The sequence below is a fragment of the Pseudochelatococcus sp. B33 genome, assembly GCF_053570585.1.
Map to the genome: position 1 here is coordinate 1 of NZ_JBSEFH010000021.1, position 57,671 is coordinate 57,671.

At 62.8% G+C, this 57,671-nt stretch carries 50 protein-coding genes (1 of these 50 running past the window's edge); 26 read left to right on the forward strand and 24 right to left on the reverse strand.

The genetic code is table 11. The annotated features are described in order from the left end of the window. Nucleotides 1-48: 48 nt before the first annotated feature. The 3 genes from ACUSIJ_RS21150 to ACUSIJ_RS21160 all read right to left on the reverse strand — a co-directional run bounded on the left by ACUSIJ_RS21150 (nucleotide 49) and on the right by ACUSIJ_RS21160 (nucleotide 3,920). Nucleotides 49-1,071: an ABC transporter substrate-binding protein gene (locus ACUSIJ_RS21150; RefSeq protein ID WP_449310407.1), complete on the reverse strand. Its 1,023-nt coding sequence runs from the start codon at nucleotides 1,069-1,071 to the stop codon at nucleotides 49-51. Between the two features lie 86 nt (nucleotides 1,072-1,157). Beyond that, the gene (locus ACUSIJ_RS21155; RefSeq protein ID WP_449310408.1) at nucleotides 1,158-2,513 is read right to left on the reverse strand and encodes an LLM class flavin-dependent oxidoreductase; all 1,356 of its coding nucleotides are present in this window, start codon (nucleotides 2,511-2,513) and stop codon (nucleotides 1,158-1,160) included. A 6-nt stretch (nucleotides 2,514-2,519) separates the two neighbouring features. Beyond that, entirely contained in the window at nucleotides 2,520-3,920 is a 1,401-nt protein-coding gene (locus tag ACUSIJ_RS21160) for an LLM class flavin-dependent oxidoreductase (protein ID WP_449310409.1), read from the reverse strand. A 159-nt stretch (nucleotides 3,921-4,079) separates the two neighbouring features. Between ACUSIJ_RS21160 and ACUSIJ_RS21165 the strand changes: the two genes are divergently transcribed. Genes ACUSIJ_RS21165 through ACUSIJ_RS21175 form a run of 3 tightly spaced genes read left to right on the forward strand, consistent with a single transcriptional unit; the run spans nucleotide 4,080 to nucleotide 6,521 of the window. Beyond that, nucleotides 4,080-4,904 carry an ABC transporter ATP-binding protein gene (locus ACUSIJ_RS21165; protein WP_449310410.1) on the forward strand — a complete coding sequence of 275 codons (825 nt, stop codon included), beginning with the start codon at nucleotides 4,080-4,082 and terminating at the stop codon, nucleotides 4,902-4,904. Further along, nucleotides 4,904-5,722, forward strand: coding sequence for an ABC transporter permease (locus tag ACUSIJ_RS21170; protein ID WP_449310411.1), 819 nt, complete (start codon nucleotides 4,904-4,906; stop codon nucleotides 5,720-5,722). The genes ACUSIJ_RS21165 and ACUSIJ_RS21170 overlap by 1 nt, the downstream gene beginning before the upstream one ends. 4 nt (nucleotides 5,723-5,726) lie before the next feature. Then, complete coding sequence (locus ACUSIJ_RS21175) at nucleotides 5,727-6,521, forward strand: ABC transporter permease (RefSeq protein ID WP_449310412.1); 795 nt, start codon at nucleotides 5,727-5,729, stop codon at nucleotides 6,519-6,521. A gap of 173 nt (nucleotides 6,522-6,694) precedes the next feature. Here the strand turns inward: ACUSIJ_RS21175 and ACUSIJ_RS21180 are convergent, their stop codons facing one another. The 13 genes from ACUSIJ_RS21180 to ACUSIJ_RS21240 form a co-directional block, all read right to left on the reverse strand. Further along, entirely contained in the window at nucleotides 6,695-7,495 is an 801-nt protein-coding gene (locus tag ACUSIJ_RS21180) for a transporter substrate-binding domain-containing protein (RefSeq protein ID WP_449310413.1), read from the reverse strand. Between the two features lie 77 nt (nucleotides 7,496-7,572). Beyond that, nucleotides 7,573-8,304, reverse strand: coding sequence for an amino acid ABC transporter ATP-binding protein (locus tag ACUSIJ_RS21185; RefSeq protein WP_449310414.1), 732 nt, complete (start codon nucleotides 8,302-8,304; stop codon nucleotides 7,573-7,575). Next, nucleotides 8,273-8,938, reverse strand: coding sequence for an amino acid ABC transporter permease (locus ACUSIJ_RS21190; RefSeq protein ID WP_449310415.1), 666 nt, complete (start codon nucleotides 8,936-8,938; stop codon nucleotides 8,273-8,275). Before ACUSIJ_RS21190 ends, ACUSIJ_RS21185 begins: the two co-directional genes overlap by 32 nt. Before the next feature lies 1 nt (nucleotide 8,939). Beyond that, nucleotides 8,940-9,635 carry an amino acid ABC transporter permease gene (locus tag ACUSIJ_RS21195; protein WP_449310416.1) on the reverse strand — a complete coding sequence of 232 codons (696 nt, stop codon included), beginning with the start codon at nucleotides 9,633-9,635 and terminating at the stop codon, nucleotides 8,940-8,942. A 2-nt stretch (nucleotides 9,636-9,637) separates the two neighbouring features. After that, on the reverse strand, nucleotides 9,638-10,441 hold the full coding sequence (locus tag ACUSIJ_RS21200) for a sugar phosphate isomerase/epimerase family protein (protein ID WP_449310417.1): 804 nt from the start codon (nucleotides 10,439-10,441) through the stop codon (nucleotides 9,638-9,640). Nucleotides 10,442-10,493: 52 nt separating this feature from the next. Beyond that, nucleotides 10,494-10,931 (reverse strand): GlcG/HbpS family heme-binding protein, encoded by a 438-nt coding sequence (locus tag ACUSIJ_RS21205; RefSeq protein WP_449310418.1) that lies wholly within the window; start codon nucleotides 10,929-10,931, stop codon nucleotides 10,494-10,496. Nucleotides 10,932-10,968: 37 nt separating this feature from the next. After that, nucleotides 10,969-11,826, reverse strand: coding sequence for an NAD(P)-dependent oxidoreductase (locus tag ACUSIJ_RS21210; protein WP_449310419.1), 858 nt, complete (start codon nucleotides 11,824-11,826; stop codon nucleotides 10,969-10,971). A gap of 24 nt (nucleotides 11,827-11,850) precedes the next feature. Continuing rightward, nucleotides 11,851-13,596, reverse strand: a complete 1,746-nt coding sequence (locus ACUSIJ_RS21215; protein ID WP_449310420.1) for a dihydroxy-acid dehydratase — start codon at nucleotides 13,594-13,596, stop codon at nucleotides 11,851-11,853. 22 nt (nucleotides 13,597-13,618) lie between these two features. After that, nucleotides 13,619-15,061: an NAD-dependent succinate-semialdehyde dehydrogenase gene (locus ACUSIJ_RS21220; protein ID WP_449310421.1), complete on the reverse strand. Its 1,443-nt coding sequence runs from the start codon at nucleotides 15,059-15,061 to the stop codon at nucleotides 13,619-13,621. Between the two features lie 107 nt (nucleotides 15,062-15,168). Then, nucleotides 15,169-17,061: a thiamine pyrophosphate-dependent enzyme gene (locus ACUSIJ_RS21225; protein ID WP_449310422.1), complete on the reverse strand. Its 1,893-nt coding sequence runs from the start codon at nucleotides 17,059-17,061 to the stop codon at nucleotides 15,169-15,171. A 74-nt stretch (nucleotides 17,062-17,135) separates the two neighbouring features. Continuing rightward, the gene (locus tag ACUSIJ_RS21230; RefSeq protein WP_449310423.1) at nucleotides 17,136-17,957 is read right to left on the reverse strand and encodes an IclR family transcriptional regulator; all 822 of its coding nucleotides are present in this window, start codon (nucleotides 17,955-17,957) and stop codon (nucleotides 17,136-17,138) included. A 335-nt stretch (nucleotides 17,958-18,292) separates the two neighbouring features. After that, nucleotides 18,293-23,122 (reverse strand): ATP-dependent helicase, encoded by a 4,830-nt coding sequence (locus tag ACUSIJ_RS21235; protein ID WP_449310499.1) that lies wholly within the window; start codon nucleotides 23,120-23,122, stop codon nucleotides 18,293-18,295. Between the two features lie 295 nt (nucleotides 23,123-23,417). After that, a complete protein-coding gene (locus tag ACUSIJ_RS21240; RefSeq protein ID WP_449310424.1) occupies nucleotides 23,418-24,335 on the reverse strand; it encodes a LysR family transcriptional regulator in 918 nt (305 codons plus the stop codon). Nucleotides 24,336-24,524: 189 nt separating this feature from the next. Here ACUSIJ_RS21240 and ACUSIJ_RS21245 point away from each other — a divergent pair, with 189 nt between their 5' ends. Then, nucleotides 24,525-25,262, forward strand: coding sequence for an SDR family oxidoreductase (locus tag ACUSIJ_RS21245; protein WP_449310425.1), 738 nt, complete (start codon nucleotides 24,525-24,527; stop codon nucleotides 25,260-25,262). A 104-nt stretch (nucleotides 25,263-25,366) separates the two neighbouring features. Here the strand turns inward: ACUSIJ_RS21245 and ACUSIJ_RS21250 are convergent, their stop codons facing one another. The 3 genes from ACUSIJ_RS21250 to ACUSIJ_RS21260 all read right to left on the reverse strand — a co-directional run bounded on the left by ACUSIJ_RS21250 (nucleotide 25,367) and on the right by ACUSIJ_RS21260 (nucleotide 28,513). Next, entirely contained in the window at nucleotides 25,367-26,893 is a 1,527-nt protein-coding gene (locus ACUSIJ_RS21250; protein ID WP_449310426.1) for a tripartite tricarboxylate transporter permease, read from the reverse strand. A gap of 2 nt (nucleotides 26,894-26,895) precedes the next feature. Further along, on the reverse strand, nucleotides 26,896-27,387 hold the full coding sequence (locus tag ACUSIJ_RS21255) for a tripartite tricarboxylate transporter TctB family protein (protein ID WP_449310427.1): 492 nt from the start codon (nucleotides 27,385-27,387) through the stop codon (nucleotides 26,896-26,898). Between the two features lie 73 nt (nucleotides 27,388-27,460). Continuing rightward, nucleotides 27,461-28,513: a tripartite tricarboxylate transporter substrate binding protein gene (locus ACUSIJ_RS21260; protein ID WP_449310500.1), complete on the reverse strand. Its 1,053-nt coding sequence runs from the start codon at nucleotides 28,511-28,513 to the stop codon at nucleotides 27,461-27,463. Between the two features lie 159 nt (nucleotides 28,514-28,672). Between ACUSIJ_RS21260 and ACUSIJ_RS21265 the strand changes: the two genes are divergently transcribed. From ACUSIJ_RS21265 to ACUSIJ_RS21280, 4 genes are all read left to right on the forward strand, one after another. Next, entirely contained in the window at nucleotides 28,673-29,575 is a 903-nt protein-coding gene (locus ACUSIJ_RS21265) for a LysR family transcriptional regulator (protein WP_449310428.1), read from the forward strand. A gap of 83 nt (nucleotides 29,576-29,658) precedes the next feature. Further along, nucleotides 29,659-30,654 carry an NAD(P)-dependent oxidoreductase gene (locus tag ACUSIJ_RS21270; RefSeq protein WP_449310429.1) on the forward strand — a complete coding sequence of 332 codons (996 nt, stop codon included), beginning with the start codon at nucleotides 29,659-29,661 and terminating at the stop codon, nucleotides 30,652-30,654. A gap of 46 nt (nucleotides 30,655-30,700) precedes the next feature. After that, nucleotides 30,701-31,891 (forward strand): enolase C-terminal domain-like protein, encoded by a 1,191-nt coding sequence (locus ACUSIJ_RS21275; RefSeq protein ID WP_449310430.1) that lies wholly within the window; start codon nucleotides 30,701-30,703, stop codon nucleotides 31,889-31,891. Between the two features lie 4 nt (nucleotides 31,892-31,895). Further along, nucleotides 31,896-32,987 carry an iron-containing alcohol dehydrogenase gene (locus ACUSIJ_RS21280; RefSeq protein ID WP_449310431.1) on the forward strand — a complete coding sequence of 364 codons (1,092 nt, stop codon included), beginning with the start codon at nucleotides 31,896-31,898 and terminating at the stop codon, nucleotides 32,985-32,987. A gap of 26 nt (nucleotides 32,988-33,013) precedes the next feature. Here ACUSIJ_RS21280 and ACUSIJ_RS21285 read toward each other — a convergent pair whose 3' ends face one another. From ACUSIJ_RS21285 to ACUSIJ_RS21295, 3 genes are read right to left on the reverse strand one after another with little or no spacing between them, the layout of a single operon-like run. Continuing rightward, the gene (locus ACUSIJ_RS21285) at nucleotides 33,014-33,943 is read right to left on the reverse strand and encodes a dihydrodipicolinate synthase family protein (protein WP_449310432.1); all 930 of its coding nucleotides are present in this window, start codon (nucleotides 33,941-33,943) and stop codon (nucleotides 33,014-33,016) included. Nucleotides 33,944-33,945: 2 nt separating this feature from the next. Then, entirely contained in the window at nucleotides 33,946-34,647 is a 702-nt protein-coding gene (locus ACUSIJ_RS21290) for a ribonuclease activity regulator RraA (protein WP_449310433.1), read from the reverse strand. A gap of 9 nt (nucleotides 34,648-34,656) precedes the next feature. After that, a complete protein-coding gene (locus tag ACUSIJ_RS21295; protein WP_449310434.1) occupies nucleotides 34,657-35,442 on the reverse strand; it encodes an SDR family oxidoreductase in 786 nt (261 codons plus the stop codon). Between the two features lie 41 nt (nucleotides 35,443-35,483). Between ACUSIJ_RS21295 and ACUSIJ_RS21300 the strand changes: the two genes are divergently transcribed. The 3 genes from ACUSIJ_RS21300 (at nucleotide 35,484) to ACUSIJ_RS21310 (ending at nucleotide 38,598) form a co-directional block, all read left to right on the forward strand. Beyond that, on the forward strand, nucleotides 35,484-36,443 hold the full coding sequence (locus ACUSIJ_RS21300) for a LysR family transcriptional regulator (RefSeq protein WP_449310435.1): 960 nt from the start codon (nucleotides 35,484-35,486) through the stop codon (nucleotides 36,441-36,443). 127 nt (nucleotides 36,444-36,570) lie between these two features. Beyond that, the gene (locus ACUSIJ_RS21305; protein WP_449310436.1) at nucleotides 36,571-36,924 is read left to right on the forward strand and encodes a cupin domain-containing protein; all 354 of its coding nucleotides are present in this window, start codon (nucleotides 36,571-36,573) and stop codon (nucleotides 36,922-36,924) included. Between the two features lie 423 nt (nucleotides 36,925-37,347). Then, nucleotides 37,348-38,598, forward strand: coding sequence for an MFS transporter (locus ACUSIJ_RS21310; RefSeq protein ID WP_449310437.1), 1,251 nt, complete (start codon nucleotides 37,348-37,350; stop codon nucleotides 38,596-38,598). Between the two features lie 101 nt (nucleotides 38,599-38,699). Here the strand turns inward: ACUSIJ_RS21310 and ACUSIJ_RS21315 are convergent, their stop codons facing one another. Further along, nucleotides 38,700-39,464, reverse strand: a complete 765-nt coding sequence (locus ACUSIJ_RS21315; RefSeq protein ID WP_449310438.1) for an SDR family oxidoreductase — start codon at nucleotides 39,462-39,464, stop codon at nucleotides 38,700-38,702. A 156-nt stretch (nucleotides 39,465-39,620) separates the two neighbouring features. On the opposite strand from ACUSIJ_RS21315, the gene ACUSIJ_RS21320 reads away from it, so the two are divergent. Then, nucleotides 39,621-40,496, forward strand: a complete 876-nt coding sequence (locus ACUSIJ_RS21320; RefSeq protein WP_449310439.1) for a LysR family transcriptional regulator — start codon at nucleotides 39,621-39,623, stop codon at nucleotides 40,494-40,496. A 19-nt stretch (nucleotides 40,497-40,515) separates the two neighbouring features. After that, on the forward strand, nucleotides 40,516-41,997 hold the full coding sequence (locus ACUSIJ_RS21325) for an N-acyl-D-amino-acid deacylase family protein (RefSeq protein ID WP_449310440.1): 1,482 nt from the start codon (nucleotides 40,516-40,518) through the stop codon (nucleotides 41,995-41,997). Nucleotides 41,998-42,051: 54 nt separating this feature from the next. Here ACUSIJ_RS21325 and ACUSIJ_RS21330 read toward each other — a convergent pair whose 3' ends face one another. After that, nucleotides 42,052-42,765, reverse strand: a complete 714-nt coding sequence (locus ACUSIJ_RS21330) for a ribonuclease activity regulator RraA (RefSeq protein WP_449310441.1) — start codon at nucleotides 42,763-42,765, stop codon at nucleotides 42,052-42,054. A 204-nt stretch (nucleotides 42,766-42,969) separates the two neighbouring features. On the opposite strand from ACUSIJ_RS21330, the gene ACUSIJ_RS21335 reads away from it, so the two are divergent. From ACUSIJ_RS21335 to ACUSIJ_RS21395, 13 genes are all read left to right on the forward strand, one after another. Next, nucleotides 42,970-44,151: a pyridoxal phosphate-dependent aminotransferase gene (locus tag ACUSIJ_RS21335; RefSeq protein WP_449310442.1), complete on the forward strand. Its 1,182-nt coding sequence runs from the start codon at nucleotides 42,970-42,972 to the stop codon at nucleotides 44,149-44,151. 154 nt (nucleotides 44,152-44,305) lie between these two features. Then, nucleotides 44,306-45,475, forward strand: a complete 1,170-nt coding sequence (locus ACUSIJ_RS21340) for an NAD(P)/FAD-dependent oxidoreductase (protein WP_449310443.1) — start codon at nucleotides 44,306-44,308, stop codon at nucleotides 45,473-45,475. Beyond that, nucleotides 45,472-45,819: a RidA family protein gene (locus ACUSIJ_RS21345; RefSeq protein ID WP_449310444.1), complete on the forward strand. Its 348-nt coding sequence runs from the start codon at nucleotides 45,472-45,474 to the stop codon at nucleotides 45,817-45,819. Before ACUSIJ_RS21340 ends, ACUSIJ_RS21345 begins: the two co-directional genes overlap by 4 nt. Nucleotides 45,820-45,875: 56 nt before the next feature. Beyond that, nucleotides 45,876-47,573 carry an ABC transporter substrate-binding protein gene (locus tag ACUSIJ_RS21350; protein WP_449310445.1) on the forward strand — a complete coding sequence of 566 codons (1,698 nt, stop codon included), beginning with the start codon at nucleotides 45,876-45,878 and terminating at the stop codon, nucleotides 47,571-47,573. Nucleotides 47,574-47,700: 127 nt separating this feature from the next. Continuing rightward, entirely contained in the window at nucleotides 47,701-48,651 is a 951-nt protein-coding gene (locus ACUSIJ_RS21355; RefSeq protein ID WP_449310446.1) for an ABC transporter permease, read from the forward strand. After that, nucleotides 48,648-49,676, forward strand: coding sequence for an ABC transporter permease (locus tag ACUSIJ_RS21360; protein ID WP_449310447.1), 1,029 nt, complete (start codon nucleotides 48,648-48,650; stop codon nucleotides 49,674-49,676). Before ACUSIJ_RS21355 ends, ACUSIJ_RS21360 begins: the two co-directional genes overlap by 4 nt. 5 nt (nucleotides 49,677-49,681) lie before the next feature. Next, the gene (locus ACUSIJ_RS21365) at nucleotides 49,682-51,727 is read left to right on the forward strand and encodes a dipeptide ABC transporter ATP-binding protein (protein ID WP_449310448.1); all 2,046 of its coding nucleotides are present in this window, start codon (nucleotides 49,682-49,684) and stop codon (nucleotides 51,725-51,727) included. Between the two features lie 14 nt (nucleotides 51,728-51,741). Continuing rightward, nucleotides 51,742-53,196 carry an amidohydrolase family protein gene (locus ACUSIJ_RS21370; protein WP_449310449.1) on the forward strand — a complete coding sequence of 485 codons (1,455 nt, stop codon included), beginning with the start codon at nucleotides 51,742-51,744 and terminating at the stop codon, nucleotides 53,194-53,196. Next, nucleotides 53,181-54,131 (forward strand): nitrilase-related carbon-nitrogen hydrolase, encoded by a 951-nt coding sequence (locus tag ACUSIJ_RS21375; RefSeq protein WP_449310450.1) that lies wholly within the window; start codon nucleotides 53,181-53,183, stop codon nucleotides 54,129-54,131. Before ACUSIJ_RS21370 ends, ACUSIJ_RS21375 begins: the two co-directional genes overlap by 16 nt. After that, a complete protein-coding gene (locus ACUSIJ_RS21380) occupies nucleotides 54,124-55,410 on the forward strand; it encodes a hydantoinase/carbamoylase family amidase (RefSeq protein ID WP_449310451.1) in 1,287 nt (428 codons plus the stop codon). The genes ACUSIJ_RS21375 and ACUSIJ_RS21380 overlap by 8 nt, the downstream gene beginning before the upstream one ends. Before the next feature lie 46 nt (nucleotides 55,411-55,456). Then, a complete protein-coding gene (locus ACUSIJ_RS21385; protein ID WP_449310452.1) occupies nucleotides 55,457-56,128 on the forward strand; it encodes a cysteine hydrolase family protein in 672 nt (223 codons plus the stop codon). Between the two features lie 87 nt (nucleotides 56,129-56,215). Then, nucleotides 56,216-57,169, forward strand: coding sequence for a GntR family transcriptional regulator (locus ACUSIJ_RS21390; protein WP_449310453.1), 954 nt, complete (start codon nucleotides 56,216-56,218; stop codon nucleotides 57,167-57,169). A 185-nt stretch (nucleotides 57,170-57,354) separates the two neighbouring features. Next, nucleotides 57,355-57,671, forward strand: the 5' portion of a protein-coding gene (locus tag ACUSIJ_RS21395; RefSeq protein ID WP_449310454.1) for a DUF5943 domain-containing protein. The gene runs 223 nt beyond the window's last position; 317 of the gene's 540 nt are visible here — the first part of the coding sequence; it begins with the start codon at nucleotides 57,355-57,357; its stop codon lies off the right edge, out of view.

A 57,671-nucleotide genomic window follows, 5' to 3' on the forward strand; every position in this document is an offset into this window, starting at 1 on the left:
TTTCGTCGCTTCCCCCGGCGCCCTTGGCGGAGGCTTGCGAGCCACGGCTCAGCCAAGCGATTTCCCGTCGGGATCGAACGGCGTCCAGACCTCTTCAAGTCCCAGTTCCTTGATGGAGGCTTCCAGATACGTCGGCTCGAACCAGCTTTCGGTTTCGATTGCCCGGCGGATCAGCCCGAACTCCTTCGACTTCTCCGCCTTCCTTGCGTAGAGCGCGCGTGTGAATGGATCGAGCAGCGGCGAATGACGTTCTTTCAGACTGACGCCTCGAATATCCCTTTCAAGAATCGAACGTGCAGTACCCGACTTTTCCCATTCATCGAGGATGGCCTGCCGGTTCTCTTCCAGGGACGAAAAATGCGCGCCGCGGGTGAAAGCCTTCACCAGACGCGCGATAATCTCCGGCCGTGCCTGCTCGAATTCGCTGGTGACGAACAGCGACCCGATACGGCCCGCGGAGGGCGTATCGTCGTTGCTGTTGTATACGACCTTCACCAGCCCCTGATCTTCGAGCTGGAGGAAGGTCACGCTGCCGAAGGCCGCATCGATATCCCTGGTCGCCAATGCCGCATTCGTCGACGCATTGTCCAGATTGACGACGTTCACGTCGCTCCACTTGAGACCATGGGCGGAGAGTACTTCGGCAACGGACAAATGGGCGTTCGTTCCGAGAAACACCGCTACCCGCTTGCCGCGCAGTTGCTCGATCGTGGTGATGTCCGACGCCGTGGGCACAGCCAGATAGATCGGCGTGCGCGTGCTGCTGACCAGCAGGATCTTGCTCTTGATCCCGCTCGCGCGGCCGACGACGGATGGCAGGTCCCCCTGTGTGTACAGGTCGAGCTGCCGGTTGACGACGGCCTCGTTCACCGCCGGACCGGCGCCACGGAAGAAGTACCACTCGATCCTGACATTCGGCACATCGCTGAATTCCTTCTCGGCGAGACCGAGCGAATGCGAGACCGACAGCGAGCTTCCCTGGGAAAAGGGTCGATTGTCGACGCCGATGCTCGCGAATCCGATCCTGACCACCAACGGATTCTGCGCATGCGCAGCGCCCGTCACCGCCACCAGCGTTGCTCCTGCTACGCCTGTGAGAAATTGCCTGCGATCCATTGCCATCTCCTATTGCTCATAGAAACAAAATCGACATCGACTCAAGCGGCCGTTACCTCGGCCGCGAAGCGGCTCGGCGGTGTTTTCAATCCAAGATGTTCCCGCAACGTGCGGCCGTCATAGGCTTCCCGGAACAGGCCGCGGCGGCGCAATTCGGGCACGACCAGTTCGATGAAATCATCGAGGCCGCGAGGCGAAGGAGGCATGATGTTGAAACCGTCGGCTCCGCGCTCGCGGAAGTAGCTCTCCAGCGCATCCGCGATTTCATTCGGCGTGCCGACGATCTGCCAATGCCCTCGCGCGCCGGCTATCTCGAGATAGAGCTGGCGGATCGTCAGGTTGCGCTTTCTCGCCAGATCGAGCAGCAGCACCCGCCGGCTGCGGCTCGCCTCCGTCTGCGGCGTGATGTCGGGCAACGGACCGTCGAGCGGATAGCCCGACAGGTCGATCCCGCCCAGATGCGACTGGATGTAATTCAGTCCGACGACCGGATGAACGAGATCCTGCAAGACCTGAAACTTTTCGCGCGCTTCGGATTCGGTCCGCCCGACCACCGGAAATACGCCGGGGAGGATCTTGATGTCGTCTTCGTCACGTCCGTAGGAGCGCGCCTTTTCTTTCACGTCGCCATAGAATTCCTGCGCCTCGGCCAGCGTCCGCTGGGCGGTAAAGACGGCTTCGGCCGTCGACGCAGCAAGATCCCGGCCCGATGCGGACGAACCGGCCTGAATCAGCACCGGGCGACCCTGCGGCGAGCGTGCCACCGACAGCGGTCCCTCGACGCGATAGTATTGCCCGTTGTGGTTGATCCGGTGGACCTTGCTGCGATCGACGAACCGGCCGCCAACCTTGTCGCCGAGAATGGCATCGTCCTCCCAGCTGTCCCACAGCACCTGCACGACGTCCGCGTATTCCCGCGCCCGGGCATACCTCTCGGCATGGTCGCCGTAGCCCGGCGGATTGCTGAAATTCTCGCCTTCGAGCCGCGTGCCGGACGTGACCAGATTCCAGCCCGCCCGGCCGCCGCTGATATGATCGAGCGACGCGAAATAGCGCGCCAGATTGTACGGCTCGTTGAAGCTCGTCGACACCGTCGCCACGAGCCCGATCCGCTCCGTCACCGCCGCCAGGGCCGACAGGAGAGTCAGGGGCTCGAAAAGCGTGGCCCGCGTCGTGCGGCTGATATAGTCGTCGTTTTCCGATGGAATCGCCGCCTGATCGGCGAAAAAGACCAGATCGAAGCTTGCGGATTCGGCAAGCCTTGCCAGCCGCGCGTAGTTCGCCAGATTGACGCCCGCGTCCGGCTGCGCGTCCGGGTGCCGCCATGCGGCCACATGATGGCCGGAAGGATGGAGAAATGCGCCCAGCGAAATCTTCTTACCATGTCCGTTCGTCATCGTCTGTCACTCCGCCGCCGCTTCGGAATAGGAAGATCCGGCCGTGAGCGGCGCGAACCGCCGCCGCCCCGACGGACGGACAAGACCGAGGTGATCCCGCAGGGTCCGGCCGGCATACTCGGTCCGGAACAGTCCACGCCTGCGCAATTCGGGGACGACCAGTTCGATGAAATCGTCGAGGCCCCATCCGAGTTGCGGCGCCATGACATTGAAGCCGTCCGCCGCCTCGTTGCGGAAGTAATACTCAAGCTGATCGGCGATTTCGGCCGCCGTGCCGACCAGCTGCCAGTGCCCGCGCGCGCCGGCGATATGCAGATAGAGTTGCCGGATCGAATAATTTTCCCGCCGCGCAAGATCGAGCAGCAGCTTCTGGCGGCTCTTGCCAGAATTCGTTTCGGGAACCTCGGGCAACGGGCCGTCGAGAGGATAGGCCGACAAGTCGATCCCGGCGGCGACGGTCTTCAAAAGCCCGAGACCGACCACCGGGTCGACCAGATTTTGCAAGGATTCGAATTTTTCCCGCGCCTCCGCTTCAGTGCGGCCGACGACGGGAAACACGCCGGGCAGGATCTTCAGCTCGTCCGGATGACGCCCATATTTCGCCAGTCTGCCCTTCACGTCGCCGTAATATTCCCGCGCCTCCGAAAAGCTCTGGTAGGCAACGAACACGGCCTCGGCCGTTCGCGCCGCCGTCTCCCGTCCGTCCTCGGACGATCCCGCCTGCACCAGCACCGGCCGTCCCTGCGCAGACGGCGGCACGTTCAGCGGTCCGCGCACCTTGAAATAATGTCCCTCATGGTGAACGGGACGGATGCCGTCCTTGTCAAAAAGGATGCCGGAGGCCTTGTCGTAGCGCAGAGCCGATGCATCGAGACTGCCCCACAGGCCGTCGACGACCTCGGCGAACTCCGCTGCCCGGCGATACCTCTGCGCGTGAGGAACCGGTCCGTCCTGCCCGAAATTGCCCGGATCGGCCTCGTTTGACGACGTGACCAGGTTCCATCCCGCGCGCCCTCCGCTCAAGAGATCGAGCGACGCAAACCGGCGCGCGATATTGAACGGATCGTTATAGGTCGTCGACGCGGTCCCGACGAGACCGACCCGCTCCGTCACAGCCGCCAGTGCGGACAGGAGCGTCAACGGTTCAAGCCGGACGCCACGCTCCTCGAATGGAAACGACGGACTGTCGAACGCCCGGATGGACGCGGAATCCGCCAGGAAAACCAGGTCGAACTTCCCTGCCTCCGCGGCCTTGGCGGCGCGTACGTAATGCTTGAAATCAAGTCCGGCAGCCGGTGGCGACGCAGGATCGCGCCATGCCGCGATGTGGTGCCCCGACTCCAGCAGAAACGCTCCGAGACTTAATTGTCGGCCCGCTCGAAGGCCCGTTCCATTTCCATCAGTCATGATCGAACTCCATCCGGATCACCTAGAGGCTCTTGAATCATTGCGATCCTGGGATTCATGATATTATCTATAGACATTATCAAATATCAAGCCTACCATTCACCACGACATCAAGTTGGCGACGTCATGTTCCAGCACATCGAGACGGGAGAAGATTGCATGCCAGGTTCGCCAGATCCCTCAGCCCGGCCGGGGTACCTGTCGATCAGGCATCTCAACAAGGTTTTCCGGGTCAACGACAGGCGCCTGCAGGCGCTTCTCGACATCAACCTCGAAGTCGAACAGGGCAGCTTCGTCACCATTGTCGGCGCCAGCGGCTGCGGCAAGTCGACCCTGCTGCGCATCGTTGCCGGTCTCGAAACCGGCGAAGGGACCGTCATCCACGACGGCAAGCCTGTCGAGGAGCCCAGTCTCGATCGCGGGCTCGTCTTTCAGGAAGCCCGGCTCTTTCCGTGGCTCACCGTCGAGCAGAACGTGGCCCTCGGCCTCGAGAACGCGCCCGTCGACACCAGGACCAAGGAACGGCTGGTGCGGGAACACCTCGAACTTGTCTCGCTGACCGATTTCGCCAAGGCCTATCCCCGGCAGCTTTCCGGCGGCATGGCCCAGCGGGTCGCCATCGCCCGGGGTATCGTCAATCGCCCCGGACTTCTGCTCCTTGACGAGCCCTTCGGCGCCCTCGACGCGTTCACGCGCGCCCATCTGCAAGACGAGCTGCAACACATCTGGGAGCACGAACACCTCACCGCGCTTCTGGTCACGCACGATGTCGATGAAGCCGTTCTTCTCGGCAAGCGCGTCGTTGTCATGTCGCCGCGGCCGGGGCGCATCGCGAGAATCGTCGACATTCCCCTGGCGTATCCGCGAGACAGGCGTTCTCCCGGCCTCATCGGGTTCCGCAATCTGATCCTTGATGAGCTGGACGCCATTCGCGGACCCCGGCCGGCAACAGGAAAAGCGCGCGAAATCAAGGTGCCTGCCTGATGACCGATATTGTCTCACCGCCGATATCCACGCCGTCGGTTCCATGGTTGGCGCGTCTGCAGCGTGCCGCCACCGCTTTCGTGATACCGTTCGCATTTCCGGCACTGCTGGTCGTTCTATGGCATCTGGCCTCGACCTACGAACTCATGCCCGAACAAATCCTGCCGTATCCGATATACGTCTGGGAGGCGGCGGTCGATGCTGTCGTCAGCGGCGATCTTCTGAAACAGATCGGCTTCAGCGCCGGCCGCGTTACCGTCGGCTTCATCGCCGGCGCCGCGGCCGGCCTCCTCCTCGGGTTCGCCATGGGTTTCTGGCAGTGGCTCGACGACCACGTCCGCCCTCTCTTCACGGCGATTTCCCAGGTACCCACCATCGGATGGATCCCGCTGCTGATGCTCTTTCTCGGCCTTGGCGAAACGCTCAAGATCGTCATCATCGCCAAGGCGGCCTTCATACCGATCGTGATGAACTCATCCGCCGCCCTGCGTTCCATACCGCCCGGATACATCGAGGTCGCCAGAATCTTCCGCTTCAACAAGCTTCAGCGTCTGCGTCTCGTCATTCTCCCCGCCACGGTTCCGCCGGTGTTCACCGGCATTCGCTATGGCCTGACCAAGGCATGGACCGCTCTCGTCGCGGTCGAACTGCTCGCCTCGTCTGAAGGCCTCGGTTATCAGCTCAACTGGGCGCGTCAGATGTTCTGGCTCGACACCATGATCTTTTCGATGATCCTCATTGGCCTTGTCGGTTTCTTGATGGACCACGTCCTGGCTCGCATCGAAATCCGGCTGCAGCGCTGGAAACTGACCGGTTGACCCGATGACCGATACACTTAACGCACCCGATCATCACCCCGGCCGCAGATTGTTCGAGCTTCCGCGCGGCTGGCGATTGCCGATCCTGCTGCTGATCTTCTGGCAGATTGCAAGCGAGTCCGGCCTGATCGACGCACGCTTCCTTCCCCCCTTGCAGGATATCGCCGTCGCAGGCTGGCGGGAATTGACCGAGGGCGACCTGCTCGTGCACATCGCCGCCAGTCTGGGCCGCGATATCGCAGGATTCGTCATGGGCAGCATCGTCGGTATCGCCTTCGGCACGCTCCTCGGTCTTTCGAAGTTCGCCGACCGCTTTATCGGACCAACCTTCCACGGTCTCAAACAAATCGCCGTGCTCGCCTGGATACCGATCATTTCCGTCTGGTTCGGCTTTGCCGAGAGCGCGAAGATTGCCTTCGTCACCCTCGCCGCATTCTTGCCGGTGGCGCTGAATACGATCGAGGGCATGCAGTCCGTTTCGCCTCAAATCATCGAGGTCGGGCGATCTCTCTGCTTCACCCGGCGGCAGATATTCCTGCGCGCCCGCCTGCCGTCGGCACTGCCCTCGATCATGACAGGGATTCACCTTGCCCTGATCTATTCATGGCTGGCGACGGTCGGCGCTGAATATTTCATGGCCGTCGGGCCAGGACTTGGCGGTCTGATCATCTCGGGCCGCGAACACTTCGCCATGGACGTCGTCATGCTGGGCGTGCTTCTGCTCGGTCTTATCGGGTATAGCCTGAACAAGATAGCCGAAACCGTCGAAGCCCGCCTCCTGCGCTGGCGAGACGGCTAAGACCGATCGTCAACGACTATCCCAGATAGGCTCCCGGAGGAGCAAGTGGGCCGCACTTTCTGCCGATCGGCCGCCGACTTGACCCATGCCGGAGATCGACGTCGTCGTCAAAAAGACTGGCCCGAATGGACGGGCGACGCCCCGGAAACGGGCGCCGCCTGTCACTCCGTCGCTTACTTGTCGATTTCGGCGAGCGTGGGAAGTTGGGGGAGAGGTTGCTTCAGCCACTTTTCATAGATGGCCGGCAGCTTTCCATTGTCCATATTCGCGGCGACCCACTCGTTGAGATAGGCAAGGAGTTCCGGATTGCCCAGCCGCAGGCCGATTCCGAGATAATACTGGTCGACCTCGTACTTGATTTCGAACCGGCCCGGGAAGCGGTCTTCAAGCGTGAGAAACCGGTTGTCCGCTGTTCCAAGGGCATCGATCTGCCCCGACGCCAGCGCAGCAATGGTGGTCGCATCGTCGTCGTACCGAACGATCTCCGCACCACTCGGAAGAAGTTTGCCGAGCTGCGTATCAGGCGTCGTGCCGCGCGCCACGCCCGTCTTCTTGCCCACCAGGTCGTCCAGGCTGGAGATCTGCGTACCCTTTTCCGCGAAGATGACGGAACGCGTGAATGAATACGGATCGGAGAATGCGACCGTCTTGGCCCGCTCGGGCGTGTAGCTGAAGGTCGCAATGACGAGGTCCGCTTTCCGCGACAGCAGTGCCGGGATACGTCCCTGTCCATTGGTCGGCACGATCTCGAGTTGAACGCCCATATCAGCGGCGAGCAATTGCGCCGTCTCGATGTCGGAACCTTGCGGCCGCTGGTTCTCGTCCGGGAAGGCATAGGGCGGAGAGCCCAGGTCCATGGCGATGAGCACCTTGCCGCGCGCCTTTATGCCGTCCACCGTCTGAGCATGACCGACCGTCATGGCGAACAGCAGTGCGGCGATCGCCGGTGCGATGATTTGCTTCAATTTCAACATTTTATAGTCCTCCTCCCTAGGATGATTTGAAGAGTACCTCCTCGTACTCGATGACAGGCGGATGGGCTCCAGCCCGATCAGATGACACGGCTGGAGATGAATTGCCGAAGCTCCGGCGTTGCGGGATCGGCAAACAACTCATCGGCTTTGCCGGCTTCGTGGATGCGGCCGCCCTGCATGAAGATGACCTTGTCGGCGACTTGTCGCGCAAAGTTCATCTCGTGCGTGACCAGCAGCATGGTCATGCCCTGCTCGGCGAGCCCTTCCACCACCTTCAGCACCTCTTCCTTGAGTTCCGGGTCGAGTGCCGAAGTAACTTCGTCGAAGAGCATGACCTTCGGCGACATGGCAAGCGATCGGGCAATGGCGACGCGCTGCTGCTGGCCGCCGGAGAGTTGCTCCGGGTAGGACTTGATCTTGTCGGACAGGCCGACCTGGGCCAGAACTCTTTCCGCGATCTCGCCGCTCTCCTTCTCCGGCATCTTCTTGACCACCTTCAGCGCAAGAGTGATGTTCCGTTCCACCGTGAGATGGGGGAAGAGATTGTAGTGCTGGAACACGATCCCGACGTCCTGACGCAGCGAGCGCAGGTCCTTCTTCTCCTTGCTGAGCAGGTGTCCGGCGATCTGGATCTCTCCTTCGGAGAAGGTCTCCAGGCCGTTCAGGCAGCGCAGGATCGTGCTTTTTCCTGAGCCCGACCGGCCGATCAGCACGACGACATTTCCCCGCTCCACGTCGAACGAAACGTCATGCAGCACCTTGGCCGAGCCGTAGCTCTTAGAAACCCTTGAAACTTCGACGATCGACATGGAGCCTCCGTTCGAAATAGCGACTGAGCACCGAAAGGGGGAAGCACAGAACGAAATAGATCGCAGCGGCTGCCCCGAAAATCGTGATCGGGTCGATGAGGACGTTATTGATGAACTGGGCAACGCGGGTGATCTCGGTAAGCCCGATGATGGCTGCCAGCGACGTGTTCTTGACGATCTGGACGGCAAAGCCGACGGTCGGCGGAAGCGCGATGCGAACGGCCTGCGGCGCGATCACGTAGCGGATCTGCTCCAGACGCGTGAGACCGAGCGACGCCGAGCCTTCCCACTGCGGCCTGGGTATGGATTCCACCGCACCGCGCCAGATCTCGCCGAAGAACGCGCTGGCATAGGCCGTCAGTGCGATCCCGGCGGCAACGATCGGCGGCAGATCCACACCCAACAGCGCAAGGCCGAAATAGGCGAGAAAGATCTGGATCAGGAGCGGCGTTCCCTGCAGCGCCAGGATGTAGCCCTGCGCAAATCGTCGAACGACCGCAACGCGCGAGATGCGCATCAGCGTGATGAGAACCCCGACCAGGCCGCCGCCGACGAAGGCGAGGATCGACAGAATGATCGTCCATTCCGCTGCCTGGATGAGTTGCCAGAAATCGAGGAATGAAAAGTCGCGCATGTCAGGTCACCTGCTGGGTTGCGATGCCGATGACGCGCCGGCGTGGGAAGATCAGCAAAGCCACTTTGGAGAAGACGAACCGCATTCCAATAGTCAGCGCGAGATAGATCGCGCCCGTGATCAGGTAGACTTCGAAACTGCGGAAGTTCTGGGCCTGCACCGAGTTGGCGGCGGACGTCAGCTCACTGGCGCCGATGACCGATATGATGCTCGATCCGAGCATCAGCAGCGTGAACTGGCTTGCCAACGAAGGATAGACACGCTCGATGGCCGGCAGGATGATGATGTAACGGTAGATCTCCCATCTGGTCATGCCGAGCGATTGGGCGGCCTCGATCTGGCCCCGCGGAATCGCCTCGATGCCCGCGCGGACGATCTCCGCGGCATAGGCGCCGAAGTTGAAAATGAGCGCGATCATCGCCGCGGTATCGGCCGACAGCCGCACGCCAAGCGAAGGCAGCCCGAAATAAATCAGAAACAGCTGGACGATGATGGGCGTGTTGCGAATGAATTCGACATAGCAGCCAGCGATGATCTTCAACACCGGGTGACCGCTTACTCGCCAGATCGCGCAGAAGATGCCGACAACCAGACCGGCCAGCATCCCCCCGATGGAGAAGACGACGGTCCGCCAGGCTCCGCTCAGGAGCATGATCCAGTCGTCGGGAGTAAGGTCGAACTGCAGCGTATAGTCCATGGTCAGTCAGCCTCGGCACGCTTGGCTGTCGCCTTGATGAACGCAAGGCTTTCGCGCAGGACCTGGTCGACGCCGCGGGTGTCGTTGGAGAAGTAGTGGCTCTCGTGCTCGACTGAGACATATCCCCCGAAGCCTTGCGATTTGAGCACGCGGAACATGTCGACAAAGTCGATGCCGCCGGTGCCGAGCTCGACGAACGCCCACCTGTCCGGCGATCCTGTCGCGTCCTTGATGTGGACATGGCAGGCATATTCGCCGAGCGCCCTCACGGCGCCGGGGATGTCGTGCTCCATGATCTCGAGGTGGGAGGGGTCGAAATTGACCTTCAGGCCGGGAACGCGGCGCAGCGCATCGAGGGTGGCCTGCACGGTCGCGATGCGCTGGCCGACGATCGGCTCAAGCCCAAGCGTCACACCATGTTTTGCCGCCTTCTCCACGGCCGCGCTCATCGAGGCGTACAGACTGTCGAGATCCGCGTCATTGCCCGGAATGACGTGCACCGTGGACACGCCGTAGTCCGGCGCCTGCTCGATCAGCCTCAGCGTCCAGCCGACGGCGGCATTTCTGCGGGTGTCATCCTTCAAGCCGAAATCCGAATTGTGGGCGCTGATGGCTGCGTAGGGGCCGAGACGGGCCAGTTCCGCCCGCTCCCGTGCAGACGTGTCCGGGCCGATATGCGCCTGCGCCCATGGCAGGGTTTCGGCATTGAGCTCGACGGCATCATAGCCGTGGTCGCGGATGGTTCGCACCGCATCGGCAGCCGAATAGTCCACCATGAAGCCGGTGTGAAAGGACGTGCGGAACATGTCTACCTCCCCGGATTTGATTGGATGCGCGGCGTTCGTCGCGCATCTTGGATCAGGCATTGTCGAGAATGCCGAGCGCGGCGGAGCCGATGTCGGTATCGCCGGTCCAATGGCCGCCGCTGACGCCGATTGCGCCGACGCAGGTCCCCTCGTGCACGATGGGCTGGCCGCCGCCGAAGACGATCAGGCGCTCCACGCCGATTGCCGCCCCCGCGCGCAGCGGCGCGTCGTTTTCGATGATCTCGAACCACTTGTGCGTTGCGATCCGCGTCGTCGCGGCCGTGAAGGCCTTGTCGATCGCTATCTTCACGCTCGACGGATTGGCTGCATCCATCCGGGTGAACGCGACGAGATAACCTCCGTCGTCAACGACCGCGATCGAGACATTCTTCTCCAGTTCATGGGCCCGTTCGAGCGCCCGGTCGATCATCTTCTGCGCGTATTCGCGGGAGATGGTGGCCTTGTGCACCACTACGTCTGTCATTGTCATGGCCTTTCGGACACTGGTCTTTGAGGGTGGTCGAAGCTTAGGCCGGAAGCGCCAGCCGCTCCTTCGCGAGAGACGCGAGAACCTGACTGCCGACCGCGGTCGAGGGCAGAAGGATGCCCAGCTCGCGGCCCAGGGCGACCGCGTTGAAGAGATCCTTGTCGAATAGCCTGAAGAGCTCCTCGCTGCCGTTCAGTCGATGCTGACGCAGGAGCCGGTCGTAATTGCCCCAGGTCTGTGCAACCCAGGAGTCGGCGGTCGTCGCGGTCGCGAAGTCGGCGAGCTTCTTCTCGTCCAGGCCCTGGGCGCGCGCCAGCCTCATGGATTCCATGGCGGCGACCCAGTTGCCGAAGGTCATCATCTGGATCGAGATTTTCGTCGCGGCGCCGGCGCCGAGTTCGCCCATATGCTCGGAGCGTCGCGCCATCGGATCGAGATAGACCCTGCAGCGCTCGAACTCTTCGGGTGTGCCGCCGACCATAAAGGCCAGATCGCCGTCGCGGGCGCGCAGGTCGCCGCCGCTGAGCTGCGCATCGACGAGCTGTATGCCGCGCTTTCTGGCCTCTGCGCCCATTTCCTTCACCGTCGCCGGCAGAATGGTCGAGTGAAGGACGATCATCGAACCAGGCCGCACCACATCGAGCAAGGCATCCTCGCCCAGCAGCAGCGAACGCGTTTGGGCATCATTCACAACCGCGACCCCGATCAGGTCGCAAGCCTCGGCGAGTTCCCCGCTGCTTTCCGCGAAAGTGGCGCCGGCATCGAGAACTTCCTTGGCGGCGTCCCGTCTCAGGTCACGCACGACGACATCGAAGCCCCCGCGCAGCAGTGAAAGAACCATGGGAGTACCGATGTTTCCGATACCGACGAAGCCCACCTTCTTGTTTTGTGTCGTCATGTACAAAGTCCTCCTTGAAACAGTTCAGGCAGTCGCCATGTCTTTCGGCGCCGTGCCCGAATGCTGGTCGTGCGGCAGTTGCCGCATGAAATCAAAATCGCAGCCCGCATCGGCGCCGGTGACGTGATCGGCATAGAGCCTGTCGTAGCCGCGCCGCGCCCGCGGTGGCGGGATGGGGCGTTCGGCGGCGCGTCTTTCGATCTCCTCCTTGGAGACCAGAAGCTCGATGGACTTGTTGCTGACCGAGAGCCGGATCCGATCTCCCGTTCGGACGAGCGACAGGGGGCCGCCGGAGGCTGCGTCGGGGGTGACGTGCAAAACGATGGTGCCAAAGGCGGTTCCGCTCATTCGCGCATCGGAAATCCGCACCATGTCCTTGATCCCCTGCGCTGCCAGCTTGCGCGGAATGGGCAGGTATCCCGCCTCCGGCATTCCGGACTCGCTATGCGGACCCGCGTTCTGCAGCACGAGAAAATCCTCCGCGGTCACGTCGAGATCCGGCGCATCGATGCGCTCGGCGAGATCTTCGAGCGAGGAAAACACCACTGCCCTGCCCTCTTTCTCGAACAGCCGGCTGTCGGCGGCGGAGCGCTTCAGAATGGCGCCCCTCGGCGCGAGATTGCCGAACAGCGCGACGAGACCGCCCTGTGGTTCGAGAGGCCGATCCCGTTCTGCGATGACCGTCCGATCGATCCAGCTCTCGGAACGATCCAGACGCTCTCGCAGCGTCTCTCCGGTGATCGTCAGGCAATCCAGGTGGAGGAGCGGTCGAAGCTCCCGCAGGACGGCGCCCATGCCGCCGGCTGCATGGAAGTCCTCCATGTAGTGCGATCCGCTGGGCTTGAGATTGACGAGAACGGGCGTCGTGTCGGAAAGCAGGTTCAGCCTTTCCAGGGACACGTCGATGCCGGCACGGCCTGCGATGGCGGTCAAATGGATGATGGCATTCGTCGATCCTCCGAGCGCCAGAAGCACCCTGATCGCGTTCTCGACCGCCTGGCGTGTGATGATCCGGCTTGGTCTTCTCTCGGACCCGATGAGCGAGACGGCCAGTCTGCCGCTTTCCTCGGCGGCCCGCAGTCGGTCCGCGTGGACGGCCGGAATCGCCGCCGTTCCGGGAAGCATCATGCCAAGTGCCTCGGCGATGCATGCCATCGTGGAGGCCGTTCCCATGACGGCGCACGTGCCGGAGGTTGTCGCGAGATTGCCTTCGATGACATCAATCGCTTCCGCGCTGATGTCGCCGGAACGGAATCTGGCCCAGAACCTGCGGCAATCGGTGCAGGCGCCGAGCCTTTCACCGTGGTATCGGCCCGTCATCATCGGACCGCCCACGAGCTGGATGGCGGGAATGTCGGCCGAAAGCGCCCCCATCAACTGCGCTGGGACGGTCTTGTCGCATCCGCCCATGAGCACCACCGCATCCATCGGCTGGGCGCGGATCATTTCCTCCGTATCCATGGCCATCAGGTTTCGGAAACGAAGGCTCGTCGGGGAAAGGAAGACCTCACCGAGCGAGACCGTCGGAAACTCGAGCGGCAATGCGCCGGCCGACAGCACGCCCCGCTTGACAGCCTCCAACATCTCCGGGAAGTGCCGGTGACAATTGTTGAAGCCGCTCGGGGTATAGGCAATTCCGACAACCGGCTTCGAGAGCATGGTGCGGCTCAGCCCGGTGGATTGGGCAAAGGAACGGCGCAGATAAAGGGCGAAGTCGCGATCGCCATAATTCGTCAGACCGTTCGCCAGACCCTGATTCATGTCAGTCATCGCGTTTGTCCCATCCCGCAGATCAGAGCCGGGTCTTGATGTACTTGGCTTCGAGATAGTCTCGGATGCCGAGCATCCCGCCCTCGCGTCCCATCCCGCTTTCCTTGACACCGCCGAAGGGCGCTTCCGCGGTCGCAAGAAGAAGGTCGTTCACGCCGACCATGCCGGTTTCGAGGTCCCGGGCCGCCTTGTTGGCGAGGCGAAGATTGCGCGAGAACACGTAGCCCGCCAGACCGAAGGGAACTGCGTTCGCGCGGGCAATGACGTCGTCATAATCCGCAAACGTCGTGAGCGGAGCGATCGGCGCGAAGGGCTCGTCGTTCATGATCCTGGCGTCATCAGGAACCTGGCCGAGAACCGTCGGCTCGAAGAAGAAACCCGCATTGAACCCCGCCGGCGTATCGCCGCCGGCGATCAGTTCGGCTCCGCGCCCGACGGCATCCTTGACGAGATCCCTGGCTGCCTCCTGGCCGCGCCGGCTCGCCATCGGCCCCATCGTGACGGTCGCGTCGCGTCCGTGTCCGAGCGTCAGAGCCCGCGCAGCAGCAGCAAAGGTCTCGGCGAACGGCGCATAGATTGTCTCGTGGACGTAGAAGCGGCTCGGGGAAATGCAGACCTGTCCCGCGTTGCGGAACTTCGCCGCCGCGCAGAGCTGCGCAGCCTCGACCGGGTCGCTGTCCTCGAAAATCAGGACAGGGGCATGGCCGCCCAGTTCCATCGATACTTTCTTCATGCCATCCGCTGCGAGCCGCATGAGGTGCTTTCCGACCGGCACGGAGCCCGTCAGCGAAATTTTTCGAACGACCGGCGAAGTGATCAGGTACCTGGAGATGAAGGCGGAATCTCCGGTGACGAGATTGACGACGCCGGGCGGGACGCCGGCATCATGACAGGCCTGGACGATCCCCATGGCGCTGCCGGGCGCCTCTCCCGCCGGCTTGAGAATGATCGAGCATCCGGCCGCCAGCGCCGCCGCGATCTTCCGTGCTGGCAGCAATGCAGGGAAATTCCAGGCTGAGAAGGCCGCGACCACGCCCACCGGCTGAAAGATGACGTCCAGCCGGACGTCGGCCTGTCTGCCGTCGAGGCTATGACCGTAGATACGCTTGGTTTCCTCGGCATACCATTCGAAATGGTCGGCGGTCGCATGCCATTCGCCGGCCGCTTCGGCGCGAGGCTTGCCCGTTTCCGCCACCATGACCGACGCCAGTCGATCGAGCCGGCTGCGTATGGTGTCGGCCACTGCGCGAAGGATTTTGGCGCGCTCCCAGGGCTGTGTCCCGCGCCAGCCGGAAAAGCCTCGCTCGGCTGCTTCCAGAGCCCGGCCGAGATCGACTTCCGTCGCATCCGGGATCGTGCCAACGATATCTTCGCTCGCCGGATCGAGAACAGGACGAGTCGTACCGGATCCGGAAGGCGCCCAGGTGCCGTCGATGTACAACCCATAATCCCGATACAGATTCATGTCCCAAACTCCCCTCCGGATAAAGCTTCGCCGCCGGGCAAGACCGCATTCGTCCTGCGGCGCCCAAACTTCTTCCCGGTCTCGCAATTCAGAGCCGGATCGTTTTGCTAAAGGCTCTGCTTCACCCACGCGGACTGGACGTCGTTCACCCAACTGCCGACATTCCAGTGACCCCAGGCGCCAAGCCCGGCGAGCGGTTCGTCTCCGCTGAACACAGGCACGTGCAACACCGACAACCCTTCATGTTGGTAGGCCCTGGCCAGGGCCTCGTTCAAGGAGGCTGCATCACGCCCGCCACTCAGCGCGAGCACGCCCTTGACGGAGCCGGCCAGCGCGACATAGTCCACCGCCACGCGGTCGTTCGTCTTGAACTCCTGCCCATATTGCGCGTGCTGCAGGCTGCTGATCGCGGCCATCCGGCGGTTGTCGAAGATCACCAGCAGGCCGCGAACGCCATGCTCGACGGCGTCGATGAGCACTTGCGGGTTCATCATGAATGACCCGTCGCCGCTGAATGCGATCGTGTAGCGAGGATTGTCCGCGATGCCCGATGCCAGCAACGCACTCGCGGCAAAGCCCATGTAGGACGCCCCGGTTTCCGTATAGGTCTCGCCGCTGTTGTCATCCTCGACGATCTGGAACCCGTTTGCCTGGACATCGCCCGCATCGAAAATCTTGGCGGCGCTCATCCTCTTGGCGAAATCGCAGACGATCTTGATCGCGGCCGGCTGCGTGAGGACCTCCTGCTCCCAGACGGCGTCGGTCATCTCGCGGGCATTGTACCGTTCAGTCCTGAAGGCGAGCCATTCGCGCTTCTTTGCGGCGCAGGCGTCGGCCCATTCGGCCTTGTCCGGTTGCGCAACGGTTTGAATGGCTTCGATCTCGTCGGAAAGCCGGTCGACGACAAACCCGATGTCACCGGTGAGCGGTAGCGTCCGATTGTAGTGCAGGGCATTCGCGACATCGCCGTTGATATTGATGACGTTCTCGACGTTCGGATAGCCTATGCCCGAGCAGTCCGCCTGACAGACCGCGCGCGATCCTATGGAGATGAGAAGATCGGCATTGGACATCGCATAATTGCCGCTGATGGAACCCTTGGATCCGCCTACGTGCATGTTGCGGGGATCGTCATCCCGGAGGACCCCGGTCGATCCTGGCGAGAGAACGACGACCGCTCCCGCGACCTCGGCCAGCCTGCGGACTGCCTTGTCGTATCCGCGCGCGCCTCCGCCGGCTTTGATCACCACCTTGCGCGCCTCGCTGACGAGCCTGGCCGCATCCCGATAGGCCGAGAGTTCGGCGGGGGCCACCGGCGGAAGCCTCGGTTTCTCCGGCATAGCCGCGATGTTGAAGGTTGCGACCGCAGGCTGAACATTGATCGGCGCGAGCAGATAGAAAGGTCCGGCGCGATAGGGATGGTTCACGCAGATCGAGCCGCGACGCAGGGCATCGCGCAGGCCCTCCGGCGTGTGCAGCACGTAGGAGCGCCCCATCAGGGCCGTGATGCTGCCGAAAATTCCCTGCTCGTCTTTCGGCACCTGCTGCATGTTGTAGCCTTCGCCGAAGGTCGTCTCATCGCCGTAGATGTGGAACACGCCAACGCCGTTCGACGCTGCCGCGAGAGAACCCGCCATCGCCTGCAGGGCGCCCGGACCGATCGACGTGACGACGGCGGAGGTTTCGCCATATTGCCAGCGCAGAGCGGTTGCCGCGTGCGCCATGGCGATCTCGTTACGGAAATTGAAGGTGCGCGTCACGCCCTCTTCCTCGTAGACCCGCAGGATCTCGCCGAGATCTGTCGAACCGTGGCCGAAGATTGCGAGATACTTGCTGACCCCCTGACGCAGAAGGCCGAGCACGAGCGCTTCAGACAGGGTGATCTCCAGGATTTCGGACAGTGCACCGGAAGTAAGAGCGGCCGAGATACTGCCAGCGGAGGCTATGGCCCGAGCACGGCTGCGCACCTGCGGGTAAAAGTCCTTGCTGCGAACAGTCACGTAGTGATCCTCTTGGATGGATTGGAAAGCCCGGTCTGGAATCGGCGGGAACAGGGTCTGCAAATCTCCTTGGGTCATCTGGCGCTTCCCTCGCCTGAGGATAGTGCCCGAGCAGCGGTCATCACCTCTTCCCGCATCAGAGCGAGATGGTCCTCGTCAGCCCGCATGATCGGAGTGGATGCGCTGATCGATCCGATCGCACGCCCTCCCGGCCCCATGATCGCGGCTCCGATGCAAACCACGTGGGGCTGGAACTCCTCACGATCCATCGAAAAGCCATCGCTTCTGACCGTCTCGAGTTCCGCGAATAGCGCTTGAGGATCTGTCACGGTCTTGGGAGTGAATGCCTTCATGCCTCTGATATCGAGGATTCTCCTGACCTCGGCTTCCTCCATCCAGGCGAGTAACGCCTTGCCGGTTGCCGTCGCATGAGCGGCAGCCGACTTGCCGATCATTCCCGAGTCGACACGGACGGCGTGACGGGCGTCCCGCTTCACCAGAGTGACCATATCGTCGCCCTGCATTGTTGCCAGATGAACCGTCTCGCCGGTCGCCTCGTTGATACGGTCAATCCACGGCTCGGCCCTGCGCAGCAGATCTTTCTCGGCGTTGAAAGCACTTGCGAGAAACTGGATCTGCGGGCCCAACGCATAGGCTCCCCGCCCTTCTGCGCGGACAATATAGTTCCGCCGGGAGAGCGTCGCGATCAGATGATGGCATGTCGAAATATTCAGGCCGGAAATAGAGCTGATGTTGTTGAGAGTTTCAATGCCGCCGGCCGCGGCAATGATCTCGACGATCGTCAAAGCTCTGTCGACTGACTGGACGATTTTACCCCCGGAAGCATCGGCATGTTTCCGATCTCCGGCCCCACTCACCTGTGCTTTCGTATTCAAGGCTTTTCCTCACCATTTTGAGGAGAGACTACACGGTTTCATATCTGCGTCAACTTAAATTTTCACATCGTCGATGCCATTTCCCAATATGAAAAATAAGTGGTCATGAGGATGGAAATCCGAAAAATGTCGTTCTGGAGCAGCCGCGGAAAGCAACACGTCATTCCGGGCTGTGTCCGGTGCGCTTCGGGGTATTGGTGGCCCGCATGGTGCGGATTGCCGTCGTAGTAGACCTTGCACTGACCAGGCGGCAGCGGCGGCGCAACGAGCCATTCAAGGTCCGCAATGGCGAGAGCGCTCGACCTTGAGCCGGTATCCCGGGCGCCGCCCCCGTGTCATCCGTACCAGCTCAGGCCCTTTGGAACCCTCGAGAAGCCAATCTTTCGCAGTGCGTCGGCAAGGCCCGTTGCGCTGACGGGGCGGTCGTCGACCATCTCGAGCGTGAACATGAGACGCCTCTCGCGCTTGAGCGCATCCACGAGCGCCATCAAGCCCGTGGCAAGGGATTTCGCCGTAGCCGGGTCATCCGCGTCGACATAGGTCAGCAGGTTGCGTCCGCCCTGGGCGAGATAGAGCACAAGGCGCCCGTCGACGATGACGACGAGTGCGCCACTGCGGCGCGTCGGGCGAACGCCGGATCGATGGGGCGGCCAGGGCAGAATCGTGCCGAAGGGATTGGCCGGATCGCCGGCCGACAGTCCGACCGCGACGGGCTCGGCGGGCCGCGCCTCCGCCAGTTCGCGCAGCCGGTCGATGGTCGCGCGCTCCGCGAACTGGGCGGCCCCCAGCCCTTCGACGAAGCGGCCGCGCAGCACCCGTCCCGCATCCTCCATCCCCCGGAACACCGTCTGCAACGCCGGGAAGCCGCCCGGCACGTCTTCGGCAACAGCCGCGCCGCGCGTGACGACGCCGTAGCGGTCGAGCAGGCCCTCGACCAGCGCAAGCGCGCGGGCGGTGTCGCTGATCCGTTCGCGATGCAGCAGCGACCAGCGGCCGGCCAGGGTCGGATCGCCGAGCGTCGATGCGCCGATTGCCGGCGGGCGCTCGCCGGACGGGAATCCGCGAAGCCCTCCGCGCCTCCGGGAGGCTTGGATCCGGGACACGTGGATCTGGCGGGGACGGTGCGGCGCGTGTGCGCCCGAGAGCGCGCGCAGCGGTGACCAGGTGTCGGTGGTGACGTACCCGGCCCAGACGAGGTCCCAGAGCGCCGCGTGGATGTCGGATGCCGCCAGATACGGGCTCCCGCCAACCGTCTCGGCGGCGCTGCCGGCAAGCCGCGCTTGCGCCAGCATCGCGAGCTGACGCACGAAATAGGCCCCGCCATCGGCAAGGACGGCGAGGATCGATCGCTGGAGGGGCGAGAGATCCCCCGCCGTATCGACGCCCGGTTGGGCGGGCAAAGTCTCGGCGGCGAATTCCTGCAGATGAAAGGCCACCAGGCCGCCCTCCTCGCCGAGCCTTCCATGACCGGACCACAGAACCGCACCGGTGGCGATCAGTTCGTCCAGCATGCCGGGCGCATAGTCGCGCACGCGCGCACGCAGAACCTGGGTCTCCCACAACGAGGCCGGCAATGGCACGCCGGTGAGTTGTTCGATGACGCGGGCGACACCGTCGATCCCCTCCAGCACTCCCCCGGCAGGGCGCATGGACTGGAGGGCGGCGTGGCCGGCAGCCTCGGCGATGAGGCCGTGGCGCTCCAGCAGGAGGCGGGCATAGGCTTCCCGCGACACCGGACGGGTCGCCTCGCGCGCGGCCTGCAGGGAGCGCAGCCGCAAGCGCCGGAACACGTCGTCGCCCACCCATTCGTGGCGCGTCAGGGGATTGGCGCCGGCAACGGCAGCGCTCTGTGCTTCCAGCCGACGCTCGACGCCGAAATTCCCCTTGAGCAGCTTGCCCTGCTCGCGCAACCGCTCCAGCGCTGCGTCGGCGACAGTGACGCCGAGGCCGAAACGGGCCGCGACCTCGCCGGTGCTGAAAGGGGTATGGGTGCGCGCATATCGCGCGATCAGGTCGCGGAGCGGATCGGCGGCCGGCTGCAGGAAGACGTCGGGTATGCCGGCCGGCAGCCTCACGCCGAGCGCATCGCGCAGCCGGGCGGCGTCCTCGACGGACGCGTAGCGCCGCGAGCCTGCGATCGTCACCCGGATAACCCGGCGCTCGGCCTCCAGCGCGGCGAGATGGGTCTCAGCGTCGCCGTTCTCAATGTCGCCGTCCTCGCCGGCGAGCCGCCGCGCGATCTCGTCCGCCGACAACGGCCCGAGTTCGCGCAAAAGGTCGGCCACGCCCTCGGCACCCCTTGCCCGATGGTCCGGCACCAGGCGCTGAAGCTCGCTCTCGACGCGGTCGACGACCACGGGATCGAGAAGTTCGCCGAGATCGACCTGGCCGAGAAGATCGCCGAGCAGCCCGCTGTCCAGCGACAGCACCGAGGCGCGCCGTTCGGCGAGCGGCGCATCCGTCTCGTACATGAACTCCGCGACATAGCCGAACAGCAGGCTCGTCGCGAAAGGGGACGGTATCTCGGTCGTGACCTCCGCCATCCGGATCGTGCCGTCGTTGAGGCGGCGCATCAGCGTATCGAGCGCGGCAAGGTCATAGACGTCCTGCAGACACTCGCGGGCGGTTTCGATCAGGATCGGGAAATCCGGATGGCCTTGCGCGATCTGCAACAGCTGGCCGGCGCGCAGCCGCTGCTGCCAGAGGGGCGAGCGGCGGCCGGGATTGCGGCGCGGCAAGAGCAGCGCGCGGGCGGCGCATTCGCGGAAGCGGGCGGCGAACAGCGCCGAGCTGCCGACGGCATCGGTCACCACCCGTCGCAGGTTGTCCGGGTCGAAGGTGAACAGTTCCGCGCCCGGCATCCGGCCGGTGGTGTCGGGTATGCGGGCGATGATCCCGTCGTCGCTGGCAACCACCGAGGGATCGATGTTCAGGCGCTGGCGGATGCGTTCCGCAATCGCCAGCGCCCAGGGATCGTGCACGCGGCGCCCGAAGGGCGAATGCAGGATGACGCGCCAGTCGCCGACCTCGTCGCGGCAGCGTTCGATCACCAGTGTCCGATCCGTCGGCAATGCGCCGGTCGCCTCACGCTGCTCCGTGATGAGCCCGAAGATGTTGGTAATCGCGTTCCGGTCGAGCCCGGACGCCTCCAGCCGCGCCGCCAGCTGGGTGGCGATGTCGCCGTCCCCGGCCTTGTCGCTCGTGCCGGCGTCGAGCGCGCCGAGGAAAGCGCCGATCGCCTCTCCAAGCTCCGCGGGCCGCCCGATCCCGTCGCCGTGCCAGAAAGGCAGCCGGGCGGAACGGCCCGGTGCCGGCGTCACGATCACCTGATCGTTGGTGATCTGCTGGATACGCCAGGACGTCGCGCCGAGGGTGATGACGTCGTTGACCCGGGATTCATAGACCATCTCCTCATCAAGTTCGCCGACGCGGCGCGATCCGGCCCGTTCCTCGCCTTCCGGCAGGACGACGCTGAACATCCCCCGGTCGGGGATGGTGCCGCCGCTGGTGACGGCGAGCTTCTGGGCGCCGGGGCGCGGCGTCAGCAGTCCGGTTTCGCGGTTCCAGATGAGGCGCGGGCGGAATTCGGCAAAATCGTCTGAAGGATACCGTCCGGCCAGCATGTCGAGCGTCGCGTCGAACACGCTGCGCGGCAGGGTTCGGAAAGGCGCCGCGCGCCGCACCGTCGCATACCAGCTCTCGACATCGAGGGGGTCCATGGCGACCGCCGCGACCGTCTGTTGCGCCAGCACGTCGAGCGGGTTGCGCGGTGGGTCGATCGCCTCGATGCGCCCAGTGAGCATGCAGTCGACGGTGACGGCGGCATCGACCAGATCGCGTCGCGTCCGCGGATAGATCAGCCCGGAGGACGTGCCGCCGACCTGATGACCCGCCCGGCCGACCCGCTGCAGGGCGCTCGCCACCGAAGGCGGCGCCGCGACCTGAATGACCAGGTCGACCAGTCCCATGTCGATGCCGAGTTCGAGGCTCGAAGTCGCGACGACGCAGCGCAGCTCGCCGGATTTCAGCGCGCTTTCGATCTCGCCGCGCTGCTCTTTCGAGACGGAGCCATGGTGGGAGCGCGCAATCATCGGCGGAATGCCCGCCGAACGCCCTTCGGTGCCGCCGGAGAACGATTCATAGTGGATGGGCGGGCCGGTGCCGTTCTGCGGCGGAAGCAAACTGTCGTCCGCACACCGTTCGGCATAGAGTTCGTTGAGCCTTGCGGTCAGCTTCTCGGCAAGGCCGCGCGAATTGGCGAAGACGATCGTCGAGCGCCGGGCGAGAACCTGGTCGAGGATGCTGGCTTCGACATGCGGCCAGATCGAGCCCACCCGTGCTCCCTGTTCGCCGCCACCGGGCTGGTTGCCACCCGCCGGTATGTCGGTCATGTCCTCGACGGGCACCACGATGGTGAGATCGAGCCGCCGGCTCGACGGCGGGTTCACCACCGTGACCGGGTGGTCTCCGCCGAGGAACTGCGCCACCTGTTCCGCCGGGCGCACGGTCGCCGACAGCCCGACCCGCTGGGCCGGCGCCGCAAGCAGCGCGTCCAGACGCTCCAGGCTCAGGGCCAGATGCGAGCCGCGCTTGCCGCCGGCCACCGCATGAACCTCGTCGACGATCACGGTGCGCACGCCGCGCAAGGTCTCGCGCGCCTTCGAGGTCAGCATCAGGTAGAGCGACTCGGGGGTGGTGATCAGGATGTCGGGAGGCCGGCGCAGCAGGCTCGCCCTTTCGCCCGCCGGCGTGTCGCCGGTGCGCATGCCCACGACGATGTCGACGGGCGGATCGTTGCGCCGCTTCCGTTCCGCGCTGACGCCCTGGAGCGGAATCCGCAGGTTGCGCCGGACGTCGGCGCCGAGCGCCTTGATCGGCGAGATGTAGAGAATGCGCGTCATCGCCCGTGACGGCGTCGGCGCCGCCTCGGCGACTGCTTCCTGCTCACGCTCGCGGAAAAGCTGGTCGATCGCGTGCATGAACGCGGCCAAGGTCTTGCCCGAGCCGGTCGGCGCGATCACCAGCGCGTTCTCGCCGGCGCCGATAGCCGCCCACGCCGCCGCCTGCACCGCAGTCGGCGACGGAAATGCCGCCTCGAACCAGGCGCGGGTGGCGGGCGCAAACCTTGCGAGGGGGGCGGCCGTTGCAGTCTCCGTCAGGGGCATCACGCTGCGGCCAGCTCTTTCCGCTCTTCAGCGCCGTCTCATAGGCGCACACGCATCCGACAGCGCGTCCGTGAAACAGGCCGTGCCGTGGACACGGACCGCCCGCAGCGTGTCCGAGGAGTCCGACAGCCCACCCGCTCCAGTGCCGCATCCATACCATTCAGGAGGACATTCCGCATGGCGTCGACCAATCTTACCGGCGTCGATCGGATGGTCAACACGGAGATCGCGCGGCATCTGGGCATCGCGTGCGCTCGCCCTGCTGCGCACGGACAAGCCCTCCCCGGTTCGGCCACTATGCCTGATCACGCTGATCGTCGGATCGGCGCGCGCCGAACTGCCGGACAACCCAGTCGATGAACAGCCGCACCCGGGGCGACAGCTGCCGGCTGGTCGGATAAAGCAGCGAGACCGGCGTCGGCGTCGGCGGAAAATCCGGCAGCACCTCGACCAGTTCGCCCGCCCGGAGCGCGGCTTCGACGTGATAGCGCGGCACCTGGATCAGCCCCAGTCCCGTTCTGGCTGCCGTGACATAGCTTTCAGCGGCATTGACCGAGACCGCCGCCGGCAGCGTCACGTTGCGGACTTTGCCCTCGACGGTGAATTCCAGCGGCAGCACGCCGCCAGTCGCAGTGGAATGGAAACCCACCATCCCGTGCCCGCCGGCAAGATCGTCGGGGCTCACGGGCATCCCGAACCGCTCGATATAGGCCGGTGAAGCGAGGGTGATTTCCTCCAGCATGGCGACACGGCGCACGATCATGTTGCTGTCCTGTGGCACGCCGACGCGAAGCACGCAGTCGATGCCCTCGCGCACGAGATCCGCCAGCCGGTCGCCCTCGCTCATGTAGAGTTCGATCCCCGGATAGGTCTCCAGAAACCGCGGCAAGGCCGGCAGGAGGAAATGCCGGGCCAAAGTGCCATGGACGTCGACCCGCAGCAGACCACGGGGATTGGCGTCGCGAAACGCCCCATCGGCGTTTTCGATGTCGTCGAGGATCGCAATGCAGCGCCGGTAATGGGCCTCCCCGTCGAGTGTCGGCCGGACCGTGCGCGTCGTGCGCTGGAGGAGGCGCGTGCCGAGGCGTTCCTCCATCTGTTGAATGACCTGCGTCGCCGTCGATCGCGGGATTCCGAGATCGTTGGCGGCCTGCGTGAAGCTGCGCCGCTCCACGACCCGCGTGAAGAGCTGCATCGCATCCAGTCGATCCATGGAGAGTGCCTTCCTCGCTGCCTGCTGAAAGACCTTGCCGAACGACCTTGCCGTGGCCGGGCGCAACCGATCTGCTTTGTTCGCCATGATGGAATAGTGATGCCGGATATTGGCTGATTATCCTCAAGAGCGAAAGAGGCATCTTCTCTTCGTCCAGCGCATCGAGCGCAAACCCGAAGGAGACACACAATGACCGACAGCAACAGGATCGCCCTCGTCACGGGCGCCTCTCGCGGCATCGGCGCGGCTGTCGCCCGCCGGCTCGCATCGGACGGCCATACGGTCGTCATCAACTACGCCGGTTCGGTCGGGCCGGCCGAACAACTCGCTGCCGAGATCGAAAAGGCGAGCGGCAGGGCGCTCCCCGTCCAGGCCGATGTCAGCGACGCGGCAGCGGTCGCCCGCATGTTCGACAGCGCGGAAGCCGCCTTCGGCGGGATCGACGTGCTCGTCAACAACGCCGGCATCATGAAGCTGGCGACGATCGCCGAGGGCGACGACGCCCTGATCGACAGCCAGATCGCCATCAATCTCAGGGGCACGATCAACGCGCTGCGCGAGGCGGCGAAGCGCCTGCGCGACGGCGGCCGCATCGTCAACTTCTCGACCAGCGTCGTCGGCCTCAAGCTCGAAACCTACGGCGTCTATGCCGCGACCAAGGCCGCCGTCGAGACGCTGACGGGCATCCTCGCCAAGGAGCTTCGCGGCCGCTCGATCACCGTCAACGCGGTGGCGCCCGGACCGACCGCGACGGCGCTGTTCCTCGACGGCAAGACGCCGGAACTGATCAAGCGCCTGTCGAAGATGAACCCGCTCGAACGGCTCGGCACCCCCGAGGACATCGCCGCAGCAGTCGCCTTCCTCGTCGGACCGGACGGCAGCTGGATCAACGGCCAGGTGCTGCGCGCCAACGGTGGCATGGTCTGACCAGCCCTTTTCCCCCCCCACCTTCGCGCGCGAACTGCAGCGTATCGGCCAGAACACAAAGATCCTCGACGTCACGCCGGCATATCTCGATACGGAATCGGCGTTCAGTCTCCTATCTCCAGCACGGATTTTCCTTCTTGTGCCGGCACCGGTCGCGTCCTGTTCCTGGTCTGCATACGGCGGGTCACCGCCCACACCACGATCGCCAGCGAGATGACGACCAGCCCGACGGTAATCGGCCGCTGCAGATAGTAGGAGATGCCCATGGAGCGGGCGGCGGCAATGGCCAGGTTGGTTTCGAGTACATTGCCAAGGATAAAGCCCAGAACCGCGGGTATCACCGGAATCGAGGCCGCGCGCATGGCGATCACCAGCACCAGTGCGCCGATCATGACCCAGATGTCGAACATCGAATTATTGACCGCATAGGCGCCAAAGAACGAAAACAAGGTGATGTAGACGGCAATCATCGACTTGGGCAGCCGCAGCAGGATCGCCATGTGACGCGACCAGAACAGCCCCATGAGGACCACCAGCACATTCACCACGAAATAGCCGGTGAAGAAGGAATACATCAGTTGCGGCTGCTCGGAGAACAGGAGCGGACCGGGCTGCAGCCCGTGAAGCGTGAGCGCGCCGATGAAGACAGCTGCAGCCGCGCTCCCCGGAATTCCGAGCGCCAGGAGTGGGATGAGCGAACCGCCAACGTTGGCCGAGGCCGCGGCTTCGGCCGCGAAGAGCCCGCTTTGCGACCCCTTGCCGAACTCATCCGGTTTCGAGGACAGCCGGCGTTCCAGAGAATGAGCGACGAAAGGGGTCGATTCCGGCCCGATCGCCGGCAGGACACCGATGCCGACCCCCAGAATCGAGGTGCGCAATATCAGCCAGCGGTCATAGACCACCCGCTTCCAGACCTGGCTGAAGCTGGAAGCACCGACCTTGCCGATGGAGATCTCGTTTTCGCCCCGTATGGCCTCGATCGCGAGTTGCAAGGCCTGCGGCAGGCAGAAGAACCCGATCAGCACCGCGACGATCCCGAGTCCGGAATAGAGTTCGTAGAGGCCGAAGGTGATCCGCGCGGTGCCGTCGACGGGGCTGATTCCGACCGTGGCCATGCTCAGCCCTATGAACACGGAGGCGAGGTTGGCGAGCAGTGGGGTGTCCATCATCGCAACGACGATGATCAGGCTGAAGCTGACCAGCATCACATATTCCGGCGCGCCGAACCGCAGTGCCAGTTGCGCCAGCAGCGGAGTCATATAGACCAGCGCCACGGCGGCGATGATGCCGCCGATACCGGAGCCCACCGCGGAAATGCCGAGCGCCTGCGGCGCCTCGCCGCGCTTGGCCATGGCATACCCTTCCCAGCCGCTGACGATGGAGGCAGGCGTACCGGGAATGTTGAGCAGGATGGCCGAGATCGAGCCGCCATAGATGGCGCCGGCATAGATCCCCACCAGCATGATCATGCCGTGATCGGTGGACATGACGAAGGTGACGGGCACCAGAAGGACGATCCCGAACGTCGCCGTCAGGCCGGGGATCGCGCCGATAACGATGCCGAGGAACACACCCAGCGCCGCCGCGGCGATATTGGAAAGCGACAATGCCGCGATGAGCCCTTCGAGCATGCTCATTTCTCCAGCAGCGTGTAGATGGTTTCGTCGATCCAGTAATCGAGTCCCGCCTTCGGCACGGGGACGAAGAGAACTGTCGTGACCAGAATGGCCAGGGCCAGAACGAAGATCACCGCGGACAAGCTGGCAAGCAGCCTGAATCGGCCTAGCGTGATCCAAAGCGAGGCGACGAGGGCAAGCGAGCTGGCAAGCACGAAGCCAAGCCGGTTGAGCACTACGATGTAGAGGAGCCAGACCAGGCAGAAGGCGACGATGCGCGCCATCTGCCTGCGCTCCTGCGCCGTTCTGCCGAATATTGTCCCAAACGAGGGTGATCCGCGGGAAACCTGCCGAAACGTCATCGGCAGCACTGTCAATGCCGTGAGGACAAAGGCCGTGGAGGTCACGATGACGGGATAGCTCGTGAGACTGGGGGTATCCCTGGCCGCGCCGGCGACCACAAATGCCAGGATGAAAAGGAGCAACAGCGAGACCAGCCGTTTGGACAAGTGGTCACCCGAATTATTGAAGAGGAAAAGACTCGCCGCCAGCGGACGGCGAGAGTGATATCAGGCGCGCCGCCTACTCGGCAAGGCGGCCGCTCGAAATAAGGAATTTCCTCAGATCGTCGAAGGTTTGCTGATAGCTTGCCTTGGTTGCGGCCTCGTCGGCGGGCGTCAGGCGCAGGTTCGCGGTCTGGAAAGCCTCCGGGGCATCGGGGCCGGTGAGTGTGGCCAGGAACTCTTTCGCAAGCCAAGCCTTGCGGTCCTCGGGAACGCCTTTCGGCAGCGCGAGGAACCGCGTGGCCCCCCACGTCTGACCGACCATGGGAATGCCCAGTTCGGCAAAGGTCGGTGTATCGGGAAGGCCCTGGTGCCGCTCATCTCCGGTGACGGCGACGGCGCGCAGATCGCCGTTGCGTACGAACTGCTCGACTTCGCTGTAGAACGCCGCCGTCGCGTCGATGTCGCCGGCCAGCAGCGCGGTGACGCCCTGGCGGCCGCCATCGAAGGGAATGAAGTTGAACTTGACACCCTGCTGCTCGGCAAGGAATTCGCTGACGAACAGGAACATCGAATTCGGGTTCATGCCAACCTGAAGGGTGCTGGCCTTGGCGTGTTCAATGATCTCGGGCAACGACTTGTCGCCGATCTCGGAACCGCTGCGCACCAGCCAGACCACCGGATCGAAGCTGATCGTGGTGATCGGGTCGAAATCGTCGATGTTGAAGCTGGCGTCGCGCAGCAGCACGTCGGTGAACATGAACGGATTGGCGATCACGCCGATCGTATAGCCGTCCGGGGAAGCCTGCTTGGCGATGTAGGTATGTCCGACTATACCGGCGCCGCCAACCCTGTTCTCGACACGGAACTGGGTGCCGTTGTGCTTCTCGTTCAGGTCGGCGACGGTGCGGGCCGTTACGTCCACCGCGCCGCCGGCGGGATAGACAACCACGAGGCTGATCGGCCGTCGCGGAAAGTCTGAGGGCTTTTCCTGCGCCAGGACTGACGTCGAGAATGGTCCGAGCCCCAAGGCGATAGCTGCAACAACAAGGGCCCGCAGAGGCAGGTGTGCCTTCATTTGATTTCCTCCCAATTTTTTTCTGATCGTACTATGAGGACGCCTGTAGATCATGTCCAATTATTGTTGATAATCATTTGATAATATTATACGATCAAAAATCGTTGCCGATACGGTCGGGACAATGGGTTTGCATGGCCGGCCGAACAGCGGGGCTCATCGTGGGCGGGCGGCGACAAAACCAGGGATATCAGGCGAAAGAGTAAGCCCGACATGGATCGCAGAAACCTGGAGTGCTTTATTGCGCTTGCCGATGAGGCGCACTTTCACCGCGCGGCCGAACGATGCAACATCAGTCAGCCGGGAATAAGCCAGCAGCTACGCAAGCTCGAGGAGCATCTGGGCGTGGTCCTGCTCAATCGCAGCAGCCGTCAGGTGTCGCTCACGCCGGCAGGCGCGGCCTTTCTCGTCGAGGCCCGTCGCATTCTTCAGGACATCGACAATGCCACGCGCATCGCCCGCTGTGTGGACCAGGGCCTGCAGGGCACGCTCGTCGTCGGCTCGACCGCCTCCGGCCTGTTCATCCTGCTGCCCGAGATCATCGAGAGATTCACTACCGTGCACAGCGAGATCCGCGTCGAGGTGCGGCATATGACGACGCACGAGCAGGAAATCGCCCTTGAGAGATCGGAGATTCAGGCCGGGATCTGTCATCCGCCGATCTCCAACCGCAAGCTTGTCGCCGAGATGCTGGTCACCCTGCCGTTCTCGGTCGTGATGCCGGTAAATCATCCGCTGGCCGCGCAGCCGGGGGTGCAGTTGCGCGATCTTCGCGACGAGACCGCAATTCTCTTTCCGCGTCAGGTCGGCCCGCTGCTCTATGACAGCATGATCTCGCTCTTCCGGCAGGAAGGATTCCTGCCTCAGCGCATTATCGAGGCCTCTCCGGTGCAGTCGATTATTGCCATGGCCGCCTGCGGTGCCGGTGTGGGGTTCGTTGCATCGCGGGTTCAGCAGTTGCAACGCCGGGGTGTGGTCTATCGCGACATCTCCGGCCCGAGACCGCATATCACGCTTGGAATTGCGTTCCCTGAATCGGGTCCAAGCAAGTTGGCGGAGGCTTTCGCGGACTGCGCCAGAGAGACGGTCACGGAGCTGTTCGATAACAATATGTAATCATTTGATTTAAAACAATCATTAGACGTTTTTCACCCTGCCGAATTAGTGTCGTCCGGCAAAATGACCGCAGGGGGGCAGGAATGCGCGTGTTCCTAGTGGGCGAGGCGTCGATCCATCGTGAGGATTTGCTGAACGGTCTGGCCGCCGATCTGCGCGACCGTATCGAGATTGTGGATCTGCCGCGCGAGGCGGCGCGCGACCCGGCTCATGATGCTCTCATCACTCCGGAAGATATCGTCGTGTCGCTGCGGCTGAACCGCAATGGGGCGCCGCTGCCGCGGATGCGCATGCTGCACGTGCCCGGCGCCGGTCTGGACGGGATCGATCTGAAGGCGCTGCATCCCGACACCATCCTGTGCAATGTCTTCGAGCACGAAATTCCCATCGCGGAGTTCACGCTCGGCTCGCTGCTCGACTGGGAGATCGACTTTGCCGGCATGCAGCGCTGCTTCACCCCCGAAAGCTGGCCCGACATCTACCGCGCACGAGTGCCCCATGGCGAAATCTACGGCAAGACGCTGGTCATCCTCGGGTACGGGCGCATCGGCCAGGCCGTGGCGACGCGTGCCGCAGCGTTCGGCATGCGGGTCCTTGCTGTCGACCCGGTGCTGGCCGGCAAGTCCGACCCGCTGAATGTCGCGACGGATATCGTCTCGCCGGCGCGGTTGGCAGAGGTTGCCGCCAAGGCCGACTATCTCGTTATCACCTGCCCGCTGACGGATGAAAGCCGGGGCAGTGTGGATCGCCCCGTGCTCGACGCCCTGGGAACGGACGGAGTTCTGCTCAATGTCTCGCGGGCCGAGGTCGTCGATGAGGACGATCTTTACGCCGCGTTGGCATCGCGCCGCATCCGGGGAGCGACTCTCGACGTCTGGTACCGCTATCCCGAAGGGTCGGATGATCTTGTGGTTCCGGCCAACCACGATTTTCATGCTTTGCCCAACGTGCGGGCGACGCCGCATTCCTCGGCCTGGACACGCGAACTCTCGCATCGACGCTATGCGGTAATCGCCGCGAACATCGCGGCGCTCGTCCGGGGTCACCCGCTCCGAAACCGTATCAACATCGCGGCATGACCGCTGCGCCGGCTGCACCGAAAACCCATTCAAGGTATGACTGCATATGACCAGAAGCGACCCGATAAAGATCACGGCGGTGAAAACCATCGTCGTGAACGCCGAGATGCGAAACTGGATCTTCGTGAAAGTCGAGACGGATCAGGATGGTCTTTACGGCTGGGGGGAGGCAAGTCTCAACTGGAAGACCCGGGCAGTGACCGGTTGCATCGAGGATCTGGAGCCGCTGCTTGCCGGCCGCGATCCGCGTGACATCGAACAGATCCTGCAGGTGCTGAACAAGCACAGCTACTATCGCCTCGGCATCATCGGCGCGACGGCGATCAGCGGGATCGAGCATGCCCTATGGGACATCGCTGGCAAGAGCGCGGGCCTGCCGGTTTGGCGCCTGCTGGGCGGCAAGACGCGCGACTATGTACCGCTCTATACTCACCTCGGTCTGGGCGACATGAAGTCGGTCTACGAAACCTTCGACCCCGCGCCCCTGCGCGACAGCGCGCTGCGGGTGGTCGAAAAGGGCTACAACGCGCTTAAAGTCGTGTTCATCCCCTATTCGCACTACATGGTGGATCGCGCCGCGCGCCGTCGCGTGGAAGACCTGATGCGTACCGTACGCGACGCGGTTGGCGAGGATGTGGCCATCATGGTCGACTTTCACGGCCGCCCGGCGTCGATCTCGGCCGCGATGCAATATATCGAGGCGCTTGCCCCGTTCGATCCCTATTTCGTCGAGGAGCCGGTGCAGCCTGGCGATGCCGAGGCGATGCGGCTTGTCACTGAACGAGCGCCATGCCCGGTGGCGACCGGCGAGAGGCTCGTCGGGTTCAAGGAATTCGAGCCCCTGCTGCAGAACCGCGGCGCCCATATCCTGCAACCCGACCTGAACCACACCGGGGGCCTGCTCGAGGGCAAGAAGATCGCTGCAGCGGCCGAGAAGGCCATGATCGGGATCGCTCCCCACAACCCTAACGGGCCGCTTGCCGGCGCCGCTGCCCTGCATTTCGCGATCTCGACCCCGAACTTCGTGATCCAGGAAGAAATGTCGGGAGCGGTACCCTGGTACGATGACGTCGTCTCGGCACCGATGATGCGCGAGGGATCGAACTGGGTAATTCCGAACGTCGTCGGCCTCGGTGTGGAGATCAACGAGACCGAAGCGGCGAAACATCCGTTCAGGCCCGAAGTCTTTCACAGCCGAACGGCTGTTCTGGGCGATGGCACCATTGTCGACTGGTGAGAACATGACACGACTGGAACCCGTCCTGCGCCGCTTTGCCAGCTATGACGGCGCCTTCAACGCGACCCCCGCCCGCATCGTCTTCGGGCCGGGCAGCTCAGCCACTATCCGCGACGAGGTCGTGCATCTGGACCGGCACAAGGCGCTCGTCGTCTCGACCCCGGGGCGGCGAACCATGGCCGAGCAGGTTGCCGCGCGGCTCGGCGACCGGTCCGTCGGCGTGCTGCCGGTCGCGATTTCCCAGGTGCCGATCGAACTGGCCCGTGCCGGGCGCAAGGCTGCTTCCGAAGCGGGTGCCGATTGCATCGTCGCCATCGGCGGCGGGGCTTCCGTGGGTCTTGCAAAGGGCATCTCGCTGGAGCTCGGCCTGCCGATCATCAACATCCCGACGACCTATTCGGGCTCGGAGATGACGGCCTTCTGCGGCATCACCATTGACGGCGTGAAAATCATGCATGAGCATCTGAACATGCTCGCGCATACCGTGATCTACGATCCCGAGCTTTCCATCGGCCTGTCGCGCCGCAACAGCGCCGCGAGCGCGCTCAATGCGCTCGCCCATTGCGTCGATGGAATCTACGTCACGTCTTCCAGCCCCATCCATCAGTTGACCGCCATCGAAGGCGCGCGGGTGGTGGTCAACGCAATCCGTGCTGTGTGGAACAACCCGTCGTCCATCGAGGCCCGGTCGGAACTTCTCTTTGGTGCGTATCTGGCTGGAGCGGCGCTTGCGGGGGGATTCGCGCTGCAACACGGTCTGGCCCATACGCTGGGCGGAAGCTACGGGGTACCCCATGGCGATGCCCATGCCGTGGTCCTGCCCTATGTGACGGCCTACAATACCGAGTTCGCGCGCGAGGGCATTGACGCGGTTGCCAGCTCGCTTAACAGCGAAAGCCTTGCCGGGACGATCCACGATCTCCTTGGCGAGCTCGAACTGCCCGTCCGCCTGCCGGAAGTGGGCATCGGCGTGGATGATCTGGAACGCATCGTCCGGATCACTGTCGAGACCGATAATGGGCTGAACCCGGGGCCGATCACCCATGCGGCTGTGCGCAATATCGTCGATGCCGCCTTTGCCGGCGGGCGCCCCTGACCGGCAATGCGGAACGATCCCAGCCGTCAGGTGATCTTCGCGCGGGGATCTTTCCGGGCAAGCCGTTCGAGCAGGTAGCTGACCTCGTCCCGCGCGGTTGCTGACAGGCTCGGGCCGGGGCGGCGCAGGGCGTCGTTGGCGATCAGCCCCCGACGCATGAGCACATGCTTGCGCACAGCAAGTCCGATCCCGGGCTGCTGCTCCAGCCTGATCAGCGGCAGATGGGCATCGAAGAGGTCATGCGCTGCTTCACGATCGCCCGCTGCCTGCAACCGGTACAGTTCGATCAGCATGTCGGGGAAAGCATATCCCGTCATCGAGCCATTGGCGCCACGCCAATACTCCAGGTCAAGGAACAACCCGCCGTTGGCGGTCAAGATCGAGAAGGACCTGAGCTTTCCTTCGGCCTGAAGCTTGCGCAACGCCGAAATCTTCTCCAGCCCCGGCCAATCCTCCGCCTTGAGCATGACGCAGGACGGATGGTTCTGCATGATCGCGCTGATGACGGGAACAGAAAGCTGGCAGGTCAAAGTCAGCGGGTAGTCCTGCAGGGCCCATGGCGTTTCGCGGCCGATGGCCTCGACTGCATTGTCAAACCACGACAGAATCTGTTCGTCGGTGCGCAGGTGCGGCACGGGTCCGACCATCACCCCGGCGGCTCCGTTATCCATCGCTTCGCGCGCCAACGCCCGCATGCCTGCAAAACCGGGAGCCGAAACGCCGACCACCACCGGCATTCCTGCTCGCGCGATTATCCGCCGCGCGATTGCACGCGCCTCCTCGGAGTCGAGCTTCGCCGCCTCACCGAGGATGCCGAGAATAGTGACCCCCGCCGCGCCGCTCTCCCGGTAGAAGTCGATCAAGCGGTCAAGCGAGTCGAAATCCACCGAACCGTCCTGAAGGAATGGAGTGGGCGCGATCGGATAGACGCCCGTCGTTTCCGTATTGAAGGCCATCGTCACTTACCTTTTGATGCCGCGTAGCGGGTCTTTGTTTCCTCGTTCATGGGGTAGAGACCGGGCAGAGGAACGCCGCGGCCCACCTCGTTCATGATCCAGGCTTCCTGAGCCTCCTGCTCGGAGGCCTCCTGCGTGACCTCGTTCAGCAGGCTCTGCGGGATCAGCACGGCGCCGTCATCGTCGGCCACGACGACGTCTCCCGGAAAGACCGCGACGCCGCCACAGGCGATCGGTTCCTGCCAGTTGACGAAGGTCAGCCCGGCAACCGAGGGCGGCGCCGCAACGCCGTTGCACCAGATCGGCAGGCCCGTCGAGAGGACGCCCGCGATGTCGCGAACCGCACCGTCGGTGACCAGTGCGGCGACGTTGCGCTTCGCCATCCGGGCGCAGAGGATGTCGCCGAAAATGCCGGCATCGCTGATCCCCATCGCGTCGACCACGGCGATGCAACCTTCGGGCATGGCCTCGATCGCGGCACGAGTCGAGATTGGCGAGGCCCAGCTTGCCGGTGTAGCCAGATCTTCACGCGCGGGAACGAAGCGGAGCGTGAACGCTTCACCCACCCGGCGGGGCTGTGCTGGACGCACCGGTTTCGTACCGCGCAACCAGATGTTGCGCAGTCCCTTCTTCAGAAGAACCGTGGTCAGCGTCGCCGTGGAAACCTCTTTGAGAGTTTCGATGACCTTGGGATCGAGAGCCATGGCAATACCTCAGATACTGGCGATAAGGCCGCCATCCACGCGGATGACCGAGCCCGTTATGTAGCTGGCGCGCGTCGACGCCAGAAATGCAACAGTGTCACCATATTCCCTCGGATCGCCATAGCGCCCCACCGGAATCGAGCCCGTGCTTTCCGCCGTGACGGCCTCGGCACTGCGCCCCTCGCGCTTGGCCTTCTGCTCATCGAGAAAGGTGATGCGGGGCGTGGCGATACGGCCGGGCAGAACGATGTTCGCCGTGACCCCGTCGCGACCGACCTCGCGGGCCAGCGTTTTCGACCAACCGACAAGGCTGAGCCGCAGCGCGTTCGAAATGCCAAGGTTCGGGATCGGCGCGACAACCCCCGAGGACGTGGAGGTCACGATCCGGCCCCAGCCGCGTGACCGCATGCCCGGAAGCACGGCATCGGTTATGGCAATGACGGACCGCACCATGCTGTCGAAGAACTTCGACCAGGTCTCTGGCGCCTGACCCGCGGCCGGAGTTGGAGGCGGACCGCCCGTGTTGTTCACCAGTATGTCGATCGGGCCAAACCTGGCCTCGATCGTCGCCAACCGGTCGGCTATCAGACCGATGTCGGCAATATCCCAGCCCAGCGCGATGGCTGTACCGCCCGAGGCCCCGATAGCATCCGCATTGCGGCTGGCAGCTTCTGCATCGATGTCGGCCAGGGCGACCTTCGCGCCTTCTGCCGCAAGACTGGCGGCAATCGCGCCGCCCAGGCCACCGCCTGCTCCGAACACCAGCGCGACCTTGTCCTTCAACCCCAGATCCATACACCGCCTCCTTCTTCATATAGCTTTCCTGAATGAATAGGGTGAACGGAAAACACACGATAGGTGGTTATTTCTGTCTTCAGATGATACAAATCCTTATGGATTCCCGGTTCCTCGAAACCTTCACCGAAGTCGTACGCCTTGGTTCCCTTGCTGAGGCGGCACGCTATCTCGGCATCACGCCAGCAGCGGTGGCTCAACGAATGCAAGCGCTGGAGGCCGACATTGGCGCTCCCCTTCTGCTGCGCGTGGGGCGCACGGTACGGCCCACCGAAGCGGGAATGGCGATCCTGGATGCAAGCGAGCGTGTCCTGCACGAGATCCGCCAGATGCGCAGCATCGCGCGGACCGACAGCCTATCGGGCGAACTGCGGCTTGGTGCCATCACGACCTCGCTGACAGGGCTGATTACCCCCGCGCTACGCTGGCTGCGCGCCGAAGCGCCCGAGCTCGATGTATTTCTGCTGCCCGGAACGTCACCGGAACTCCACCAGCACCTTTGCGATTCCCGGATTGATGCGGCGATCCTCGTGCGCCCGCCTTTCGAGATCACCAAATCTTACGAGTGGCAGCCCTTGCGCCACGAACCCTACCGGCTGATTTGCCCGGCCGACATGAGGGTCGATGACATCTTGGATACGATACGCAACTCACCCTTCATTCGCTATGACCGCAATAACTGGGGCGGGCGACAACTGGAAGCGTGGCTGCGCCAGCACGATCTTGCGCCCAGGGAATGGGTGGAACTCGATTCCCTTGAAGCAATTGCGGTCATGGTCGATTCCGGACTGGGCATAGCAATCATTCCGGAATGGTCGCGTCCCTGGCCCGAGGGTTTGAACCTACAGATCCTTGACATTCCCGGAGCCCCCACGCCGCGCGAAATCGGCCTTCTGTGGTCCCTGGCGTCGGGTCGGAGGCGGATGATTCAAGGGCTTCTGCTCACCGCTTTCGGCGAAACCCTGCCTTGCGGCCTGCCCGGCAGGCCGGCGAGGCTGTAGACATCTCGCCGCCGTTTGTACTCTCCACAGCATGACAGGTCCGGAATGTCGGCGAAGCGGGACAACCTTGCAATTCGGCGAAACCGCATGCGAAACATGGAAGGCATCGACAAGAGTGGAGAGAGCGATGGCCGACGTGGTAAATTTGGCAGCTAAGCTCGCTACCTTCGACCAGCACTGGTCCCCGCGCACCGTGGCAACCTTCAACGGTCATGATGTCATGGTGGTCAAGGTAGAGGGGGAGTTCAAATGGCATTCTCATCCCGATACCGACGACTTTTTCCTTGTTCTGCAGGGTGAAATTGACATTCAGCTTCGTGACAGCATCGTCACGTTGAAGGCAGGCGAAATGTTCGTGGTGCCAAAGGGAGTCGAGCATTGCCCGATCGCGCGCAAGGAGGCACACCTCCTGCTGATCGAACCTACGGGCACACCGAACACGGGCGATGCTGCCACCGCTGCGAAGCGTGAACTCATCTAGCCCCATGGGTCCGCAAAAGGCCCGAAGGGATCGCCTTCCGCAGTGCCGGTTCTTTCTTCTCGCTCATAGCGCAGCGGCAGCAGGCGGGACAGTAGCGGTCGATGATCCACCAGGAGTTCAATAAAGCCACCCATCATCCCCCAGCAGCCGGCCGCCCCAGGCCAAAGCGGCCCCGGAGTACCGGGGCAGCCGCAACGCAGAACCTTTCGGGCCGCTGGGTGCCAAAATAAATATATTATGCTTACATTACTACCGAACTTAAAAGTAAATTAACTGGATATTGTGCCATCATTCGTGCAAATCGAAAGTACAGTTCCGCCTGCTGCACCGGCCGCGGCGGACAAAAAAGGGCGAAAATATGACCGGGCGGGACCATTTCGTAGCAGTTTCTTCCGGCAGCAGTTATCCCGTCCCGGTGCCGTTGTGACCGACGCGGCCCCGGCGGCGGCCTCCCGCTATCCGCAGGGAGCGGCGGCGCTCGCGCCGATCATCACCGGCGCACTCATGCTGCAGGTGGCCGGCACCGCCATCCACACCTACGTCCCCCTCCACATGGCGCTGGCGGAGCAGGCGCCCTTCATGATCGGCCTCGTGGGCGCTGCCTACTCGGGGGGGTTCCTGGTCGGCTGCTTCACCATCCCCGCGCTGATCCGCCGCGTGGGCCACATTCGTGCCTTCGCGGCTTTCGCGGCCGTGCAGGCAGCGGCGACAGTGTGCCTCGCGCTCACGCCGGTCGATCTGTGGATCGTGCTGCGGTTTGTGGTGGGAGCCGTCTCGGCGGGCCATTTCGTGTGCATCGAAAGCTGGATCAGCGGCCAGGCGGAACCCGCCAAGCGCGGGCGCATATTCGGCCTTTACCAGATGCTGAACCGGCTGGCGCTGATCCTTGCACAAGTCGCCGTCGGCTATCTGGCGCTGCGGATGGAGAGCATGTTCATGCTGGCGAGCATGGCCCTCTCGCTGGCGTTGGTGCCGGTGGCGCTGACGAAGGCGCGCAGCCCCGATACACCGCCGCTTGTCTCCGTCGATCTCGGCGCGCTATGGCGCGATGCGCCAACGGCGGTAGGCGGTTGCCTCTACGTGGGCCTCATCGGCGGGGCGCTGGCATATGTGGCGCCCGCATACGGCATCATGATCGGGCTCGACAGGGAAGGCGCCATCCTGCTGACCGCGGCTTCGCAGGTGGGCGCGCTTGCTATGCAATGGCCGATGGGCCTGTTCGCCGACCGGGTGGATACGCGCAATGTCATGCTCGCTTCCGTAAGTCTCGCCCTCGCGGCATCGGCTGCCATGCTGTGGGCCGTGCATGAGGACGCATCCCATCTATTGTGGCTGATGATCGGCCTGTTCATGCTTGTGGGCGCAGGCAGCATGCCGATCTACGCGGTTTCCGTCATCCACGCCTACCGGCACATCGAACAGGATCAGGCGGTGTCTCTCTCTGCTGGGCTGCTTTTCCTGTGGGCGGTCGGCTCCAGCGCCGGACCGCTGCTGGCGAGCGCACTGATGCAGGTTGCGGGCCCGCACGGCCTGCTCGGCTATATCGTCGGGTTGTCGGCGCTGATGCTGGCTTTCCTGGGATATCGCATCGCCAGAAAGACATCGCCTGGCCGCCCCCCGGCCGAAGGCGGCATGAACGCGGAAACACTGCCGGATGTCGGGCCGCGACATTGACCCGGCCATCATCAAAGCCCCTTCGCCGGACCAAAGTCAGGCTCCTGCTCTGGGTTGACCGTTGACAGACACGCAGAAACCGGATTGGTCCACCCTGAACCTCACAAACTCCTGATCATGCCGCCGTCAACCCGCATGACCGATCCCGTAATGTAAGCCGCTGCCGGACTTGCCAGAAAGGTCACAAGCGCCGCGAACTCCCGGGGATCGCCATAGCGGGCGACCGGGATGGTCGCCCTTGATTGCTGACGAACAGCTTCAATGTCTATGTTTTCCCTGCTTGCTCGCGCCTGATCCAGCTCTTCGACGCGGTCGGTGCCGATCCGCCCGGGCGCGATGCAATTGACCGTAATTCCGAGGGGCGCAACCTCGGCGGCAAGCGTCTTGGCCCAGCCGACCAGCGCGAGCCGGATGGTGTTGGACACGCCGAGATTGGGGATGGGCTGCACGACCCCGGACGAGACCACGATCAGAATTCTACCGAAGCGGCGCTCTTTCATCCCGGGCAACAGCGCACGGACCAGCCGCACCCCGCTGAGGAACATAGTTTCAAACTGGGCCAGCCACTCATCATCGCTGACCTGAGACACCTCGCCCGGCTTCGGTCCGCCGGTGTTGATCACCAGGATATCGGTCTGTCCCGCCTCGGCTGCGAGCGCTTCGATATCGCTGGATGAACCCAGGTCACACCGGAACGGCGTGATGTGATCGGGAGCGGAAGCCTGCAGCTCGGCAAGCCGTTTGGCGCTGCGCGCGGCGGCGACAACGGCAACCCCCTCCGAAGCCAGAGACTGGGCGATCGCCATGCCAAGCCCGCGCGAGGCACCGGTCACCACCGCTTTCCGTTTCGCCAGTTCCAGATCCATCGGATGTTCCTTCGCTTCAGTCGGGAGTCGCGCATCGAGATAGCGCGCGTGCGCGGAACTCCGTCGAATTCGACGCCTATCCGGATCGTTAGATGATTCCCATGATATTTACAAATCGAATTTTATCATGCTTTAATATCGGAAAAGGAGATCGATGTGAACTTGGATGCGCTGCTCAGCTTCGTTCAGGTTACAGAGACCGGCAGCTTCAGTCTCGCTGCGCAGCGCCTGCATGTGACCCAGTCCACGATCAGCAACCGGATCCAGGCGCTCGAGGACGATCTGGGCTGTGTCTTGTTCCTGCGCGGACGTGGCGGGGCGTCGCTGACCGCGGAAGGCCAGAAGCTGCGGGCGGATGCCGGCGAGCTCATCAGCCTTTGGAATGCGGCGCGCCGAAGGGTCGCGCTGCCCCCGGGGCTCAGCGAGAGCTTCCGGCTTGGCACACCGACTACGTTCGACAACGATATGAGCACCCGGCTTGTGATCTGGCTCCGGCAGGCTCTGCCGGATACGGCGCTTCACATCGAGGCGGGCAGTTCCGGCTTTCTGCTCGACGCGGTCGCGTCGCGGTCGCTGGATGCCGCGATCATGTTCCTGCCAGCGCATCGACCCGGCCTCGTGATCGAGGAGCTGTATCAGGAAGAACTCGTTCTTGTGGCCTCTGTCAGAATGCGCGGCGAATGGCGCGACAATTTCATCGATGTGACCTGGGGAGAGGAATTCGCACGGGAGTTCTCGCGGGCTTTCCCGTCTTTTCCCGCGCCCTCGCTGTCGGTCGGTCTGGGCGTTCTTGGCGCGCAATACCTGACCGCGCTGAACGGCGCGGCCTACCTCACCCGCGCACAGGCGCGAAGCCTGACGGCAATGAGGGAGGCCCGCCTCGTGCCGGACGTTCCGACATTTCGCCGACTCGTCTATCTGGCTCATGCCCGGAAGAGCCGGAACCCGGAACTGCTTACGCAGGCTCTTGATGGCATACGTCAGATCGCACGCAGAACGGATCCTGCAGCAGCTGCGACCAATCCCCTCTGAACCCGCAAAGGATATACCCTTGCTCTACGACATAGTTTTGCACGGCGGCAGCATCATCGACGGCAGCCGGGCCCCCGCCCGTGTCGCGGACCTTGCCATTCGCAATGGACGCATCGCAGAGATCGGAGACATTGCCGGCACCAATGCAAAAACGGTTATCGACGCAACGGGGTTTGTGGTAGCGCCGGGCTTTATCGACGTCCACACCCATGACGACAGCGCCCTGATGAGTCCGACAGGCATGGTCGCAAAAACCAGCCAAGGCGTCACGACCGTGATCGTCGGTAATTGCGGGATCAGTGTTGCGCCGCTGCGGCTCGACGATACCCCGCCCGCGCCGCTGACCCTGGTGGGCGGCCAGGAGAATTTCCGGTTCGACACTTTCGCCGACTATTTCAGCGAACTCGAGACGCTTGGCATCATGACCAATGCTGCCGCACTTGTCGGTCACACCACCCTGCGCCGCCGGTGCATGCCGGTGCTGGACCGAGCGGCCAATGCGGAAGAAACCGCCGAGATGGTGCTCCAGGTCACGCTTGCGATGAAGGCAGGCGCAATTGGTGTTTCGACCGGACTTGACTACGCGGCGGCGCTGCCGTCCTCGACTGATGAGGTGAAGGCACTGTCGCGTGCTGCAGCCGATTTCGGCGGGCTCTACGTCACCCATACGCGCAATTACTTCGAGCAGCTCGAAGAGGCGATCGAGGAGGCCATCGAAATTGCAGGGGAGACTTCGGCGAAACTGGTCATTTCTCATCATCAGGCGACGGGGCGCGACAATTTCGGCAAAGCCGCGCCGACGCTGGCCCGCATCGACGAGGCGCGCCGCGAACTGGATATCGGGGTGGATTGCTATCCCTATGCCGCCTCATCCACCGTTCTGAAGACCCAGCGCTGCGACAAAGGTGTGCCGATCCTGATCACCTGGTCGAGCCCCCATCCCGAACTCGCCAACCATTATCTTGCCGATATCGCGCGGGACTGGAACTGCACCGAAGCCGAAGCTGCCGAGCGCCTGCTGCCCGCCGGGGCCGTCTATTTCCAGCTGGACGAGGCCGATGTCCGCAGCGTGCTGTCGCATCCCCGCACGATGATCGGCTCAGACGGGCTGCCGCATGACAATCATCCGCATCCCCGACTGTGGGGCACGTTTCCAAGAGTTCTGGGCCATTATGCCCGCGATCTCGGCCTGTTTCCGCTGGAAACTGCGGTGCACCAGATGACGGGCCTGCCGGCTGCAGAGTTCGGCATTGAGGATCGCGGGCTGCTGAAACCGGGGTACTTCGCGGATGTCGTGATGTTTGATCCCGCGACGGTGCTGGACCGTGCCACCTATGAAAACCCCACCCTTCCCTCGCAAGGGATCGAGCTGGTGCTGGTGAACGGCGTCCCTGTGTGGTCGGAAGGCGCTCCGAGCGGAGCAAGGCCGGGCAAGGTTTTGCGCCGGTCTGTGAACCACGCCGCAAGCTCCGCCATGCGGTGCTGCAACTGCGGAGGCTGACCGCGCTTCAGGGGGCCGGCGCCAGGCCGGCCCTCTATGGTCACCGGCCGGTTGTCAGCCGCCAGCGCGTTCGGGAAACTCACATTGATAGAGGCGGCGGGTTTCTTCGGTGGGTGGGTAGAAGCCGGGAAGCGGCCGGCCTGCCAGGACCTTGTCGCGGATCCAGGCGTCAAAGATCTCTTGGCCCGGACCGACCGAAGCGATTTCTTCGAGATAGGCCGCCGGAACCACCACTGCCCCGTCGTCATCGGCGACGATGTAGTCCCCGGGGAAGACCGCCACGCCGCCGCAGGCCACCGGCGTCTGCCATTCCACGAAGGTCATCGTCGCGGACGAGGGGGGCGCCGCGCGCCCCTGGCACCAGGTCGCGAGGCCGAGTTCGGCGATCAGGCTGCCGTCACGCACCGCCCCGTCGGTGACCAGGCCCTCGACCCCGCGGGTTTTCATCCGTGACGAGAAAACATCGCCGAGGATGCCGGCTTCGGCCTGACGCATGGCATCGACGACCACCATTACGCCTTCCGGCATTTCCTCGATGGCGCTGCGTGGGGACACCGGGGCAGACCAGCGCGACGGGGTGGAGATATCCTCGCGCGACGGGATGAATCGCATGGTGAAGGCCGGTCCCGCCTTGCGCCCCTGGCCGATCGCCAGGGGGGCGACATCGCGGAGCCAGACGTTGCGTACACCGTGTTCGAACAGCATCGTGGTAATTGTCGCCGTCGAAACCTGACAAAGCGCTTCGGCTATTTTTGTTGTCTCAGTCATCTGCATTCTCTGGGACATTCGTCGTCTGCCATCGATCCGGCCGAGGGTCCCTGCAAGCGGGCCGGCGGCAGGTCATACAACCACAGCGAAGGATACATGTATATATTCAACTCGCATGAGAATGTATTTTATTGACATGATTATTCATTCTGTGCAGTCATGGGACTGGGCCATTGGCGCCCTGAAGTAAGACGGATTACGACATTGTCCCCCTCCCCCATCCTCCCGCTGCCCCACCTTCTGCTCGTCCCACCCTATGCGGCGGCCGAAAAGCCGCAAGACGATGGAACTCCGAAAGTAATTCTGTCGCAAAACGAGCTGCCGACGGCTCCGAGCCCCAAGGCAGTCGAGGCGGCAGCGACGGCCCTCCTTGAGGCAAACCGCTACCCGGACAGCGACTGTACGGAGCTGGGCGACGTGATTGCGGCGCATCACGGCCTGCAAGCGGAACGCATCCTTTGCTCTCCCGGCTCCATGGAGCTTTTGGGGATACTGACACGCAGCTACGCCGGCCCGGGCGGCGAAGTGATCATAACCGAACACGGCTATGGTTACTTTCGCACAGTGATCCAGCTCGCCGGCGCCACCGCAGTCATCGCGCCTGAGACATCGCTGCGCGCCGATGTGGACGCGATTCTTGCATGTGTCACTGACAAGACGCGGATGGTCCTTCTGGCCAATCCCAACAATCCGACGGGCACATGCCTTCCCTGGGCCGAAATATGCCGCCTCCATGCCAATCTGCCACAAAATGTGCTGTTGGCTCTGGATGCCGCCTATGCGGAGTTCGTAGATGATCCTTCGTTCCAGGCCGGGTCGCAGCTGGTCGACGGGAGCGTCAATACGGTGATGATCCGAACCTTCTCGAAGATCTATGGCCTGGCCGGCATGCGTGTCGGCTGGGGCTATTTCCCCGCTGATGTCGCGAATCTGCTGCGCCGCGTTATTCCGCCTTCAAGTGTTTCGATGCCGGCACAGGCGGCCGCCATTGCGGCCTTGTCGGACAAGGATCATCTGAGGAAAACGCGAGAGGCGGTCGTCTCACAGCGGCAAAGGCTGACGCTTGCCTTGCAGGAACTGGGGCTGCATCCGGTGCCGAGTGAAACCAATTTCATCCTGGCGGAACTGCCCTCCGCGCGGCGTGCAAAGGAGGCCTATGAGTTTCTGAAGTCGCGCCAGATCTTCCTGCGCCCCGTCCTGTCTGCAGGGCTGCCACAACATCTGCGGATCACCATCGGCAGTCCCGGGGAGGTCAGCCTCCTGATTGCCGGTCTGGCAGAATTTCTGAGCCGGCAGACCGAGGATCCCGCCTCGCAGGATGCCGCAAAACTAGGCGCCGCGCACAGGCACTGCGCAGAGGACAAGATTGCACAAAATATGTGTTGAAATACAATAATGGCATCTCTACGCTCGAATGGAAGGACCGAAGGATTCCGCAAAACGACCGCTCCACCAGGGCAACGAACCCCACATCGACAGATGTGCTCGTGGATCTCGAACTCCTCGATATAACCGCAGACGATCAGTAACCGGGACGCAGATGACGGGACATTTCACAGAAGCAGATGTCATTGTGGTGGGCGGCGGGATTGCCGGGGCTGGTTGCGCCTGCAGCCTAGCCCCGGATCGCCGCGTTCTGCTGCTGGAGCGGGAAGATAATTACGGCTATCACTCGACCGGGCGCTCGGCAGCCAGCTTCACCGAGAACTATGGCACGCCGGTCATCCGCAAGCTGGCAATCGCAAGCCGCGGTTTCCTGGAAGCACCGCCCCCGGGTTTCAGCGACGTACCGTTGATCTGCCCCCGCGGGATGATCACCATCGCGCGGCACGATCAGCGCGACCTCCTTGACGAGGAGTTCGAGCGCGGTCGCAGGCTGGTTCCGACGCTTGCTCGGATCACGCCCGAGGAGGCTGTCGCAGCATGCGGGGTGCTGCGGCGCGATTACGTCGACAGCGCGTTCATCGAGCCCGGGTCACGCGAGCTTGACGTGAATGCGCTGCACACCGGATTTCTGCGTGCTGCAAGGGCAGCTGGCGCTGAACTGCATTCGGGATGCGAGGTGAAGTCCATCCGGCGGCACGGCGACCGTTGGCTTGTCGAAACGAACAAAATGTCGGCCATTGCGCCGATCATCGTCAACGCCGCCGGAGCCTGGGCAGATATCGTCGCCGAAATGGCGGGCGTTGCCGCCGTCGGGCTGCAACCAAAGAAGCGCACGGCCTTCAATATTGCGGCACCCGAGGGGGCGGACATTCGCGGCTGGCCGCTGGTAAACGATGTCGGCGAAGAATTCTACTTCAAGCGCGACGCGGGGCAGATATTCGTCTCGCCGGGAGATGCGACCCCTTCGGATCCCTGTGATGTATGGGCCGACGACTTTGATATCGCGGTTGGAGTCGAACGGCTGCAGAATGCCACGACGATCGAAGTCCACCGGATCCTTCACAGTTGGGCCGGCCTCAGAACGTTCTCCCCTGACAGCGCGCCCGTTGTGGGCTTCGATCCCGATCACGAGGGTTTTTTCTGGCTCGCCGGCCAGGCCGGCTATGGCATCAAGACCGCCGTGGCATTGTCGGAATGCTGCAGGGAGCTGATCGCGCGCAACCGTCTGCCCGACAGCCTCGCGCAACTGGAACTCGACATGGCCGACATCTCTCCCGCCAGGCTGCGCCCGATCAATATCCCCAAAATGGAGCCTCATTCATGACCATCGAACGCCACGCCAACGGCCAGCGCTTTTGCCGGTCCCTGACGCATAACGGGACGGTCTATCTCGCCGGAATGACCGCCGATGACCTGAGTGCAGATACTACCGGACAGACCGAGCAGATCCTCGCGAAAATTGATCATTTCCTTGCTCTGGCGGGGTCCGACAAGACGAAGGTACTCAGCGCGACGATCTGGCTGCGCGATATTGCGGATTTCGAAATGATGAACGTCGCCTGGGACGCCTGGGTTGACGGCAGCGCGATGCCGGTCCGCGCCACCGTCGAGGCTCGACTTGCCGGGGACGGGTATCGCGTCGAGATCATGGTCATCGCCGCGGCCTGACGCATGGCCGTACGAGAAAAAATAATAAAAATCTCAACCAACAGGGGAACCTCACAATGTTCAGAAGAGAAAACCGCAATACGCGTAAACTGTACCAGCAACTTTCAGACAATACCATCTCGCGACGTGAGTTTGTCCGGCTCGCGGCCTTTCTCGGTGCATCGGCAACTGCGGCTTATGCATTTGCCGGTCTGCCGGCCTATGCCCAGGAAGCGGAGAATCTGCCCTTCCCCAAGCGCAACCCCGACGCAAAGCCGGGGGGCGTGCTGCGCTTCGGGCAGAAGGTCGCCAAGATGGACGATCCGCATACCTATGGCTGGAACGAGATGTCGAACCAGTCTCGCCCGGTCATCGAATATCTGACTCTCGTCGGCCCGGACAACGTCACCCGCGGAATGCTCATCGAAAGCTGGGAGCCCTCGGAAGATCTGAAGACCTGGACCCTCAATGTCCGCAAGGGCGTCAAATGGCACAACGGCGATGATCTGACCGCTGATCATATTGCCTGGAATATCCGCAGATGGACGGACTCAAGCACGGGATCGGCGATCCTCGGGCTTTCGACCTTCAGTGCTCTAGCGGCCGAGACCGGGGAAACGGGTGCGGACGGAAAAGCCGCCCGCAAGGCTCCGGAAGGCGCTATCGAGGTAGTGGACACGCATACGTTGCGCCTCCATCTGAGCAAGCCTGTCCTTTCGCTGCCGGAGGATTGCGGCGACTATCCCTGCCTCGTGATCCATCCCGACTTCAAGGCGCCGTTCTCGGAAAATCCGATCGGCACCGGCCCTTACACCGTCAAGGAACTGAAGGTCGGCGAGCGCTGCGTGCTGACCCGCGTCACCAAAATGACCAACGGAGAGGACTTCACCTATTGGGGCGGCGAGGTCTACCTGGATGAGATCCAATTCCTGAATTACGAACAGGATGCCCAGACCCTGGCACTTGCGTCCGGCACGGTTGACGCCATCTACGAACTGACTGCGGACCAGCTGGAGCTTGCGAAAGCAATCGATGGCGCGCAGATCAGCGTGACCAGTACTGCGGGAACACTGTGCATGCGGATGCAGGTCGACCAGAAGCCTTTCGACGACATCCGTGTACGTCAAGCCATCATCAAGGCAGCGGACAATCCGCAGCTCAACAATCTTGTCTTCCCCGAGGGGGGAACGTCCGGCGACAACTTCCACGTTGCGCCGGTTCACCCCGAATATTTCCCGCTACCGCCGCTGGAGAGGGATGTCGAAGGCGCCCGCGCGCTGCTGGCGGAGGCGGGATATCCCGACGGCCTGGAGCTGACGATCGCCGTCGGCAATACCGACGGTCCCTGGCAGCAGGCCGTTTGCGAGGGGCTGCGGGACCAGCTGGCGGACGCCGGGATCAGACTGTCCGTCAATGTCATGCCTTCGACCAAGTTCTGGGAAGTCTGGATGACAGCGCCCTTCGGTGCGACCTCCTGGGGGCATCGGCCGCTAGCGACCATGGCTCTGGCTCAGGCCTATCGTACCGGCGCACCGTGGAACGAAACCCATTACTCGAACCCGGATTTCGACAAGGCCCTTGATGGCGCGGAGGCAACGGTCGATGTCGAAGAGCGGCGCGCGAAAATGGAAACGGTTCAGCGCATCCTCCGGGACGACGCGCTGATGGTTCAGCCGCTATGGCGGCCGATCTACATTCTCGCCGCCGCAAATGTGCATGATTACCTGCCGCATCCTGCGCGGCAGTCGCAGCTGACCAAGGTCTGGATGAGCTGACCTCGGGGGCGAGCACCGTTCTACGCTCCCGTGACGGTGCCCGGGATCTGCCGCAGCGCCCAACCGCGCTGCGGCAGATCCCGCTGTCAGAAATGCCTCCGACCGGAGCCAGCCTGAGAGACGTTGAATGATCAGAATGATATCGGCCCGCCTGGGGCAGATGCTGCTTATCATGGCAGTCGTGACGCTTGTGCTGTTTGCCATATTCGACAGCGAACAGTTCCGTCGGCAGATCGCTACAGCCGAGCTGGGCGGCTTTGGCGTCGCGACGCTGTCAGAAACGGATTACCGGCTCTGGCTTGAGCAAAAGGGGCTGAATGAGCCCTTCCTCAGCCGCTATGTCGGCTGGGTAGGGAATGTCGTCACCGGCGACCTGGGGCGTTCGATGCAGAAGAATGTCGAGGTCTCGACACTGCTCTCGGAAAGGTTGCAGGCCACCGGGATACTGGCCTTCTTCGTTTTTCTCTTCATGATTCCGATCGCCATGACGCTCGGAGTGCTGGCCGGAATGCGGGAAGGTTCACTCACGGACCGCATCATATCGCTGTTCTCGGTGATAACGACCTCTATCCCGCAGGTGGCGACCGCCGTAATCCTTACGGTTGTGCTGGGATTGGGACTCGGATGGGTGCCAACCAAGTCGTCAATGGCCGGGGGTTTCAGTGCCATTGACCTCGTTCTGCCGGTATTGACCCTGCTGATCTATGATGTCGGCTATGTCTCGCGGATGACGCGGGCCTCAATGGCCGAGGTGATGACTTCCCATTACATCCGCACGGCGCTGCTGAAAGGCATTCCCTATTCGAGAGTCATCATCTTTCATGCATTGCGAAACGCGCTGATCGTCCCTTTTACGTTGATCTTCCTGCAACTGAACTGGCTGCTGTCCCAGGTCGTCGTGATCGAGGTCTTCTTCCAGTACAACGGCTTTGGCCGGATGCTCTATGATGCGACCATGTATGGCGATCTGGAGGTCATTCAGGCTGCGACGCTGGTGGCCGTCGCGGTCGCCGTGATCTCTCAGCTGCTCTCTGACATCGGCTATATCCTGCTAAATCCGCGCGTGAGGTTCAAATGACGTCGATCTTCTCACGGGGCGCGGAGCAACAGCAAAAAGGTCTCCGGTCAATAAGCTTCACGACCTGGACCATCGTCTTGATCGCGCTGATCTATCTGCCGCTGGCCTGCTATGTCATCAGCGGCCCCGCGCTTGGCAAATGGCGTGAGATCGTTTTGCTGCCCGCACTTCCCGCAACGCTTTCACTTTACGTTCTGATGGTCCGGTGCTGGCGGGAATCATGGCTGACGGTGGTCGGGCTGTCGCTTGTGTTCTTCTGGGTCGCGGTGGCGGTCGCTGCCCCTTACCTGCCGCTGCTGGATCCGAACAAGCCGATTGCGCCCTTTGTGCCACCGTTCGGCGAGAAGAACGGCACCTTCTTTCTGCTTGGCGCAGATATGCGGGGACGGGATGTACTGTCGCGAACACTATGGGGCGGCCAGAGAGTGCTGATCTGGGGCCTGACCGCAACCACGGCCGCCTACATGGTCGGCGTATTTCTGGGCCTTGTCGCGGGTTACCTGGGCGGGTGGTGGGATACCTTCGTTTCATTCAGCTGCAATATACTGATTTCGTTCCCGGTCATGATCCTTCTGATCCTGATCCTGAATTTCATCGGGCAAAGCGGCGTTAACATCATTGTGGCCGTCACCATCGCCTCTGCTCCGGGGATCATGCGGATCGTGCGGGGGCTGACCCTTGATGCGAGAACCCGCGACTATGTCCATGCCGCGCAGACACGGGGTGAGAACACCATGCGCATCATGCTGGTCGAAATCCTGCCGAACGTGAGGGGGCCGCTTATTGTCGATGCCTGCCTGCGGCTTGGATATACCACCGTCGCCATCACCACGCTGACCTTTCTCGGGCTGGGATTGCAGCCGCCCGATCCCGACTGGGGGCTGATGATCAAGGAGGCCGCCGCGGTCGCCTTGCTGTGGAAATTCTCCTACATGATGATCATCCCGGCCGCCGCAGTTTCGAGCCTGATCCTCGGTTTCAATCTGGTGGCCGACGGACTCCGCGAAATGAGCCTCAAGGACTGATGCAGATGGCCGACGCACCACATGCTGCCACGCGAGGGACTCCGGTTCTCGAATGCCGCAACCTCTGTATCTCCTACTTCACCCGCAGCGGAGAAATCCCGGCGGTCGTCGATTTTAATCTTCGGCTGATGCCCGGCGAGGCCCACGGGCTGGTCGGGGAATCCGGCTGCGGCAAATCAACCATTGCGCTGGCGATCATGCAGTATCTCGGCCGCAACGGCCGCATCGTCGGTGGTCAGATTCTGTTCGAAGGCCGCGACATGGTCGCCATGTCGAAGGAGGAGCTGCGCCGGATCCGCGGGTCCGAAATTGCGATGGTCTATCAGGAACCGATGGCTTCGCTCAATCCGGCCATGACCATAGGCGCGCAGCTGGCCGAGGTTCCGATCTATCATGACGGGGCAAGTCGCAGCGAAGCGCTCAGACGTGCGCATGACATGCTGCAACGTGTCCGGTTGCCCGATTGCGACCGTATCATGCGCGCCTATCCGCATCAGATCTCGGGCGGACAGCAGCAAAGGGTGGTGATCGCGATGGCTCTGCTTTCGCAGCCAAAGGTTCTGCTGCTCGACGAGCCGACCACCGCGCTCGATGTCACGGTCGAGGCCGGGATCGTTGAACTGATCCGTGAAATCGCAGAGCTTTATGGCACGTCGCTGCTCTATGTCTCGCACAATCTGGGCCTGATCCGCGAAACCTGTGACCAGCTGACGGTGATGTATTCGGGCGAAGCCATCGAAACCGGCAGCGTGGCGCAGGTCTTCACGCAAATGCGCCACCCCTATACCCGCGGGCTGTTCGCCTCGATTCCGGTGCCGGATGCGGACAAGAACACGCGTCCGTTGCGGTCGATTCCCGGACATCTTCCGGCGCCACAGAGCCGACCGGAAGGCTGCAATTTCAGTACGCGATGCGGGTTCTTTGCGCCCGGCCTGTGCGATCGGGGTCCCGTTCCGATGCTGCCCGCCGGAACAGGCTTTTCGCGCTGCGTCCGTGTGGATCAGATCGACTGGACTTCGGCAGAGCGTGAAGACGAACATCAAGCGCCCACCCCGATCGGGGATGTCGTCGTCAGAGTCGACCGGCTGAGCAAATCCTACAGCCGCGTTCAGGCGAACCGTGCGCTCAGCTTCGACGCCAGACATGGCGAGACGGTCGCCATCGTCGGGGAGAGCGGCTGCGGGAAATCCACATTCGCGCGAATTCTGGTGGGGCTCGAACAGGCCAGCTCGGGCACGCTCACCGTATCGGGAACCGAACTCGGTTCCACCCCGGTTCAGAAACGTTCGCGGGAGACGATCCGGAATTTGCAGATGGTGTTCCAGAACCCGTTTGACACGCTCAACCCGAGCCACAGCGTCGGGAGCCAGATCGCGCGGGTCATCCGTAAATTCGGCGTCGAGACCGATGAGGCACGGATCCGCGCCCGTGTTCTTGAACTGCTCGATCTGGTTAAGTTGCCGCATGAATATGCCGAACGGCGCCCGCGCCAGCTGTCGGGTGGCCAGAAGCAACGCATCGGGATCGCCCGGGCCTTTGCCGGAAATCCGGCGGTCGTCGTGGCTGACGAACCGGTGTCTGCACTCGACGTTTCGGTCCAGGCTGCGGTTGCGGAGCTTCTGATGAACATTCAGCGCGACCAGAAGACCACGCTGATTTTCATCAGTCATGATCTGGCGGTTGTGCGCTACCTCGCTGACCGGATCGTCGTGATGTATCTTGGCCGGATCGTCGAACAGGGGACCGCCGACGAGGTCTTTGCGCCTCCCTATCATCCCTATACCGAGGCGTTGCTTTCGGCCGTGCCTGTCGCCGATACGCGGGTCACCAAGCGCAAAGTCATTGTCTCCGGCGACCTGCCTTCTGCCAGCGATCCCCCGAAGGGCTGTCCCTTCTCGACAAGATGTGGTCATGCGATCGAAGGGGTTTGCTCGAGCGAGGTTCCGCCGCTCCACCGCTTTTCCCCTACGCATCATATCGCCTGCCACCTCCCTCCGGACGCCCTGCAGCGGATGGAGCCGGTATTCTCCGTTTCATCTGCCGCGCAGTAATCGGGAACATCCGCATGGACGAGCCCCATGATCTGATTGTTTCCGGTGCCCGTGTCGCCTGGCGAGGCGATTGGATCGACTGCGACATCGGCATTCGCGGCGGGAGGATCGCGGCCCTTGGTCACGGGCTGCACGGTTGCGCGCGCATCGCGGCCGCCGGACTTTGGGTAATGCCCGGGGGGATCGACAGCCATTGCCATGTCGATCAGCCCGGAGACGCGGCGCGCGGCATGGATGATTTCATGAGCGCTTCGCGCTCGGCGCTGTTTGGCGGCACCACCACGATGATCCCGTTCGCGATGCCCGAGCCGCAGGACGCCCGCAGATCCTGTCCGGTCGCCGCATTCGAGCGGGCCATGGCCCTGGCCGAGGGACAGTCATTCATCGATTACGGCTTTCACGCCGTTCTGTTGCCCGCAATGGCCACCGATCTCGTCGACAGCTTCCAGCGGCTGATCGCAAGCGGTGTGAATACCGTGAAAGTCTTCCTTACTTACGAAGGCTACGCTGTTCCGGACGCGGCAATCCTAAGGATTATGGAGCTGGCCCGCAGTTCCGGCGTCATTGTCATGCTGCATGCCGAAAGCGACGAGATCGTTCGCTATCTGACGACGCGGCTTGAGCAGGCCGGCAAGACCGCGTTGCGCTACCACGGGGTGGCGCATCATGCAGCGGCCGAGCATGACGCGACCAACCGGATGACCTGTTATGCCGAGGTTACCGGCGCGCGGATCATCATTCTGCATGTCTCCGCCCAACGTGCGCTCGACGAGATCATCTGCGCGCGCAGGGACCGAAATGTCCGGGTCAGTGCCGAGACCTGCCCCCAGTATCTTTTCGCCAATGCCGAAGATCTGAGCGCATGCGATGCCAGGGCCGCCAGAGCGCTGTTTTCCCCGCCGGCAAGGGGGCGCCGTGATCAGGACTATCTCTGGAAAGCTCTTGCGGACGGGGAGATCGCTATCTGGTCATCGGACCATTCACCTTCGATGCTGGCTGACAAGCTTCCCACCGGGTCACCGCCCAGTTTCCAGACCGCTGCCAGTGGTCTTCCCGGACTGGAAACCAGGTTGCCGCTGCTGTTCTCCGAGGGACTGCTTGCGGGACGCATCGGCCTGGGACGCTATCTGGAACTGGCAAGTTCTGCTGCGGCCGGACTCTATGGGCTGGCCGATCGCAAAGGGACCGTCGACATCGGCCTCGATGCAGATCTGGTCCTCTGGGATCCGAAGCGCCGCTGGCGAATCGAGCACAGCCAGATGCACAGCCGCACAGACTACTGCCCTTACGAGGGCATTCATGTCACCGGAAAGCCTGTGACAGTCCTACTTCGCGGCAAGGTGGTTCTTCAGGACGAAGCCTTGCCGGATGGTGAAAAGCCATGTGGCCGGTATCTGCCACGTTCGCCGCTATCAGAAGATCAACCGTTTTTCCTTGCAGAGGACGTAGAAAGATGGCCCGTTATCTGACCCTCGCCGCCTGCCAGATGGGTCCTGTCCAGCGCAGCGACAGCCGCGCCGAGGTGACTGACCGCCTTGTCGCTTTGTTGGAGCAGGCGGCCGCCGCCGGCGCGACATTGGCAGTCTTTCCCGAAATGGCCCTGACGACATTCTTTCCCAGATGGGACATGAGCGATCAGTCCGAGATCGACAGCTTCTATGAAACCGCGCTTCCCGGCCCCGAGACAGGCCGCCTTTTCGATGCCGCTGCCCGGCTGGGGATCGGCTTTTCACTTGGTTACAGCGAGATGGCGACCGTCGATGGCGCCTGCCGCAGGTTCAATACGAAGGTGCTGGTGGATCGGCAGGGCCGCGTTCTGGGCAAATACCGCAAGATCCATCTGCCGGGCTCTGAGGATCAGGAAGAGGCGACGACGATCCATCTTGAACGGCGCTATTTTGAGCCGGGCGACCTTGGCTTTCCGACCTTCGACTTTCACGGCGTCCGGATCGGCATGGCTTTGTGCAATGACCGCCGCTGGCCCGAAACCTATCGGATGCTCTGTCTGCAAGGGGCCGAGGTTGTGCTGATCGGCTACAATACTCCGTTGCTGCTGGACGAGGCACCGGCTTTCAGCCATCTGCGGATGTTCCACAACCACCTGCCCATGCAGGCCGGCGCGTACCAGAATACGGTCTGGATTGCCGCTTCGGCAAAGGCCGGCGTCGAAGAAGGTCAGGCTTTGATCGGGGGATCATGCATCATAGCCCCCACAGGCGAGATCGCCGCCCAGGCGATGTCGCTCGGAGACGAGGTGATCATCCACGGTGCCGACCTCGATATGATCGCTGCCTGCAGAAGGGTGAATTTCGACTTCGCACGATATCGGCGACCTGACCAGTATCGACTGATTTCCGAAACGGCGGGTCCGGTGACGGCCTTCGTGGAGGAAAGTCATGGGTGATTTCCTTGTTGCGGGGGATCTGGCACGCCGCCTGTTCGCCGAGCTCGCGCAGGCGACCGGCGACGCGCCCGGCGTTACCCGCGCAGCCTATGGATCGGGAGAGGCTTTTGCCCATGCAGTGATCCGGCGCGAGGCCGCCGCGCTCGGCGCCGGGCTTCACACGGATGCGGCAGGAAACCTCTACGCGACACTGGCAGGTGAGAACCGCAACCTGCCGGCGCTGTTCATAGGGTCGCATCTCGATACTGTGCCGCATGGCGGCAACTACGACGGCGCAGCAGGCGTGGTCGCGGGTCTAGTGACCATGGCGGAACTGGCAGCACATGATCAGATCCCTCCCCGCGACCTGACGATGATGGTGACGCGGGCTGAGGAATCGGCATGGTTCCCGTTGTCCTACCCCGGCGCGCAGGCTGCGCTCGGCAAGCTGACGTCCCAGGACCTGGACACGGTTCGCAACGACACCGGCCGATCGCTCGCCGATCATATCCGGGATGCTGGTTTCGATCCCGGGCCGTTGCGCGCTGGCGTTCCGCAGATTGATCCGTCCCGGATCGCGGCCTTCCTCGAGGTCCATATCGAACAGGGACCCGCATTGGTCACAATGGGGCAGCCGCTCGCAATCGTCTCGGCGATCAGCGGCGGGCTGCGCTATCCACGAGCGCGCATTCTCGGCGCCTACGGGCATTCAGGTGCGGAACCCCGGGCGACTCGTCGCGACGTCGTGCCCGGTTTTGCTGATCTGGTTCGCGGTATGGATGCGATCTGGGATTCCCACGAAACCGCGGGAGACAGGCTGACCCTGACCTTCGGCAGGGTGGAGAGCGATCCGGCCCAGCACGGCGGCAGCGTGGTCCTTGGTGAGCTTGGCTTCTGTCTCGACATTCGCAGCGACGACGTCGGGGTGCTGGCCTCGGTGGACCGGGAGTTGCAGGCGCTGTGCCGGGCCATCGAACAGAGCCGGAGCCTGCGGATCGAGCTTGGCGAGACCATGACTTGGTCACCGGCCACGATGGACACCGATCTGATCGCGCGGCTTGCCGCGGCAGGGGAGTCGTTGGACCTGAGGCTGCCGCAGCTTGTCAGTGGTGGCGGGCATGATACCGCGGCCTTCGTCGCGGCGGGCATTCCGTCCGCAATGCTGTTCCTGCGCAATGAGAACGGAAGTCACAATCCGGACGAGGCGATGGATATGGACGATTTCGATCTTGCAGTCGCTACTCTTCTGGCGCTGGTGCGGGAATTCCCCCGAGACTTCCGGGCGCCGCAAGCGCATTGACACGCGGCACGCCCGTCCCGTGTTCCCCCCTCGAATGGAGCATCTGATGATTTCGGATCCCGCGAAGACCGCGCTTCTTGTCATCGACCTGCAGAATGAATACCGCGCCGACGGCACTTATCCGGTCGAGGGTTTTGCGGAGATCCTCGCCAATACCATGCTGCTGATGGAGGCGGCCCGGCGCATCGGAATGCCGGTCTGGCATATCCAGGCCGCTGTGGAGGAACAGGAAAAACCCGCCTACCCGCTGCTGCATTGCATGATCTCTCCCGAATTCAGCTCGGCGGTTGCAGGCAGCCGCGCGGCGGAGATCTGCGACGAGGTTGCGCCGGCGCCCGGTGATGTCCGGTTCAGGAAGATCTGGCCCTCGGCCTTTCGCAACAGCGATTTGGAACACCGGCTTCGCGGAGCCGGTATCGATACGCTTTTTGTGACAGGCGTCTGGACGGACAGCTGCGTGCGCGCCACCGTATTCGACGCGGTGTTCGCCGGGTTCCGTGTCTGGTTGATCAAGGACGCCTGCGGCAGTGGAACCCGAGCCATGCACCGCACCGCGATCCTTGACATGGCCAATCGCCTCTATGGCGGGGGCGTCACTTCCACCGGACGCGTGATCGACATCATGCAAGGCCGGCAGGCGAGCAACTGGGTTTGTACCCGTCCGGTTGAGTTTCAGTACCAGATGGATACAATTGACGCCCTGTATGACGCTCTCTGACTGGCACGGAAGGTATGAGGACAGGCGTACCCCCTGTCGTTTCCCGACATTTTCCCACAAATACCAATCCCGAATTTGCCATCCCGCATGACAGAGCCAAAGCCGCCAAGCCCTCGGACCATTGCCCTCGCCAACCGAATTCTGGACCACGTCGTGGATCAGAAACTGTCAAAGGGCGCGCCACTGAGAGAGGTTAGTCTTGCGAACATACTGAATGTCTCGCGGACACCGGTCCGGAGCGCTCTCCGGCTGCTAGAGGAGCAACGGCATGTGGAGGCCGTGCCCAACAGGGGCTTTTTCCTTGCCACTGATGGGGAAAGCCTGCGGAAAGCGCGGCTCGACATGCCCCCCTCGACGACGAGTATCCTCTTTTCGGCCATTATCCGCGCCTATATCGCAGGAACAATCCCGGCAAGCTTCAGCCAGAACGATCTTACGAGGACGTTCAAAGTCCCGCGGGCTCCGCTTGTTCAGGTTCTTTCGCAGATGGAAAGCGAAGGGATCATCATTCGCGCCGGGCAGAGTTACACCTTTCAGCCGATTCTCGAAAACCACACAGCCTTGCGCAACAGCTATCAGTTGCGCGAGGCTCTGGAGCCGGCCGCTTTGCGCCTGCCTCAGTTTCATGCGGATCCCGTTGAGCTCGCCGAATTCCGCCAACGACACGAACAGATGATCCGGCGGGAGAAGGTCCATCCGGAAATCGGGGACGAAGTTTTCGTCCTTGACGCGGAGTTCCACGAATTTCTTGCGCGCAGCGCCGGCAATCTGTTTTTTCTTCAGGCGATTCAGCAACAGAACAGATTGCGTAGGGTCATCGATATCGTGAGTTATGAGGAGGCATTAACCCGAGAGCGTATTTCCAGGTGGTGCCAGGAGCACCTCAATGTGATCGAAGCACTAGAAACAGGAGATAATCAGCTCGCCGCAGATCTTCTCGCGATACATTTGCGTTACGCCACTCAGGAGAGTGATCGGCTTGCCAAGGAATATTTCGTCTCGAATGAAGGCCGGCTTCAGAATCATTACAAGAAGAACTGAAAGTTTTGATTTCAACAACTTCAGGACCTGTCCGGGTTCCTGGCTCGGATACAACACATCTCCGTGAAAGCCATGAGGCAATGACACTGAATCCATCACACCTGAATTTGTAGTGCTTTCCGGGTTGCCGCTCTCCGGACGGCGACCGCCGGTCACCATTTGAACATCCCGCCAAGGAATTGACCATGACACGCTCCGCTCCCCAGGTTCCAATCGAAGTCGACTGCCAGACGGGCATCTGGCTGACCGACGGCATGCCGATGATCTACCTGCCACGCCATTTCTACGTTAATCATCACGAGGCGCTGGAGCGGGCATTCGGCCGGGAAGCGCTTCGCAAGGTGCTGCACGAGGCCGGATACAAATCCGCCTGGGAATGGTGTGCCAAGGAATCCAGGGTTCACGGTCTGCGCGGTCTGGATATTTTCCGCCATTATCTGAGCCGGCTGTCCCTGCGCGGGTGGGGACAGTTCGCGCTGCACGAGCTCGACGAGCAATCGGG

Coding starts and splice junctions, on each gene's coding strand:
- ACUSIJ_RS21155 (WP_449310408.1), bottom strand. CDS start 2,513: ATGACGAACGGACATGGTAAGAAGATTTCGCTGGGCGCATTTCTCCAT.
- ACUSIJ_RS21160 (WP_449310409.1), bottom strand. CDS start 3,920: ATGACTGATGGAAATGGAACGGGCCTTCGAGCGGGCCGACAATTAAGT.
- ACUSIJ_RS21165 (WP_449310410.1), top strand. CDS start 4,080: ATGCCAGGTTCGCCAGATCCCTCAGCCCGGCCGGGGTACCTGTCGATC.
- ACUSIJ_RS21170 (WP_449310411.1), top strand. CDS start 4,904: ATGACCGATATTGTCTCACCGCCGATATCCACGCCGTCGGTTCCATGG.
- ACUSIJ_RS21175 (WP_449310412.1), top strand. CDS start 5,727: ATGACCGATACACTTAACGCACCCGATCATCACCCCGGCCGCAGATTG.
- ACUSIJ_RS21180 (WP_449310413.1), bottom strand. CDS start 7,495: ATGTTGAAATTGAAGCAAATCATCGCACCGGCGATCGCCGCACTGCTG.
- ACUSIJ_RS21185 (WP_449310414.1), bottom strand. CDS start 8,304: ATGTCGATCGTCGAAGTTTCAAGGGTTTCTAAGAGCTACGGCTCGGCC.
- ACUSIJ_RS21190 (WP_449310415.1), bottom strand. CDS start 8,938: ATGCGCGACTTTTCATTCCTCGATTTCTGGCAACTCATCCAGGCAGCG.
- ACUSIJ_RS21195 (WP_449310416.1), bottom strand. CDS start 9,635: ATGGACTATACGCTGCAGTTCGACCTTACTCCCGACGACTGGATCATG.
- ACUSIJ_RS21200 (WP_449310417.1), bottom strand. CDS start 10,441: ATGTTCCGCACGTCCTTTCACACCGGCTTCATGGTGGACTATTCGGCT.
- ACUSIJ_RS21205 (WP_449310418.1), bottom strand. CDS start 10,931: ATGACAATGACAGACGTAGTGGTGCACAAGGCCACCATCTCCCGCGAA.
- ACUSIJ_RS21210 (WP_449310419.1), bottom strand. CDS start 11,826: ATGACGACACAAAACAAGAAGGTGGGCTTCGTCGGTATCGGAAACATC.
- ACUSIJ_RS21215 (WP_449310420.1), bottom strand. CDS start 13,596: ATGACTGACATGAATCAGGGTCTGGCGAACGGTCTGACGAATTATGGC.
- ACUSIJ_RS21220 (WP_449310421.1), bottom strand. CDS start 15,061: ATGAATCTGTATCGGGATTATGGGTTGTACATCGACGGCACCTGGGCG.
- ACUSIJ_RS21235 (WP_449310499.1), bottom strand. CDS start 23,122: ATGCCCCTGACGGAGACTGCAACGGCCGCCCCCCTCGCAAGGTTTGCG.
- ACUSIJ_RS21240 (WP_449310424.1), bottom strand. CDS start 24,335: ATGGATCGACTGGATGCGATGCAGCTCTTCACGCGGGTCGTGGAGCGG.
- ACUSIJ_RS21245 (WP_449310425.1), top strand. CDS start 24,525: ATGACCGACAGCAACAGGATCGCCCTCGTCACGGGCGCCTCTCGCGGC.
- ACUSIJ_RS21250 (WP_449310426.1), bottom strand. CDS start 26,893: ATGCTCGAAGGGCTCATCGCGGCATTGTCGCTTTCCAATATCGCCGCG.
- ACUSIJ_RS21260 (WP_449310500.1), bottom strand. CDS start 28,513: ATGATCTACAGGCGTCCTCATAGTACGATCAGAAAAAAATTGGGAGGA.
- ACUSIJ_RS21265 (WP_449310428.1), top strand. CDS start 28,673: ATGGATCGCAGAAACCTGGAGTGCTTTATTGCGCTTGCCGATGAGGCG.
- ACUSIJ_RS21270 (WP_449310429.1), top strand. CDS start 29,659: ATGCGCGTGTTCCTAGTGGGCGAGGCGTCGATCCATCGTGAGGATTTG.
- ACUSIJ_RS21275 (WP_449310430.1), top strand. CDS start 30,701: ATGACCAGAAGCGACCCGATAAAGATCACGGCGGTGAAAACCATCGTC.
- ACUSIJ_RS21280 (WP_449310431.1), top strand. CDS start 31,896: ATGACACGACTGGAACCCGTCCTGCGCCGCTTTGCCAGCTATGACGGC.
- ACUSIJ_RS21285 (WP_449310432.1), bottom strand. CDS start 33,943: ATGGCCTTCAATACGGAAACGACGGGCGTCTATCCGATCGCGCCCACT.
- ACUSIJ_RS21290 (WP_449310433.1), bottom strand. CDS start 34,647: ATGGCTCTCGATCCCAAGGTCATCGAAACTCTCAAAGAGGTTTCCACG.
- ACUSIJ_RS21295 (WP_449310434.1), bottom strand. CDS start 35,442: ATGGATCTGGGGTTGAAGGACAAGGTCGCGCTGGTGTTCGGAGCAGGC.
- ACUSIJ_RS21305 (WP_449310436.1), top strand. CDS start 36,571: ATGGCCGACGTGGTAAATTTGGCAGCTAAGCTCGCTACCTTCGACCAG.
- ACUSIJ_RS21315 (WP_449310438.1), bottom strand. CDS start 39,464: ATGGATCTGGAACTGGCGAAACGGAAAGCGGTGGTGACCGGTGCCTCG.
- ACUSIJ_RS21330 (WP_449310441.1), bottom strand. CDS start 42,765: ATGACTGAGACAACAAAAATAGCCGAAGCGCTTTGTCAGGTTTCGACG.
- ACUSIJ_RS21340 (WP_449310443.1), top strand. CDS start 44,306: ATGACGGGACATTTCACAGAAGCAGATGTCATTGTGGTGGGCGGCGGG.
- ACUSIJ_RS21345 (WP_449310444.1), top strand. CDS start 45,472: ATGACCATCGAACGCCACGCCAACGGCCAGCGCTTTTGCCGGTCCCTG.
- ACUSIJ_RS21350 (WP_449310445.1), top strand. CDS start 45,876: ATGTTCAGAAGAGAAAACCGCAATACGCGTAAACTGTACCAGCAACTT.
- ACUSIJ_RS21355 (WP_449310446.1), top strand. CDS start 47,701: ATGATCAGAATGATATCGGCCCGCCTGGGGCAGATGCTGCTTATCATG.
- ACUSIJ_RS21360 (WP_449310447.1), top strand. CDS start 48,648: ATGACGTCGATCTTCTCACGGGGCGCGGAGCAACAGCAAAAAGGTCTC.
- ACUSIJ_RS21365 (WP_449310448.1), top strand. CDS start 49,682: ATGGCCGACGCACCACATGCTGCCACGCGAGGGACTCCGGTTCTCGAA.
- ACUSIJ_RS21370 (WP_449310449.1), top strand. CDS start 51,742: ATGGACGAGCCCCATGATCTGATTGTTTCCGGTGCCCGTGTCGCCTGG.
- ACUSIJ_RS21375 (WP_449310450.1), top strand. CDS start 53,181: ATGGCCCGTTATCTGACCCTCGCCGCCTGCCAGATGGGTCCTGTCCAG.
- ACUSIJ_RS21380 (WP_449310451.1), top strand. CDS start 54,124: ATGGGTGATTTCCTTGTTGCGGGGGATCTGGCACGCCGCCTGTTCGCC.
- ACUSIJ_RS21385 (WP_449310452.1), top strand. CDS start 55,457: ATGATTTCGGATCCCGCGAAGACCGCGCTTCTTGTCATCGACCTGCAG.
- ACUSIJ_RS21390 (WP_449310453.1), top strand. CDS start 56,216: ATGACAGAGCCAAAGCCGCCAAGCCCTCGGACCATTGCCCTCGCCAAC.